Source organism: Ruminococcus sp. (assembly GCF_017549005.1).
In the GTDB taxonomy this organism is placed as follows: domain Bacteria; phylum Bacillota; class Clostridia; order Oscillospirales; family Ruminococcaceae; genus Ruminococcus.
Genome location: NZ_JAFYYT010000037.1, coordinates 57,672 through 115,342 on the forward strand (window position 1 = coordinate 57,672; position 57,671 = coordinate 115,342).

49 protein-coding genes, 1 tRNA gene and 4 pseudogenes (1 of these 54 only partly in view) are annotated in these 57,671 nt (G+C 47.2%); 27 read left to right on the plus strand and 27 right to left on the minus strand.

Going from position 1 to position 57,671, the window contains the following annotated elements; translation table 11 throughout:
• Positions 1-88 precede the first annotated feature (88 nt).
• Positions 89-1,390 (plus strand): GH25 family lysozyme, encoded by a 1,302-nt coding sequence (locus IKW96_RS08860; RefSeq protein WP_296573356.1) that lies wholly within the window; start codon positions 89-91, stop codon positions 1,388-1,390.
• A gap of 198 nt (positions 1,391-1,588) precedes the next feature.
• Here IKW96_RS08860 and IKW96_RS08865 read toward each other — a convergent pair whose 3' ends face one another.
• The 4 genes from IKW96_RS08865 to IKW96_RS08880 all read right to left on the minus strand — a co-directional run bounded on the left by IKW96_RS08865 (position 1,589) and on the right by IKW96_RS08880 (position 5,014).
• Positions 1,589-2,338 (minus strand): radical SAM protein, encoded by a 750-nt coding sequence (locus IKW96_RS08865; protein ID WP_296573358.1) that lies wholly within the window; start codon positions 2,336-2,338, stop codon positions 1,589-1,591.
• Positions 2,339-2,473: 135 nt separating this feature from the next.
• Positions 2,474-2,956: a dCMP deaminase family protein gene (locus IKW96_RS08870; RefSeq protein WP_296573359.1), complete on the minus strand. Its 483-nt coding sequence runs from the start codon at positions 2,954-2,956 to the stop codon at positions 2,474-2,476.
• Positions 2,957-3,407: 451 nt separating this feature from the next.
• Positions 3,408-3,482 (minus strand) — tRNA-Gln (locus IKW96_RS08875).
• Between the two features lie 110 nt (positions 3,483-3,592).
• Positions 3,593-5,014, minus strand: coding sequence for an MATE family efflux transporter (locus IKW96_RS08880; RefSeq protein ID WP_296573361.1), 1,422 nt, complete (start codon positions 5,012-5,014; stop codon positions 3,593-3,595).
• A gap of 226 nt (positions 5,015-5,240) precedes the next feature.
• Here IKW96_RS08880 and IKW96_RS08885 point away from each other — a divergent pair, with 226 nt between their 5' ends.
• The 19 genes from IKW96_RS08885 to IKW96_RS08975 all read left to right on the plus strand — a co-directional run bounded on the left by IKW96_RS08885 (position 5,241) and on the right by IKW96_RS08975 (position 24,921).
• Positions 5,241-5,795 carry a nucleoside triphosphate pyrophosphatase gene (locus tag IKW96_RS08885; RefSeq protein ID WP_296573363.1) on the plus strand — a complete coding sequence of 185 codons (555 nt, stop codon included), beginning with the start codon at positions 5,241-5,243 and terminating at the stop codon, positions 5,793-5,795.
• Positions 5,796-5,870: 75 nt separating this feature from the next.
• On the plus strand, positions 5,871-7,139 hold the full coding sequence (locus tag IKW96_RS08890; RefSeq protein WP_296573365.1) for a DUF1015 domain-containing protein: 1,269 nt from the start codon (positions 5,871-5,873) through the stop codon (positions 7,137-7,139).
• The gene (locus IKW96_RS08895) at positions 7,139-7,384 is read left to right on the plus strand and encodes a DUF3781 domain-containing protein (protein WP_296573367.1); all 246 of its coding nucleotides are present in this window, start codon (positions 7,139-7,141) and stop codon (positions 7,382-7,384) included. The genes IKW96_RS08890 and IKW96_RS08895 overlap by 1 nt, the downstream gene beginning before the upstream one ends.
• A gap of 1 nt (position 7,385) precedes the next feature.
• Positions 7,386-8,351: a GNAT family N-acetyltransferase gene (locus IKW96_RS08900; RefSeq protein ID WP_296573369.1), complete on the plus strand. Its 966-nt coding sequence runs from the start codon at positions 7,386-7,388 to the stop codon at positions 8,349-8,351.
• A 13-nt stretch (positions 8,352-8,364) separates the two neighbouring features.
• On the plus strand, positions 8,365-9,114 hold the full coding sequence (locus IKW96_RS08905; protein ID WP_296573371.1) for a tRNA threonylcarbamoyladenosine dehydratase: 750 nt from the start codon (positions 8,365-8,367) through the stop codon (positions 9,112-9,114).
• Positions 9,115-9,126: 12 nt separating this feature from the next.
• On the plus strand, positions 9,127-9,882 hold the full coding sequence (locus IKW96_RS08910; RefSeq protein WP_296573373.1) for a class I SAM-dependent methyltransferase: 756 nt from the start codon (positions 9,127-9,129) through the stop codon (positions 9,880-9,882).
• 86 nt (positions 9,883-9,968) lie between these two features.
• Complete coding sequence (locus tag IKW96_RS08915) at positions 9,969-11,690, plus strand: DEAD/DEAH box helicase (protein WP_296573375.1); 1,722 nt, start codon at positions 9,969-9,971, stop codon at positions 11,688-11,690.
• Between the two features lie 275 nt (positions 11,691-11,965).
• Entirely contained in the window at positions 11,966-12,778 is an 813-nt protein-coding gene (locus IKW96_RS08920; protein ID WP_296573377.1) for a sigma-E processing peptidase SpoIIGA, read from the plus strand.
• A 16-nt stretch (positions 12,779-12,794) separates the two neighbouring features.
• The gene (sigE, locus tag IKW96_RS08925; protein WP_296573379.1) at positions 12,795-13,493 is read left to right on the plus strand and encodes an RNA polymerase sporulation sigma factor SigE; all 699 of its coding nucleotides are present in this window, start codon (positions 12,795-12,797) and stop codon (positions 13,491-13,493) included.
• 156 nt (positions 13,494-13,649) lie between these two features.
• A complete protein-coding gene (recJ, locus tag IKW96_RS08930) occupies positions 13,650-15,707 on the plus strand; it encodes a single-stranded-DNA-specific exonuclease RecJ (protein ID WP_296573381.1) in 2,058 nt (685 codons plus the stop codon).
• Complete coding sequence (locus IKW96_RS08935; protein ID WP_296573383.1) at positions 15,697-17,994, plus strand: bifunctional (p)ppGpp synthetase/guanosine-3',5'-bis(diphosphate) 3'-pyrophosphohydrolase; 2,298 nt, start codon at positions 15,697-15,699, stop codon at positions 17,992-17,994. The genes recJ and IKW96_RS08935 overlap by 11 nt, the downstream gene beginning before the upstream one ends.
• An 11-nt stretch (positions 17,995-18,005) precedes the next feature.
• On the plus strand, positions 18,006-18,647 hold the full coding sequence (locus IKW96_RS08940) for an MBL fold metallo-hydrolase (RefSeq protein ID WP_296573385.1): 642 nt from the start codon (positions 18,006-18,008) through the stop codon (positions 18,645-18,647).
• Positions 18,637-20,121, plus strand: coding sequence for a coproporphyrinogen dehydrogenase HemZ (gene hemZ, locus IKW96_RS08945; protein WP_296573387.1), 1,485 nt, complete (start codon positions 18,637-18,639; stop codon positions 20,119-20,121). The genes IKW96_RS08940 and hemZ overlap by 11 nt, the downstream gene beginning before the upstream one ends.
• Positions 20,085-21,440: a 23S rRNA (uracil(1939)-C(5))-methyltransferase RlmD gene (gene rlmD / locus IKW96_RS08950; protein ID WP_296573388.1), complete on the plus strand. Its 1,356-nt coding sequence runs from the start codon at positions 20,085-20,087 to the stop codon at positions 21,438-21,440. The genes hemZ and rlmD overlap by 37 nt, the downstream gene beginning before the upstream one ends.
• 1 nt (position 21,441) lies before the next feature.
• The gene (locus tag IKW96_RS08955; protein ID WP_296573393.1) at positions 21,442-21,930 is read left to right on the plus strand and encodes a CDP-alcohol phosphatidyltransferase family protein; all 489 of its coding nucleotides are present in this window, start codon (positions 21,442-21,444) and stop codon (positions 21,928-21,930) included.
• Positions 21,908-22,144 (plus strand): hypothetical protein, encoded by a 237-nt coding sequence (locus IKW96_RS08960; RefSeq protein WP_296573399.1) that lies wholly within the window; start codon positions 21,908-21,910, stop codon positions 22,142-22,144. The genes IKW96_RS08955 and IKW96_RS08960 overlap by 23 nt, the downstream gene beginning before the upstream one ends.
• A 267-nt stretch (positions 22,145-22,411) precedes the next feature.
• On the plus strand, positions 22,412-22,900 hold the full coding sequence (locus IKW96_RS08965) for a hypothetical protein (protein WP_296573402.1): 489 nt from the start codon (positions 22,412-22,414) through the stop codon (positions 22,898-22,900).
• A 21-nt stretch (positions 22,901-22,921) separates the two neighbouring features.
• Positions 22,922-23,575: a CpXC domain-containing protein gene (locus IKW96_RS08970; RefSeq protein WP_296573406.1), complete on the plus strand. Its 654-nt coding sequence runs from the start codon at positions 22,922-22,924 to the stop codon at positions 23,573-23,575.
• A 227-nt stretch (positions 23,576-23,802) separates the two neighbouring features.
• Positions 23,803-24,921, plus strand: a complete 1,119-nt coding sequence (locus tag IKW96_RS08975; protein ID WP_296573410.1) for a GGDEF domain-containing protein — start codon at positions 23,803-23,805, stop codon at positions 24,919-24,921.
• A gap of 132 nt (positions 24,922-25,053) precedes the next feature.
• On the opposite strand, the gene IKW96_RS08980 is transcribed toward IKW96_RS08975, so the two are convergent.
• Positions 25,054-25,869, minus strand: a complete 816-nt coding sequence (locus IKW96_RS08980; protein ID WP_296573413.1) for a zf-HC2 domain-containing protein — start codon at positions 25,867-25,869, stop codon at positions 25,054-25,056.
• Complete coding sequence (locus IKW96_RS08985; RefSeq protein ID WP_296573415.1) at positions 25,866-26,363, minus strand: RNA polymerase sigma factor; 498 nt, start codon at positions 26,361-26,363, stop codon at positions 25,866-25,868. Before IKW96_RS08985 ends, IKW96_RS08980 begins: the two co-directional genes overlap by 4 nt.
• 170 nt (positions 26,364-26,533) lie before the next feature.
• On the opposite strand from IKW96_RS08985, the gene IKW96_RS08990 reads away from it, so the two are divergent.
• The gene (locus IKW96_RS08990) at positions 26,534-26,851 is read left to right on the plus strand and encodes a hypothetical protein (RefSeq protein WP_296573417.1); all 318 of its coding nucleotides are present in this window, start codon (positions 26,534-26,536) and stop codon (positions 26,849-26,851) included.
• A gap of 81 nt (positions 26,852-26,932) precedes the next feature.
• On the opposite strand, the gene ligA is transcribed toward IKW96_RS08990, so the two are convergent.
• Complete coding sequence (gene ligA / locus IKW96_RS08995; protein WP_296573419.1) at positions 26,933-28,888, minus strand: NAD-dependent DNA ligase LigA; 1,956 nt, start codon at positions 28,886-28,888, stop codon at positions 26,933-26,935.
• Positions 28,889-29,103: 215 nt separating this feature from the next.
• Between ligA and IKW96_RS09000 the strand changes: the two genes are divergently transcribed.
• From IKW96_RS09000 to IKW96_RS09015, 4 genes are all read left to right on the plus strand, one after another.
• On the plus strand, positions 29,104-30,348 hold the full coding sequence (locus tag IKW96_RS09000; RefSeq protein WP_296573422.1) for a hypothetical protein: 1,245 nt from the start codon (positions 29,104-29,106) through the stop codon (positions 30,346-30,348).
• 179 nt (positions 30,349-30,527) lie between these two features.
• The gene (locus tag IKW96_RS09005; protein WP_296573425.1) at positions 30,528-31,349 is read left to right on the plus strand and encodes an RNA methyltransferase; all 822 of its coding nucleotides are present in this window, start codon (positions 30,528-30,530) and stop codon (positions 31,347-31,349) included.
• A gap of 41 nt (positions 31,350-31,390) precedes the next feature.
• A complete protein-coding gene (locus IKW96_RS09010; RefSeq protein WP_296573428.1) occupies positions 31,391-31,867 on the plus strand; it encodes an LURP-one-related family protein in 477 nt (158 codons plus the stop codon).
• A gap of 19 nt (positions 31,868-31,886) precedes the next feature.
• A complete protein-coding gene (locus IKW96_RS09015; RefSeq protein WP_296573431.1) occupies positions 31,887-32,867 on the plus strand; it encodes a Gfo/Idh/MocA family oxidoreductase in 981 nt (326 codons plus the stop codon).
• A 112-nt stretch (positions 32,868-32,979) separates the two neighbouring features.
• On the opposite strand, the gene upp is transcribed toward IKW96_RS09015, so the two are convergent.
• The 11 genes from upp to IKW96_RS09070 all read right to left on the minus strand — a co-directional run bounded on the left by upp (position 32,980) and on the right by IKW96_RS09070 (position 44,798).
• Complete coding sequence (gene upp, locus IKW96_RS09020) at positions 32,980-33,609, minus strand: uracil phosphoribosyltransferase (protein ID WP_296573434.1); 630 nt, start codon at positions 33,607-33,609, stop codon at positions 32,980-32,982.
• Positions 33,610-33,625: 16 nt separating this feature from the next.
• Positions 33,626-34,063 (minus strand): ribose 5-phosphate isomerase B, encoded by a 438-nt coding sequence (gene rpiB / locus IKW96_RS09025; protein WP_296573438.1) that lies wholly within the window; start codon positions 34,061-34,063, stop codon positions 33,626-33,628.
• Between the two features lie 16 nt (positions 34,064-34,079).
• Positions 34,080-34,766 carry a tRNA (adenosine(37)-N6)-threonylcarbamoyltransferase complex dimerization subunit type 1 TsaB gene (gene tsaB, locus IKW96_RS09030; protein ID WP_296573441.1) on the minus strand — a complete coding sequence of 229 codons (687 nt, stop codon included), beginning with the start codon at positions 34,764-34,766 and terminating at the stop codon, positions 34,080-34,082.
• Positions 34,747-35,187 (minus strand): tRNA (adenosine(37)-N6)-threonylcarbamoyltransferase complex ATPase subunit type 1 TsaE, encoded by a 441-nt coding sequence (gene tsaE, locus IKW96_RS09035; RefSeq protein ID WP_296573443.1) that lies wholly within the window; start codon positions 35,185-35,187, stop codon positions 34,747-34,749. The genes tsaB and tsaE overlap by 20 nt, the downstream gene beginning before the upstream one ends.
• Before the next feature lie 6 nt (positions 35,188-35,193).
• Complete coding sequence (locus tag IKW96_RS09040) at positions 35,194-36,867, minus strand: formate--tetrahydrofolate ligase (protein WP_296573447.1); 1,674 nt, start codon at positions 36,865-36,867, stop codon at positions 35,194-35,196.
• Positions 36,868-37,033: 166 nt separating this feature from the next.
• Complete coding sequence (locus tag IKW96_RS09045) at positions 37,034-37,885, minus strand: carbohydrate ABC transporter permease (protein WP_296573450.1); 852 nt, start codon at positions 37,883-37,885, stop codon at positions 37,034-37,036.
• Positions 37,873-38,661 carry a carbohydrate ABC transporter permease gene (locus IKW96_RS09050; protein WP_296573454.1) on the minus strand — a complete coding sequence of 263 codons (789 nt, stop codon included), beginning with the start codon at positions 38,659-38,661 and terminating at the stop codon, positions 37,873-37,875. Before IKW96_RS09050 ends, IKW96_RS09045 begins: the two co-directional genes overlap by 13 nt.
• A gap of 276 nt (positions 38,662-38,937) precedes the next feature.
• On the minus strand, positions 38,938-40,425 hold the full coding sequence (locus tag IKW96_RS09055) for an ABC transporter substrate-binding protein (protein WP_296573459.1): 1,488 nt from the start codon (positions 40,423-40,425) through the stop codon (positions 38,938-38,940).
• A gap of 55 nt (positions 40,426-40,480) precedes the next feature.
• The gene (gene xylA / locus IKW96_RS09060; RefSeq protein ID WP_296573463.1) at positions 40,481-41,794 is read right to left on the minus strand and encodes a xylose isomerase; all 1,314 of its coding nucleotides are present in this window, start codon (positions 41,792-41,794) and stop codon (positions 40,481-40,483) included.
• Between the two features lie 18 nt (positions 41,795-41,812).
• Positions 41,813-43,891, minus strand: coding sequence for a glycoside hydrolase family 3 C-terminal domain-containing protein (locus IKW96_RS09065; RefSeq protein ID WP_296573467.1), 2,079 nt, complete (start codon positions 43,889-43,891; stop codon positions 41,813-41,815).
• 16 nt (positions 43,892-43,907) lie between these two features.
• Complete coding sequence (locus IKW96_RS09070) at positions 43,908-44,798, minus strand: hypothetical protein (RefSeq protein ID WP_296573469.1); 891 nt, start codon at positions 44,796-44,798, stop codon at positions 43,908-43,910.
• Positions 44,799-45,066: 268 nt separating this feature from the next.
• Here IKW96_RS09070 and IKW96_RS09075 point away from each other — a divergent pair, with 268 nt between their 5' ends.
• The gene (locus IKW96_RS09075) at positions 45,067-45,933 is read left to right on the plus strand and encodes an AraC family transcriptional regulator (RefSeq protein ID WP_296573472.1); all 867 of its coding nucleotides are present in this window, start codon (positions 45,067-45,069) and stop codon (positions 45,931-45,933) included.
• 151 nt (positions 45,934-46,084) lie between these two features.
• Here IKW96_RS09075 and IKW96_RS09080 read toward each other — a convergent pair.
• The 7 genes and pseudogenes from IKW96_RS09080 to IKW96_RS09110 form a co-directional block, all read right to left on the minus strand.
• Positions 46,085-46,651 (minus strand): annotated as a pseudogene (locus tag IKW96_RS09080) (glycoside hydrolase family 16 protein); the annotation flags it as partial.
• Positions 46,652-46,888: 237 nt separating this feature from the next.
• Positions 46,889-47,455: pseudogene (locus tag IKW96_RS09085) on the minus strand (glycoside hydrolase family 16 protein); the annotation flags it as partial.
• A 192-nt stretch (positions 47,456-47,647) separates the two neighbouring features.
• Positions 47,648-48,241 (minus strand): annotated as a pseudogene (locus IKW96_RS09090) (glycoside hydrolase family 16 protein); the annotation flags it as partial.
• Between the two features lie 282 nt (positions 48,242-48,523).
• Positions 48,524-48,829 (minus strand): annotated as a pseudogene (locus IKW96_RS09095) (dockerin type I repeat-containing protein); the annotation flags it as partial.
• Between the two features lie 97 nt (positions 48,830-48,926).
• The gene (locus IKW96_RS09100; RefSeq protein WP_296573476.1) at positions 48,927-49,718 is read right to left on the minus strand and encodes a helix-turn-helix domain-containing protein; all 792 of its coding nucleotides are present in this window, start codon (positions 49,716-49,718) and stop codon (positions 48,927-48,929) included.
• 191 nt (positions 49,719-49,909) lie between these two features.
• Positions 49,910-50,662 carry an AraC family transcriptional regulator gene (locus IKW96_RS09105; RefSeq protein ID WP_296573480.1) on the minus strand — a complete coding sequence of 251 codons (753 nt, stop codon included), beginning with the start codon at positions 50,660-50,662 and terminating at the stop codon, positions 49,910-49,912.
• Positions 50,663-50,807: 145 nt separating this feature from the next.
• Positions 50,808-53,786, minus strand: a complete 2,979-nt coding sequence (locus IKW96_RS09110) for a family 43 glycosylhydrolase (protein ID WP_296573485.1) — start codon at positions 53,784-53,786, stop codon at positions 50,808-50,810.
• A 486-nt stretch (positions 53,787-54,272) separates the two neighbouring features.
• On the opposite strand from IKW96_RS09110, the gene IKW96_RS09115 reads away from it, so the two are divergent.
• On the plus strand, positions 54,273-56,387 hold the full coding sequence (locus tag IKW96_RS09115) for a glycoside hydrolase family 11 protein (protein WP_296573488.1): 2,115 nt from the start codon (positions 54,273-54,275) through the stop codon (positions 56,385-56,387).
• A gap of 52 nt (positions 56,388-56,439) precedes the next feature.
• Here IKW96_RS09115 and IKW96_RS09120 read toward each other — a convergent pair whose 3' ends face one another.
• Both IKW96_RS09120 and IKW96_RS09125 read right to left on the minus strand, forming a co-directional pair.
• The gene (locus IKW96_RS09120; protein WP_296573491.1) at positions 56,440-56,844 is read right to left on the minus strand and encodes an HIT domain-containing protein; all 405 of its coding nucleotides are present in this window, start codon (positions 56,842-56,844) and stop codon (positions 56,440-56,442) included.
• Positions 56,845-56,931: 87 nt separating this feature from the next.
• Positions 56,932-57,671, minus strand: partial view of a peptidoglycan DD-metalloendopeptidase family protein gene (locus tag IKW96_RS09125; RefSeq protein ID WP_296573494.1) — the 3' portion only. Its footprint extends 598 nt past the window's final position; the window shows 740 of its 1,338 coding nt (coding positions 599-1,338); the start codon falls outside the window, past its right edge; the stop codon is at positions 56,932-56,934.

Sequence of the window (57,671 nt, forward strand, 5' to 3'; positions counted from 1 at the left end):
GCATATTTAACATAATAAGTGCAAAAATAACAAATATCGGCGCATTCCGATATTTGTTGACCAATTTAAGAGAACGAAAGGTATAAAAATGAAGTTAAAATACATTTTCCCCGTATTAGCGTCGGTTTGTGTGCTTACAGCCTGCGGCAGCAAAAAAGAGGCAGACAAGAACGTAACGACATATGATTCAGCTGCTACCACAACTGTTTCCGCCACCTCTGTCACGACTACAAAGCTCACGACCACTTCCACGGTCACTACGACCAAAAAGGTCGATCCGCCCGCTGATCTCGTGCTTACGGGCATGGATTCCGTGGAGGTCTATTCCGAGATAAGCCTTGACAGCTTTGTTACCGAGCGCAATGTTGAACTCATGGACGGCAGCACTCTGCTCAACACCGCTGATACGGGAGTTTATGAGGTGGATATCCCCTATACCTACAACGGAGGCGAGTTTACAAAAAAGCTGACCTACGCGGTAGTCGATACCACAGCTCCGACTATTATAAATTCTGGCTGGGACCTCAGCCATAAGGTCGGCACGGACTTTGACCTCAACAACTACGTCGGCTTCGCAGACAATTTCGACAAGTACCCGAGCCTCACCTACACCGGTACCGTTGACCCCGACACCGTCGGAGCTTATCCCCTTACCGCCACGGTCACCGACAGCTACGGAAATTCCACATCATGGGACCTCACTATAAACGTGGTCGAGGAAGTCCCCAAGGGAATTGACAACAATCCCCGTGTAAACTACAGCGACTTCATACAGGCATATCAGGGCGAGAACAGACGCTTCGGAATAGATGTTTCCGTATGGCAGACCGACGTTGACTACAACGCCGTCCGCGACGCAGGGTGCAGCTTTGTAATGATACGTGTGGGATATTACTACAGCGAGATAACTCTTGACGACTATTTCAAGCAGAATCTCGAAAACGCCACAGCCGCAGGACTTGATGTGGGAGTTTACTTCTACACCACCGACAATACAATTGAGGGAGTCCGCGAGCACGCACGCTGGATAGCCGAGCAGCTGAACGGACATGAGCTGCAGATGCCTGTCGCCTTTGACTGGGAAGAATTTGCCAACTTCCAGAAGTACGGCATGAGCATAAATGACATCAATGACGTATATGAAGCCTTTGCCGACGAGACAAGAAAGCTTGGCTATACGCCCATACTTTACAGCAGCAAGAACTTCCTCAATAATATATGGAGCGAACGTTCAAAGTCCATAGCCCCCGTATGGCTGGCGCACTTTGTCGATTCCACTGACTATACGGGCGAATACGCAATATGGCAGGCAAGCGCCTACGGTCATATCCCCGGAATAAACGGCGATGTGGACATGGATATACAGTATATGGACAAGCCGATATCATAAATAAACGCAAAATTAAACATCCCGAAAGCATACTGAATAATGCGTTCGGGATGTTTTATTCGTATTGACCTGCCTGTTTCGATATATTTTATCAGTTCACGTGACTCCATACCCGTTTTTACCTTTCCTTATAAGCAAGATCTATGATCCAAAACACCGCAGCAGTCCGTATGTTTTCGGAACTGCTGCGGCTCATAATTATCTGTAAGCTTCGATTATATCCATTATATCGTCTTTATAAACATTTCCGCCGAGAACTTTTCCGTCAGGGTCGAAGCAGAGCGCCCGTATATCATGAGGATCGTCCTCATAGGGATTTTTCAGTTCCTCTGCGTCATCAAAATACTCCGCAAGGAACTTTTTCGCATTACCCTGAGGAAAAATAACATTTCCCCTGCCAATGCAAAAACCTCTGCGTTCAAAGCTCCCAAGAAGCTCCCTTGTTACGGCGTTATATGGGTTGTCGCATTCAGCGCTGCTCAGCCATGCGGGACTGAGCTCCGCAGGGACGCCTGACTCCCTTATGCATTCCGCAAAATACTCCACAGGCTCAAGGGGTATCGTTTCCTGATGAAAAGCGTCAACTGAAAGCAGCAAGCGGTTCACGCCGCTTTCGGCTATCATAGCAGCGACATCTTTTATCCTCGCCCTGTCGCGGCTGAAAAAGCCGTTAGTGATGAGCTCGCGCTCAGGAATACCTGCAAGCGCAGCTGCCCTGTGTATACAGCAGACTGTTTCGGGATAGAGAAGCGGCTCTCCGCCGAAGGTCATGAGTGACTTGATATCGTAGTGCCTGCATACCTCAGCAACAGCTTTTGCGGCAATACCGCCGTCAATGTGCTCGCCGCCGAAATCGTGGCTGCCCTCGCTGCAATGTATGCAGCGTCCCGTGCAGCCCATTGTGACAACAAATTCTATTCTTTCAAGATTTTTCAGATAAACATTCATAATAACTGCTCCTTTGTGATAATTTACGGAAATCAATACACATATCGGTGCAGTACGGGAACACTTCTTACTCGGTGTGCCGTTCCCTCTTACCGCACCGAGCAGTTAATTCGTTTTATCACCATTAATCTCACCTCATACGGAAAGAACGATATCTTTTCCGCTTGGGATATACTCCACGGTCTCGATACCGCATTTATCGAATAGTATGCACGAAGCCTTCACAGCTTCTGTGCCTGCGTACTTATTATTGTAGTATACAACGCGCTTTATTCCAGACTGGATAATAGCCTTTGCACACTCGTTGCAGGGAAAAAGCGTCACATAGAGAGTGCAGCCGCTGAGACTGCCGAAGCTGCTGTTGAGAATGGCATTTAGCTCCGCATGGCAGACAAAGGGATACTTGGTATCGAGAGTTGTTTCACCGTCACGCTCCCATGGCATATCATCATCGTTGCAGCCTGTAGGCATACCGTTATAGCCAACGGAAACTATCTTATGCTGGTCATTGACTATGCAGGCTCCCACCTGAGTGGAGTTGTCCTTGCTCCTCTGAGCAGATAGCATGGCGATACCCATGAAGTACTCGTCCCAGCTTATGTAATCGTTTCTTTTCATCGTATTCACCTCAAAAAATCACGTAATTGATAATTTATAATAGCATATCCGTCGAAAAAAGTCAAATAGTGGTTAGATTTCAGCGATTAGTGAATAGTAAGTAGAAAAAAGAAAACCGTTCAAATGAAATGTATCCCACCTTTATACCAAAACAGTGAATAATACAGAACCGCCTCCATACTCTCAACTATTCACTAATCACTAAAAACAACGCCCCTCAGCGATATGTGTGATACTCGTAAAGAAGTATATATGGGACTTATCGGGGGAAACCTTTCTGAGGAAAGGGTTTTCCTCAATAAATTCTCACAAATACTTCTCTATGCGTATCACACATATCGCCAAGGGCATTGTTGTAAGAGTGAACCAATTTAGATACGGTATAGAGCGCGGAAAAAAATTCGCGGCTCAGTAAAACTAAGCCGCGAATTTGCGCGCGCCCGCTCGGCGCTGGTTGGGGCAGCGGGATTTGAACCCACGAATGCAGGAGTCAAAGTCCTGTGCCTTACCGCTTGGCTATACCCCAACACTTACCAAAATATTATAACAAAAATCCTGCAATAAATCAATACCGCAGGATTTTTATTTTTATTTTAACTTGACTTTTCTTTTGTTCGTTCTCAGTTTCAGGCAATATTACTTTGTTTCGAGAGCCTTCATGTTCCTGAACTCAAATACAGCCATGACTACCGCAACTATTGCCGCAAGTCCGTCTGCAACAGGTCCCGTATAGGTAACACCGTCGATACCGAACACCATAGGGAGCACGATAAGCAGCGGCAGGAAAAACAGTATCTGTCTTGTCAGCGAAAGGAATATACCCTTTATAGGCTTTCCTATTGAAGTGAAGAAAGTTGAGGTTATGGGCTGCAGGCAGTTGAGCCATGTAAAGAACAGCGATATACGGAAGAACTTTGCTCCGAAATCGTAATATCCCTCGCTCGCCTGTTCATTTGCAAAGAAGCCGAGTATCTGTCTCGGGAATACCTGGAAGAATACAAAAGCGACCAGCGAGATGACAAGTCCCGTTTTGAGAGCCATCCAGTAAGCATTCCTTACCCTGTCGTAATTCTTTGCGCCGTAATTGAAGCTCTCGATAGGCTGTGTACCCTGTGCAAGTCCGATAACTATGGAGAAAACGATCATATTTACCTTCATAACGATACCTGCAACAGCTATAGGGTCGTCCGCACCGTATTCCGAAAGAGCACCGTAATGCTTGAGAGAGTTGTTGAGAACTATCTGAACCACAGCGATGGCAAGCTGATTGAAGCATGAAGCCATACCAATGGAACTTACCCTTTTCACTATCCCGAAGGACGGGATAAGATGCTTTCCCGAAAGAGGAACTGTCTTGAAGCGGAAACAGTACACCACAACTATCATAGCGGAAACGAACTGTCCGACAACTGTCGCGATAGCCGCTCCTTTCATTCCCCAGCCGAGACCGAGAACGAAAACAGCGTCCAGCACGGTATTTATGACCGCACCCGTGATACTGCATATCATTACCATTTTCGGACTGCCGTCCGCTCTCACGAGGTGACCTCCGCCTGTTGTAAGTATCAGGAACGGAAAGCCGAGAGCTGTTATCCTTACGTACTCCTCAGCATAAGGGAGTACCGCGTCCGTAGCTCCGAAACGCCTAAGAAGCGGCGTAAGGAAAATGAGCGTTACAGCCGAAATGACAACTCCGCCTGCCACCAGGAGTGACAGGGCATTTCCTGCGAAGTACGGCGCTTTTTTCTTGTTTCCCATGCCAAGTGTAAGGTTGAAGCACGAAGCTCCGCCTATTCCGAGAAGCAGGGCAAGAGCCATACAGGCAGTCGTAAACGGAAATGCTATGGAAGTAGCTGTATTTCCGAGAGTTCCCACAGCTTTTCCGATAAAGAGCTGATCAACCATATTATAAAGTGCGCCAACCAGCATACCAACGATACTTGGTATGGCAAACCTGAGCATAAGAGTCCTTACAGGCGCACTGCCAAGAGGATTTCCCACTTCTCCCTGATGTCCTTCCGCACTATCGGTTGCTCCGTCATGTGGTTTTTTATTCATAAAAATTACCCTTCTTTTTTGTTTTACATCAAATACTTAATAATTATACATCATTACAGGCAAAAATACAATAGCGGTATAAAAAAATGATATGCCAATTTTATTTGATACTTTCTGTTAAACATAATGCAATTTCAACAAATAGGATAAGATTAGTCCTTGACAGTATGCACCGTGTGTGGTAAAATAATTCTTGTATATACTTTAAATCATATGGAGAAGCAATATGAAAATAATACTTGCTTCAGCTTCCCCGAGAAGACGGGAGCTGATGAGATACATAACCGAGGACTTTGAAGCAGTCTCCACTGACTGCGACGAGACTCTCCCCGAAGATATCGAGCCCATGAAGGCTTCCGAATACCTTGCTGTACTGAAAGCAAAGGCGGCTGCGGAGAAATATCCCGAATGCACAGTTATCGGCTGCGATACAACAGTCATCTGCGGCGGCGAGATACTTGGCAAGCCATGCGACAAAGCCCGGTGTATCGCGGATATAACCAAGCTTTCGGGCAGGACACATCAGGTAGTAACAGGCTGCTGCATTATCAGCGGAGGCAGAGTCAGCTCATTTTCCGAGGTGACAGACGTTACTTTCAGGGAGCTGACGGATTCCGAAATTGAAGCTTACGCCGATACCGACGAGCCTTACGACAAAGCAGGCGGCTACGGCATACAGGGGCTGGGGTCAGCCCTTATCTCCCACATTGACGGAGACTTCTTCAACGTGGTGGGACTGCCCGTGGGGCGACTTTTCAACGAGCTGAAAAGAGCCGTGTAGGGAACGCCGCCCTCGGCGTTCCCTACCACTAATCACTAAGCACTAAAAACCAATAACTATAAAGGAGTATTTACCATGAACTCAACTGCATTTCATTCTGCTGACATTCTTTTACCAAAGGACTGCGATATGCACAAGTGGTCCGTTATCGCCTGCGACCAGTACACCAGCGAGCCTGAATACTGGGACGAGGTAAGCGCAACTGTAGGGAACGCTCCCTCAACACTGAACCTTATCCTTCCCGAGCTCTATCTTGAACAGGACGGCGTTGCACAGCGTATCGACAATATACATAAATCAATGGACAAATACGTTTCCGACGGTATTTTCACCGAGTACAAGGACGCTATGGTGTACGTTGAGCGTACACAGAGCAACGGTATACTCCGTCAGGGCATAGTGGGAGCTATCGACCTCGAAAAGTACGAATTCTCAAAGGGCAGCACCTCAGAGGTAAGAGCTACCGAGGCTACAGTCATCGAGCGTATACCTCCCCGTATCAAAGTAAGACAGGGCGCTCCACTTGAACTCCCCCACATTATGATACTCATTGACGACCCTGACAATACAGTTATCGAGCCCCTTGCAAAATCTGCTTCCGACGACAGCAAGCTCTATGATTTTGAGCTCATGCAGAACGGCGGAAGCATAAAGGGCTGGCTTGTGGACAAGTCCGCACAGGAGGCTGTTGACAAAGCTCTCTGTGCTCTTGCAGACCCCGATACATTCTGCAAAAAGTACGGTCTTTCCGATACTCCCGTCCTCCTCTATGCTATGGGCGACGGAAATCACTCCCTCGCTACAGCAAAGGAATTCTACGAGCAGCTGAAAAAAGCAAATCCTGATAAGGACTTCTCAAATCACCCTGCCCGCTATGCACTTGCCGAGATAGTGAACCTCCACAGTGACGCTCTCAAATTCGAGGCTATCCACCGTCTTGTATACGATGTTGACTGCGATAAGCTTATAAGCGAGCTCACAGCTGCACTGGAGCTCTCAGAGACAAATACCTCCGACCAGTACGTTATCTGCTCATGCAATGGTACTGAGAAGAAGCTCTACATCAACAGGAAGTCCTCAAATCTCTCCGTCGGTTCTCTCCAGAACTTCCTTGACGGCTACATCAAGGCAAACGGCGGAAAGATCGACTATATTCACGGAGCCGATACAGTAAAGAGCCTTGCCGAGAAGCATAACGGCATTGCATTCATACTCCCCGATATGGACAAATCTCAGCTCTTCCCCACTGTTATCAAGGACGGAGCGCTCCCGAGAAAGACCTTCTCCATGGGACACGCCGAGGACAAGAGATTCTACATCGAAGCACGCAGGATAACCGAATAATGGAATTACTGAACAATATCGCCAAGCTTCATACAACGGAGCTTGGCGCAGTTCGTATAAAGAGAAATCTTTCCCTTGACTGCGCCGATGTCGTTGAATGGTGCAGAGAGAAGATAAGCTCTCCAGAAGCCGTTACCGAGCGCAGAGGAAAGAACTGGTACGTGACCGTGAACGGCTGTATAATTACCGTAAATGCATACAGTTATACCATAATCACCGCCCATAAACTCAGAAAGGAGAAATAAAATGAACATAAGAAGATTTAAAGAATCAGACGCGGACGCAGTTTCGGCTGTTGTCATAAAAACTTTAAGGATATCCAATGTTAAGGACTACCCTGACGAGTCCATGGAAGAGTGGGTCAAAATCATGCAGCCTCAGAATATCCTCGAACGCGCCGGCTGGACGCACTTCTATGTAGTAGAGGATAACGATACTATCATCGGCTGCGGAGCTATCGGTCCTTACTGGGGCAAGGAAGATGAGAGCAGTCTGTTCACTATATTTGTTCTCCCCGAGTATCAGGGCAATGGCGTAGGCAGACTTATTATGGAAACTCTCGAAAATGATGAGTTCTTCCTCAGAGCAAAGCGTATAGAGATACCCTCGTCCATTACAGGCTGCCAGTTCTACAGGAAGTTTGGCTACGACTACAAGGACGGCATTGCCGAGGTAGACGACGAACACGTTTACCGTCTGGAAAAGTTCAGAGTGCCTTCAATACTTACGATAAAGGCTATAGAAAGAGATGATATTCCCGAATGTACGGAAGTCATAAGGACAAGCTTCATGACTGTTGCAGACGAGTTCGGCTTCACTGTAGAAAACGCTCCCCGATTTGTTGCCTTTGCAACAACCGATGATAAACTGTACTCGCAGTTTGACAGCGAGCACCGTCCAATGTACGGCTATTTTTCCGAAAACGGAAGAATTATCGGATATTATTCCCTGCTTCTGCTTGAAAACAAAGAGTGCGAACTGAATAATCTCTGCGTTCTTCCCGAATACAGGCATAAAAGCATTGGCAGCGCTCTGTTCGCCGATGCCTGCACAAAAGCAAAGGATAAAGGCTGCGTGAAGCTTGTATTCAGCATAGTTGAAGAAAATGAGAAGCTCCGCAAATGGTACGAAAAGCAGGGAGCTGTACATACAGACACGAAAAAATTCGATTTCTTCCCGTTTACCTGCGGATACATGGAAAAGTCACTGTAAGAAGGAGTAAACTATGTCTGACCGTTTTTCAAGAACCGGGCTTCTTTTCGGAGAAGAAGCCATGAAAGTCCTTGCAGGCTCACGTGTGGCAGTTTTCGGTGTGGGCGGCGTAGGCGGCTATGCCGTTGAAGCTCTTGCCCGCTCGGGCGTTGGCGCACTTGACCTCATTGACGACGACAAAGTCTGCGTTACCAATATAAACCGTCAGATAATCGCCCTCAGCAGCACTGTCGGTATGTACAAGGTGGACGCTGCTGCTCAGCGCATACATGAGATAAATCCAGACTGCAGAGTGACATGCCACAGAATGTTCTATATGCCCGATACTGCGGACAAGCTTGATTTTTCGCAGTATGACTACGTAATTGACGCAATCGACACCGTAACGGGAAAGATTGAGATAATCATGCAGGCAAAAAGTGCAGGAGTTCCCGTTATAAGCTCAATGGGCGCAGGAAACAAGCTCGACCCCACCGCATTTGAGGTCTCGGATATATACAAGACATCGGTATGTCCCCTTGCAAAGGTCATGCGCTATCAGCTGAAACGCCGCGGCGTGAAGAAGCTGAAAGTAGTATACTCCAGAGAGCAGCCAATAGTTCCGCAGGGGCAGGCAGCCGAGGACGGTTCTGGAGCAACGGATATGCGTACAGGCTCCGCAAGGCGCTCAACTCCGGGTTCTACCGCTTTTGTTCCCTCAGTTGTCGGACTTATCATAGCCGGCGAGGTCATAAAAGACCTGACAGGAACCGGCAAAAAGTAAAGGTGTAATATTATGTCAAACTCCGAAGAAATGATCTCCGCCGCAAAGCAGGGATTTGAAGCTGCTTTTTCCGAGAAGAGCTTCTACAACAGGCAGACGCAGGACAGTTCCCATATTGAAGCTATACTCGGTATCCTTCCGGTAAAAAGGGACATGAGGATACTTGACCTTGGGACAGGCAGCGGCTATCTCGCCTTTGCAATTGCACAAAAGCACCCCGACATAACCGTTGTCGGTCTCGATATCGTGGAAAAAGCCCTGGAACAGAACAGACAAAGGGCGGCTCATGAGGGACTGAACAATGTCAGCTTCGCAAGCTATGACGGCAGCACTTTCCCATTTGAAAGCCGCAGCTTCGACATGGTCGTTACAAGATATTCCCTCCACCATTTCCCCGATATAAACAGCAGCCTTTCAGAAGTGGACCGTATACTGTCAGGGAAAGGCTGCTTTTTCATTTCAGACCCCGCCCCAAATGAGGGAGATGAAAACGGCTTTGCCGACGAATATATGCAGGTAAAGCCCGACGGACATATAAAATTCCGCAGCCTTGCCGAGTGGAAGTCTCTTTGTGGGAACTGCGGCTTTCAGCTTGCAGATTCATTCATCAGCAGCATTCGTTTTCCGCGAAAATACGAGGAAATATACGAAACTATAATGAAACGTCACCCGAAAGAGACTGTCAGCAGCTACGGTATCGAAGTCACTGGCGGAGAGATATTCATCACCGAACAGGTCAACAATATGCTTTTTTGCAGGGAAATCTGACATTTACTGTTAAATTCCCTTGACCTTTTCCGCTTTTTGTGCTATGATAAATGGTATTGGAATAATCAAGGAAGAAAGGTAACAAAATGCATTTTAATGAACTAAATCTGTCTCAGGAGCTTCTCCGCGCTGTAGATGAGCTGGGATACACTGAGATGACAGAGATACAGCAGCAGAGCATTCCCCTGCTGCTTGAGGGACGCGACGTTGTTGGGCGCTCAAATACGGGTACCGGCAAGACCGCCGCTTTCGGCATACCAGCCGTTGAGAGCATAACCGAAGCCGACAGGAAGTCAACAGTAATCCTTATCCTCTGCCCCACAAGAGAGCTTGCAATGCAGGCAAACGAGGAGATACGCAAATTTGCGAAATTCAAGGAGGGCGTGAAATCCTCTGCCATATACGGCGGTGCGAGCATGGAAAAGCAGATCCATGAGCTGAAACGCGGCGCGAATATAGTCATCGGTACTCCGGGACGAGTAATGGACCATATCCGCAGAAGGACCCTCAAGCTCGACAATATCCGCACGGTAATACTGGACGAAGCTGACGAGATGCTGAATATGGGCTTCCGCGAGGATATCGAGTCCATACTTGCAGACGTCCCCGAGGACAGACAGACTGTCCTGTTTTCCGCAACAATGCCAAAGGAAATAATGGCAATAACGGAAAAATATCAGACCGATCCCGTACATATAAAGATAAAGACCGCACAGAAAACAGTTGAGCTAATAGAGCAGTTCTACTTTGAGGTTGCAATGGGCCGCAAGACCGACGCCCTGAAGCTTCTCCTCGCCGCATACCGACCTGCCTCCGCAATGGTTTTCTGCAACACAAAAGTAATGGTAGACCAGCTCACTGAGGAGCTCGTAAAAAGCGGTTTCCGCGCCGCAGGTCTTCACGGCGACATGAAGCAGATACAGCGCACGCAGGTGATGAACAGCTTCAAGAACAAGGCTGCCGAGATACTCGTGGCAACTGACGTTGCTGCAAGAGGTATCGACGTAAGCGGAGTAGACGCGGTCTTCAACTATGACCTGCCGCAGGACAACGAGTACTACATACACAGAATAGGCAGAACAGGAAGAGCGGGAAGAACAGGCACAGCCTATACCCTCATAAGCGGCAGAAAGCAGCTTTACGACCTGAGAGCCATTGAGAAATACACACACGCTGAGATACGCGAAATGCCCCTGCCCGGAAAATCAGACATCATCGCCATGAAAAAGGAGTCCCTTACCAGCGAGATATCCGAAGCGCAGGCAGGTCACAACGCATATGATATCCTCGACAGGCTTGCTGCACAGGGTATAGACTACCGCGAAGCTGCCGCAAGATTGATTGAGAAGCAGCTGAAATCCGAGACCGACGCACTTCCCGACCTCGAAAGCGCCCGTCCGCTCAAAAAGGGCAGGAACAGCGGCGCAAAAACAGTAAAGATAGTTATAAACGTCGGCAGGAACCGCAGGATAGCTCCGAATTTCATACTCGGCGCCCTTGTTGACGCAACAGGCATGACGGGGCGTGATTTCGGCAAGATAGACATTTTCGACGAGCACACTACTGTTGAAGTTCCCGAGGCTGAATCCGAATACATCATAGACAGTACGGACTCAATGAAGATTAACGGCAACAAGGTGGAGGTGAAGCTCTACAAGGGCAGCGACAGCGACAGGTTCAAGAGCCGCCGCTCAGGCGAAAAGCCCCGTTTTGACCGAAAAAAGAAAGCATACGGAAACAAAAAGAGAGCGGAGATATTCTCCGATTACATACCAGACCGCAAAAAGCGCATGAAAAAAAGACATTAAGGAGTGATACAAATGAACAGAAATATGAAACCGTGGATGAGAGTTATCATTCTTGTTCTTGCAGGAATAATGATAATCGGAGCAATTGCACTGCCGTTTCTGAGGTAATAAACCTGCTTTTCAGGGAGTCCTTTTCAGGGCTCCCTTTTTCTGTTTCTTCCTTAATTCCGTAAAGCCCCCTGATTTTTTATATGTCATGCAGGACAGCTTATGACATATTCCGCGGACCTGCTGCATTATAATAATACTACAGACAGCAGCTCAGGGGGTGTACCGTGAAGACAATATACGTCGATGTGCTCATAGTCCTGAATATCTATGTAAACTTCTTTCTGCTCCGTATTGCCGCAGGGCTAACGCATTCTCCCCTGCGGACGGGCAGATGTGCGGCGGCGTCGGTCTACGGCAGCCTTTTCTCACTGACCATACTCCTGCCCGAGCTCGGGAACCTCCTGTCGCTCCTGATAAAGCTTGCCGCAGCTGTGAGTATAGTTGCCCTTGCATTCGGTTTTCACGGAAAAAAGCGGCTTATGCTGAACACAACCGCATTCTTCGCGGCGAATTTCGTCCTTGCAGGGACGGTCTACGGCGTATACACTATGCTGAAGCCCGGGTTCATTCACTTCAACAACGCCTGCTTTTACATAGATTTTTCGCTCCTGATACTCGTCGTTACCACTGCGGCTCTGTATTTCGCCGTGAGAGCAGTACGTATATTCACGGACAGAACTCCCGACGGCGATTACAGGGTCTTTATCCGTGCAGGAGACAAGGTGCTGTCGCTTGCAGGGCTTGCAGATACGGGGAACGCCCTTGTTGACTATTTTACGGGAGCTCCCGTGATAATCTGCTCAGAGGAGAGCTTTTCCGAGCTAACAGGTGCGGAGCTCGATATATCGCTGCTCCCGAAAGGCTTTCGTCTGCTCCCCTGTACTGCGGTCTCGGGCAGCGGACTGATACCCGTGTTCCGCCCGGACGAAGTACTGATAAGCAGCTGCACAAGCGGCAGAAAGCCGGTGGACGCTGTCATAGGCTTCGGCAGATGCGGCGGAAAAGCCGTTTTCAACCCCAAGCTGCTGAAAATATAGATGAAGGAGAAAAGACATGAACATTATCAGTATCATAAGAAATTACCTGAAAAAACGTTTCACAGGCGAGGTCTTCTACGTAAACGGCTCGGATACGCTTCCGCCGCCCCTTACAAGAGAGGAAGAGAACGAAGTCTTTTCGCGGCTTGCCGCTCACGATTCAGAAGCAAGGAACTGCCTTATAGAGCACAATCTGCGGCTTGTGGTATACATAGCCAAGAAATTCGAGTCCACGGGCATCGGTATCGAGGACCTGGTCTCCATAGGGACAATAGGGCTTATCAAAGCCGTTAACACCTTCTGTCCCACGAAGAATATCAAGCTTGCCACCTATGCTTCGAGATGTATCGAGAACGAGATACTCATGTTCCTGCGGAAGTCATCACAGTACCGCAACGACCTATCCATAGACGAGCCGCTGAATATCGACTACGACGGCAACGAGCTGCTGCTGTCGGACATACTCGGCACTGACGATGACATTGTCAACAAGGGTATCGAAAACGAAGCCGAGCGCGATATACTGCGCAACGCCGTTGCAGAGCTCTGCGACCGTGAAAGGGAGATAATGGAAATGCGCTTCGGACTTATCGACGGCAAGGAGAAGACCCAGAAGGAGGTCGCCGACTGCATAGGCATATCCCAGTCCTATATATCAAGGCTCGAAAAGAAGATAATCAAAAAGCTCCGTATCAAGATAGAAAGCGTATCCTGAGAAATACCTTTTTCCGGGCGGCATTACGCCGCCCATGCAGGCTGACGGCAGGAGACTGACAGCTTAATTTGTATTTTTTTATGCTTCGGTGTTGTAAAAAGGGCAGATCTGTGATATAATGATTATATCTATATCTTTCTCATCAGGAGTCATTGTATGAAAAAATGGAGCGTCGGAGTACCCGACAGAAAAATCGTTTCCGCACTTATGCTCAACTGCGGAGTAAGCTCCCTTGCGGCGGCTGCCCTTGCGGCAAAGGGCTACTCCTCAGCGGAATCTGTCATGGAAAGCCTTAATGCGGACGAGCTTTCCGACCCGTTCCTCATAAAGGATATGCAGGAGGCTGCGGACACGATAAACAGCGCCATCGAAAACGGCGAGCGCATATGCATTTACGGCGATTACGACTGCGACGGCATTATAGCCACAGTTATTCTATATTCCTATCTGCTGGAAACGGGCGCGGACGTGACCTATTACATACCCGAACGCTCGGAGGGCTACGGACTCAACATGAAAGCCGCCGACAGCATGGCAGCTGACGGAGTATCCCTCATAGTCACTGTGGATAACGGTATTTCCGCTATTCCCGAAGCCGAACACATATACTCTCTCGGCATGAGGCTGGTCGTTACCGACCACCACCGTCAGGGCGAACAGCTCCCATGTGCAGAGGCTGTAGTCGACCCTCACAGGCACGACTGTTTCTCCCCTTTCAAGGAGATGTGCGGCGCAGGGATAGCTCTCAAGCTTGTTGCTGCCCTTGACGGCGGCGACTGCACAATGGCTCTCGAGCAATTCGGCGACCTTGCCGCAATTGCCACAGTTGCCGATATAGTTAGCCTTAAAGGCGAAAACCGCTTTCTCGTTTCATACGGTCTCGGGCTTATAAGCAACTCCGACCGTCATGCAATAATGGCTCTCAAAGAGGTCTGCGGACTTAACGGCAAGCCTGTGGATACGCGCTCCGTGGGATTCGGCATAGCTCCGAGGATAAACGCCTCGGGACGATTCGGCTCACCGAAAACTGCAGCGGAGCTTCTTCTCTGCGAGGACTTCGACGAAGCCCTTTCAATAGCCCGTGAACTGGACAGGCTCAATAATATGCGTAAAGACGCGGAAAACTCCATTATTTCCGAGATATACTCCATGATAGACAAAGACCCCGGAATTATCAGGAGCAGAGTCATCTTCCTCTGCGGAAAGGACTGGCACCACGGAGTTATCGGCATTGTTGCCGCCCGTATAGTGGAGCAGTTCGGAAAGCCCTGCTTCATAGCCTCGGAAGCTGAGGGCGAGATAAGAGGTTCAGCCCGTTCCTTCGGTGAATTTTCCGTGTTCGAGGCGCTCACTGCCGCCTCTGAAGCTCTTGAAAAATTCGGCGGACACCCCGGCGCAGGCGGCTTTACCATAAAGGAGGGAATGACGGAAAATTTCCGCAGTCTCCTTGAAAAATACGCCCTTGAAAATCACAGGAATATGCCTCTTGCGGAGCTTCACGCGGACAGTCCCGTTACTCCGCAGGAGCTTACAGTTGAAAACATAAGAGGTCTCGACGTTCTCGAGCCTTTCGGTACCGATAACGAAAAGCCTCTTTTCTACATAGAAAACGCACAGATAACCGATATAGTCCCTTTATCTGAGGGAGCTCATACGAAGCTCCGCATAAAGACGGGCTTCACTCAGGCTGACGCCCTCATGTTCAGGAAGTCCCCATCGGAACTTCCGTTCGCAAAGGGTGATGTCTGCGACATGATAGTTTCCCTCGGGGTCAACGAATTCCGCGGCAATGTCTCTCCAAACATCATCATCAGCGACATAAGGCCACATATGTTTGAGCAGAGCAGATACTTCGCGGCACAGCAAGCTTTTGAAGCTTTTCTGCGCGGTGAGGAGCTCCCGAAGAACTACTACCCCAGCATGAACCCGTCACGCGACGATGTTGTAAAGATATACAAGGCCATACCTGAAGCCGGGATAAATACGGACTCCCTTTACATCAGGCTGAATGACAGGAACATCAACTACTGTAAATTCTGCGTTTCCGTCGAAGCTCTGAGACAGCTTGGACTTGTAGCTGTTTCATGCTCTGACTTCAGGATAAATAAGATCAGCGTCACTCAGAAAGCCGATCTGGACTCGGCTCCCGTACTCGTTTCCCTCAGAAGCAAGCTCGGACAAGCCATAGATAAGGAGAATAGATATGACAGATGACATGAATGTATCAAATCTCAAACATCAGGAGGTAGAAATACCTATACCCGAATCGGCGCTTCCGAAGGATCCGACTGACTTTCTCAACGATATCCCCGATTTCAAGGACGATTACACCATTGAGAAGATAATACAGAAGATACTCACAGACGACAAGCAGTACGATCTCAGCAAGATCATTTCCGCCTATGAGTTTGCTGCAAAGGCTCACGAAGGACAGACCCGTTCCTCGGGCCAGCCCTATATCACCCACCCCCTTGCGGTATCCTACACGCTCCTTGAGCTTGGAATGGACACGGATACTATCTGTGCAGCCCTGCTCCATGATGTAGTGGAGGACACGGACGCAACTCTTGACGATATAAAGAAGCGTTTCGGACAGGACGTGGCTCTCCTTGTTGACGGAGTCACAAAACTGAGCAAGATCCCCACTTCAAGCAAGGAGGAACAGCAGGCTGAGAATATCCGAAAGATACTCCTTGCTATGTCTCAGGATATCCGTGTAATGATTATCAAGCTCAGCGACCGTCTCCACAATATGCGTACACTCAAGTACCGCCCGCTCGAAAAGCAGAGGAACACCGCTCTTGAGACCATGAACATATATGCTCCCATAGCTCACCGCCTTGGTATCAGAGCCATGAAAGAGGAATTGCAGGACCTTGCTTTCCACTTCCTCGACCCCTATGCCTATTCCGAGATAGAGAATATCCTGGAAAACAAGAAGGAAGAGCGAGAAGCCTTCATCGAGATCATCAAGAGCCGTATCGCTCAGCGCTTCAAGTCCGAGGAATTCGCACAGCCCCCCCAGATAGACGGAAGAGTAAAGAGCATATACAGCATATACCGGAAAATATTCATAAATCACAAGGATATCGACGAAATATACGATAAATATGCAGTCCGTATCATAGTTACGACTATTGCGGAGTGCTATAACGTACTCGGACTTATCCACGATATGTTCAAGCCTCTGCCCAACCGTTTCAAGGACTATATCTCCACTCCTAAGAACAATATGTACCAGTCTCTGCACACCACAGTTCTCGGAAAGGAAGGTATCCCCTTCGAGGTGCAGATACGCACATGGGATATGCACGAGACCGCTGAATACGGTATCGCCGCCCACTGGAAGTACAAGGAGGGCATACAGGGCAAGGACAAGATGGAACACCGCCTTGCATGGGTGCGACAGGTTATCGAAGCACAGCAGACCTCCGACGACGTTGAGGAGATAGTCCGCATAATCAAGACCGACCTTGATCCCGAAGATATCGTCGTTATGACCCCCAAGGGAATGTCCGTGAGCCTGCCTATCAACTCCACGGTCATCGACTTTGCCTACCGCATACACACTCAGATCGGCCACAAGACCGTCGGCGCAAAGGTGGACGGCAGGATAGTCCCCCTTGACTACAAGCTCCAGACAGGCCAGATATGCGAGATAATCACCAGCAAGGACCCCGAAAAGGGCCCCAACCGTGCATGGCTCAATATCGTACAGACCAACGAAGCCCGTTCAAAGATACGCTCCTGGTTCAAAAAGGAGCGCCGCGACGAAAACATCACCGAGGGCAAGACCCAGCTTGAACGCGAATTCAAGCGTCACAGGATAAACCTCAAGGAGGAGCAGTATACCGAGTTCCTGCAGGACGACTTCAAGCGTCATAACTGCGAGACTCTCGAGGACTTCTACGCCTCCATAGGCTACGGCGGTATTTCCCTTTCAAAGATAATGCCGCGGCTCAAGGACAAATATGAGAAGCTCCACGAAAACGAGGACGAACCGTCTGTAGTTCCGCTAATTAAGCCAAAGCCCAACGGCAGGAGCAGTATCGTTCTCGACCAGATAGACGATATGCTCATAAAGTTCGCACAGTGCTGCAATCCTCTCCCCGGAGATGACATCATCGGCTTCATAACCCGCGGCTACGGTATTTCCGTACACACCACAAGCTGTACAAACTACAAGGCTGCCCTCGCAAGGAACAATCCCGAGGAGCTCGAACGCTGGGTTGAGATACAGTGGACTGACAACAGCGATACTCAGCTGCAGACAAGCTTTGAGGTCACTGCTGTGGACCGCGTCGGGCTCGTTTACGATATTTCCGCAGTATTGCTGGAAGCCCGTGTGCCTATCGTACATTCCGCTTCGAGAGTGCTCAAGAACGGAAACGCTCTTTTTGAGGGAACTATCGTTATTTCCAGCACTGAACAGCTCAAGAACCTCTTTGAGAAACTCAGAAAGATAAAGGGCGTTATCTCTGTCGAAAGAGCCGCCATTTAAGGAGAATATACATGAAAATACACCATTTACAGCTCGGACCGCTCCGTTCCAACTGCTATATAGTTGAAACTGCACCGGGGCGCTGCGTTGCCATAGATATAGGCGGAGACAGCAGGCTCCTGCTGGAATTCCTGAAAATGAAGAAGCTCCGTCTGGGAAAGATACTCCTCACTCACGGCCATTTTGACCACATAGGAGGCGCAGAGGAAGTACATCAGGCTACAGGGGCGGAGGTCTATATCCATGAGCTGGACGCTCATATGCTCACGAGCGAATCCGCTTCGCTTGCCTCGAATATGTCATTCATAGACTTTGTGCCCCTTACCGACTGGACCTGTATCTTCGGCGACTGCTACATAAACGACGGAGACTGCTCGTTCAGGGTCCTCCACACTCCCGGTCATTCAAGGGGAAGCGTTTGCTATATATGCGAGGACGTTATTTTCTCGGGCGATACCCTGTTCTGCTGCTCTGTGGGAAGAACGGATTTCCCAGACAGCAGCGATGCAGCTATGGCTTATTCACTCAACACCCTGTATCACCTTCAGGGCGACTACAAAGTGCTCCCAGGACATAACGAGAGCACTACTCTCGGTTACGAACGTGAAGCAAATCCATATATGAAACAGTTCAGAGGGAAAAATGACGACTGATAATACCAAAATGCCCATAATCCTCATCGGGAACTCCTTCAAATACGAAGTTGAAGCCACAATGAAGCTCTTTTTCAGCACGGCTCATTATACCTTCGGTACTTCCCGTGAGGACATAACAGGCGATGAATATGTGATAGCCGAGGTCTCGGAGGACGGTAACACCATTGCCGCAGAGGTTAAGCTGAAAGGCAGCGAAGCCGTATCAGAAAGTCTCCGCACCGACGACCCGTCTGTAAATGAACAGGAGCTTTGCAGGCTGATTTTCCATATCCTCTCAGAAAAGACAGGAATCAGGCCGCCCTGGGGACTTATGACGGGCATACGCCCCGTGAAAAAGGTACTGGAGCTCATGGATGCAGGGCTTTCAAAGGACGAGATATTCAAAAGGCTGTCGGACAAATACGAGGTCACGGAGAAAAAGCTTCAGCTTGCCTATGATACGGCGGTAAACCAGCTCCCTATAGTCGAAAAGATAGACAGTTCGGCTGTCAGCCTCTATGTTTCCATACCTTTCTGCCCTACAAGGTGCAGCTACTGCTCCTTCGTATCACATTCAATGGACTCCGCAATGAAGCTCATGCCCGAGTACGTTTCCGCACTCTGCCGCGAGCTTGAGATACTGGGCGATATCGTGAAGGAGACCGGCACAAAAATAGATACGATCTATTTCGGCGGCGGAACTCCCACTTCCCTTTCGGCTCAGGACTTAAAAACGATAATGGAAGCAGTTGAAAAGAACTTCGATATCGGAAAAGTCCGCGAATACAGCGTGGAGGCAGGACGTCCCGACACCATAACCGAGGAAAAGCTCCATGTTATCAGGGAGCTTGGCGCAGGTCGGATATCCGTAAATCCGCAGACGCTCAACGATGAAGTGCTGAAAGTCATCGGCAGAAAGCACTCGGGAGCTGACGCACTTAAAGCCTTTGAGCTTGCAAGAAAGGTCGGCTTTACCAATATCAATACCGACCTTATCGCAGGACTTCCCACAGAGTCAGCGGAGAGCTTCCGCAATACCCTCGACAAGATGATAGAGCTCGACCCAGAGAGCATAACCGTGCATACACTGACTATAAAGCGCTCTGCTACGCTCTTTGCAGACGGAAATATGAACTGCTCAAATCCTGCGGCAGAAATGGTGGATTACAGCATTCCCGCACTGATGTCACACGGCTATCTGCCATACTATATGTATCGTCAGAAGAATACCGTGGACAACCTGGAAAACGTGGGATACGCGAAAAAAGGCTTTGAGAGCTACTACAACATCTTCATCATGGACGAGACACAGACTATCCTGGGCGCAGGCTGCGCGGCTTCAACGAAGCTTCTGTACGAAAACAACAGGATAGAACGCATACACAACTACAAATTCCCCTATGAGTACATACGAAGCTTTGACAAGCTCATGAAAAAGAAACAGGAGGTCAGGGAATGCCTGAAAAAAATCAAATTTTTGAAGCTGAGATAACAGACCTGACCGCAGAGGGAAATGGAGTCTGCCGTGCCGATGGTATGGCGGTATTCGTACCCGGAACAGCTGTCGGCGATATCGCAGAGATAAAAACGGTCAAGGTGCTGAAAAGCTATGCTTTCGGCATATTGGAAAAAATAATCGAGCCCTCCCCTGACCGCATTGAAAACTCCTGCGAGGTATATAAAAAATGCGGAGGCTGTCTTTTCAGACACATTTCCTACGAAGCCGAGTGCAGGACGAAAAACAAGCTCGTCCGCGACGCTTTTGAGCGTATAGGCGGTCTTTCTCCCGAGTTTGAGAGCTTTCTCTCCGCAGAAACTACAGAACATTACCGCAATAAGGCACAGTATCCCCTTGCAAATGAGAACGGCAGGGCTGTATGCGGATTTTATGCCCCGAGGAGCCACCGACTCGTTCCTGTAACGGACTGTGCTCTGCAGCCCGAGATCTTCAGCAAAATTCTCGAAGCTGTCCTCGCTTACATAAACGAGAAGAAACTACCGGTGTATGACGAAAGCAGAAATACTGGCATAATGCGGCATATCTACATTCGCAGGGGAGCTCACTCGGGAGAGATAATGGTCTGTCTTGTGGTGAGAAAGGACGTTTCACGTCAGCTCTCCGCGCTTTGCAGAGCTCTCACCGAAAAGTTCGGGGATATAAAAAGCATAGTCATGAACATCAACCCCGACAAGACAAACGTTATCCTCGGAAACCGCTGCATGACCTTATGGGGCAGCGATACCATTTCGGATACGATGTGCGGAAATAAAGTTAATATCTCTCCCCTTTCCTTTTATCAGGTCAATACATTGCAGGCGGAGAGACTTTACGCAAAAGCGCTGGAATATGCAGCTCCCGAGAAAAGCGATACCATTGCCGACCTTTACTGCGGCGCAGGTACTATCGGACTTTCCATGGCTCATAAAGCGGCAAGAATAGTCGGCGTTGAGATAATTCCGCAGGCGGTGGAAAACGCTAAGTGTAATGCAGCTCTGAACAGTATTCCCAATGCGGAGTTTTACTGCGGCGACGCAGGCGAGTTTTTCGGAAAGCTGAGAATAGATGGGTGCAGTCCCGATATCATCGTGATTGACCCTCCGAGAAAGGGCTGCTCAGCCGAGACTATCGACGTTATCGCAGAGACTGCTCCCCGTAAGATAGTCATGATCTCCTGCAATCCCGCAACTGCCGCCCGTGACGCAAAGCTCCTTGCGGATAAGGGTTACAGCGTGGACAAGGTCTGCGGCGTTGATCTGTTCCCGAGAACAGGACACGTTGAATGTGCAGTTTCGATGTCAAGGAAGAAATAAAATGGCAAATTCTATAACAGGAAGCAGGATCATTCTAAGTATATTGCTGCTTTTTATCACTCCGTTTTCGCCTGCATTTTATGCTCTGTACTTAACCGCAGGTCTGACTGATATGATCGACGGTGCAGTGGCAAGGAAAACAGATACAGTCAGTGAATTCGGAGCTAAGCTTGACACGATCGCAGATATTGTATTCACAGCAGTTTGTATGATTAAATTTCTTCCACTGATAGAAATGCCGATCTGGATATATCCATGGATCGCCGGTATTGCATTTATCAAGCTTGCCAACTTCTTTATCAACTACATCAGACATAAAAAGCTCACCTCATTCCATTCTGTTATAAACAAGATCGCAGGAGCAGCATTATTCTTTTTTCCGCTTAGTTTCAACCTGATTAATACAACTCTTTTCGCAGCAGCTCTATGCGTTATCACAACGGTTGCAGCAATACACGAAAGTAATTATGTTTTGCGCCATACCGCCTAATATGCTGAATACCAAAAGAAAAGTGCCGTTTTTCGGCACTTTTTTCTTATGTAGTTATATCCTCAACAGGGACGGCACAAATAATTTCGGTAATGCCGAGGATATCGTAAACGAGGACAATATGAAAAAGTCCTTTTCCGTACAGGTATTCATTAATAATTTCAGCTACATGGGCAAGGATTATAAAAGCGTTACACCGCTTTATCTTGTTTAAATACCGCAATCTGGTCAAAAACTCTCCATATACAGGCAGCCGCTTCAATCTTTAAGGAGCGGCTGCTTTCTTTGGTTCTGAACTCAACCAACGGAAAGCGCATATGCTGAAAAGCTATACCGCCGCCCACTCCTTCATTCCCTTGCTTTTTCGACAATAGTATGGTATACTATTCATATAAATCCATTTTCCTTAAACTGAATATGCGCGTTGAATGCGTGGGCTCAATACAAAAAACAAAGATTTTTGAAATAAAAGGAACAGAAAATGAACAATAAAGATATTTGCGATTACATATCCAAACTGCCAGAACATAAAACGGATAAAGACTATTATGCTGAAGAATTTGTAAAAAATGGTTTAGGCCAGACAACAGGCGGTTATCTCGGGAATGTCGAACCGGATGAGATTCCAAAGATAGGAATAACACAAAAAAAGCATTTCCAGGGTTACTATGGTAACATACCTGATAAAAAGCCGACTTACAACTATCTTCGCTGCCCGCAGCTTATCCTTTTTATTGCCGAGGCTTTCGGAGTTCCACCTTCCACCCTTAAAGCTACATATGATCTCATAGAGAAATATGAGAAAGATAAAAACTTAATTAAAACTCGGAAACACGGAAACTATTTATGGGGCGAGCAAGTTTTCAGAGACTTCAAAAGCACTCTGAAAATAGGTGAAGTTAACAGAATAATCCGCAATAACAACAATATCGAAGATATAAAGGAAAAAGTGAAAGAACTTTTTAAGTAAAAAAGAAAAGAGGAAAAAACTATGTCCAGAAATCACATTGAAAAGCTCAAATGTCCGAAATGCGGAAAAGAAGGCGATTTTACCGCATGGGAAAGCATCAGCACCGACGACGCTCCCGAAATGAAGGAGCGCATAAGAAACAATGACGCCTTTATGTGGAAATGTCCCGAATGCGGAAATGATTCTGTTGTTTTCTTCCCTGTGTACTACTATCAGCCCGATAAAAACTTCCTTATCCACTTTGTTCCCGAGTACTCACAGGCTGCCGAGAACTTCATGAAAAACCTCAGCCATGACCCGTATGACGAGAAAACTCCCCTCAAAAGCGGCTGTCATAAGCGCGTCGTTTTCAATATCAATCAGCTCCACGAAAAGCTCCTCATTCTCGACGAGGGCTTCGACGACCGCGTTATCGAGCTTATGAAGCTCTTCATCATCGCAGAGGTCATGAACAAGGACAAGGACAGCAAGGTCAATGAGATCTATCTCAATAAGGAAAAGGACGGCTCCATTAAATTCGCATTACTTTTCGACGGCGGCGACTGGGCAAGAACTGAGTTCATACGCGCCGATTACGACCTTATCGTGAAGAAATTCAAGGTCGAGCTCCTTTCGGATTCCGAAGTCGTTATAAATATACAGTGGGCTATGAATTTGCTCAATAAAAAAATGTAAGCAGCAGCTTATATCTTTTTGTGCTTTTTTGAATACATATCGCATTTGGCTTGCCACTTTGTGCTATTATAACGCGGCAAAGTAAAAGTGACCAAAAGTTTTTTCAGTACTTGCTATTTTTGACACAATATGGTATAATAATCATAATCGGGCATTATAAATAATTTTTATACCTTTGCAGATAAGCAGATCAGAGAGCTGCTCACTGCATATCGGACAATTGCAGCATGACGCTTCGATCATATGCTGCAACAGACAAGAGATCAAAAACAGGAGCTGATAATTTGTTCAAGGATATTGTTCAGATGAGCTACCTCATAATTATTACGGATATTACTCTTTTCCTGTTTCTGCTGTTCAATTCGACCCTGTCCGTGAAAAGAAGATCAAAGTTCCTGCTTTGTACTCTCCTTTCTTTCGTCATGGTCATATGCAATATCATCGTCTATTCCCTGAATGACGCAGGAGGACACATATTGCTGATGAAGATAGTTTCGGCGATAAGCTTTTCTATCAGCGGAACTGTTACCCTGCCGTTCATATTCGTTACGGACGTACTGAAAAAGCAGACCCGGCGTATTATTGAAAGTCTTGCGCTTTTCAATGTAGTACTTTGCATCACGAGTATCTTTAACGGCTGCGTTTTCAGGTTCGACAGCGACGGGAACCGTATACTAGGACCGCTTGCTCCCGTGCCCTATATTTTCAGCTTTATATACATAACTGTTCTCCTTACTACAGCTATTATAAAGTTCAGGCTCGGATTCAAGCATGAAAGCGTGTTTATACTGACGCTTACGGTGGGTATCGTCATGGCGGTCATCATGAACGCCGTTTTCCACTACAAGTTCCTTATAAGCGGTATGGCTTCCCTTTCGTGTACATTCTACTATATGTTCTATACCTCGGAGACACTGTCGCGCGACGCTCTTACGGACGCTTTCAACCGGCATTCGTTCTACAACGATATCAAGAACATGAGCAAGAAGCAGATGTACGTCATATCTATCGACCTTAACGGCCTCAAGCCGATAAACGATACCTATGGCCACGACGCAGGCGACAAGGCTATACTTGCAGTTGCAGAGAGCGCAGGAGAGATACTTCCCGTAAGATGCCGCTTCTACAGAATGGGCGGCGATGAATTTGAGGTGCTTTTCCCTAATTCGACTTATACAGAAGTGGAGCTTACCGTACAGAAGCTCAAGGAAGACGTACACAAAAAGGGCTACAGCATTGCGGCAGGCTTCTGCGAGTTCAAGAAAGGCATGAGGCTGGACGACGTTTTAAGAGAGGTCGATGCTATAATGTATGAGGACAAGGCTCAGATGAAAGCTGCAAGCTGAGACTTTATATGCCTTTCTGTAAGAGGGGCAAAAAAACATGAAATTAAACGCAAAACCGTTTAATAAGAAAAAAATAATTTTCAACTTTGTATACCTGCACAAAAGCGCCCGGGATAATTCCCGGGCGCTTGTTTATTTGTTCAGATAGTCGCCCCATTTGTTCTGGGCGGCTTTTTTCATATCATTGAGCTCGTCTCTGTGTGTATTGATGAACTCCCGCAATTCCGCAATCTTTTCATTATCTATATAATAGCTCTCCATTATAAAATTGAAGTCCGTATCGGTACGGAAGCCGAATATTTCCCTCGACTCCTGCCCTTCAAAAATCCTTTCCCGCTGTGCCCCCACAAAGATAGTATCATCTGAAAACAGGTCATTGTAAAAGGCTATACGGAGTATAGGATCAGTTGTATCGTTGATATGCGTCATACCGTTCCCGTCTATAGTTATCGCCCCCTTTGGAGAAACTGTTATTCCGCCGGTCGAGAATTCAAGATACCGCGGCATAAACACTATATATTGGTATTTGTCGTCCTCGGCTGAATATACAGTCACCTTTCTGACATCTCTATCGTACTTTTCTTCATCATTAGGAGCTATCCTTTCCATGCCACCGCAAAGCCTTTTCATTGGACGATAACTAAGAAAATACCATGCTCCGTTGACACCTGCGAACAGTACAAGACATATGCACATAAGCACTGACATAACCTTTGTAAAGCGGCTCTTTTTCAGCTTCTTCCCTACTTTTTTAAAGGTCTCGTTCTCGGTGGGAGCTTCTTTTTTCCCGACTTCGGGTACTGTCACCTGCTCACTGATACGACGGCAATCCGCACACTCAGCAAGGTGCTCCTCCACAAGAACTTTTGTCTCCTCGCTGCATATCTCCTCCTTGTACAAGGGCAGAAGGTCAACTATGACATTACACGATATATCGCTGTTTTTCATAAAAGTCTCTCCTTTCCGAGAAGCTGTATGAGCTTCTGTTTTGCGCGGTAATAGGTCACGCCTGCCCAGTTTTCTGACTTGCCGAATACCTTTGCGATGTCCGCAAACCTCAGCTCCGCAAAAACACGCAGGGTGAACACCTCGCGGTAGGGCTCTTCGAGCTCATGCAGAAGATGATGGATATGCAGGGCTGTTTCCCTGTCCGCAAAACAGCTTTCTATGCTCACTGGTGAAACGGGCTCGCTTATGCTGTCAAGGGACTTATTGTGGTTCTCTGACTTTTTCAGGTGGTCGTACCACAGATTCTTCGCTATCGTATACAGCCACGTCCTTACAGAGCAGCTTCCATTAAAGCTTTCGGCGCTTGTCATCGCTTTCAGCATCGTGTCCTGCAGAATGTCCTTTGCAAGCTGCTCGTTGCAGCACATTCTCAGGATAAAGGAATACAGGTCGGAGCTGTATTTTTCGTATATCTCGTGCAGTTCCTGCTTCATCTTCTCACCACCTTCATTTATATAGACGAATGACTTTGGAGTTTATTACAGATTTTTCAAAAAATTTCTGTACAAAGTAAGACTTTCTATTGACAAAAAAACATTCATGAGATATAATCTAAGCAAGAAAACGGAAGCAATTTATACTCGTTTATTTACAGGTGATATGAATGGAAAATGAAAAACAAATCATAATGCTGGATAAGGGTAAACAGATAGGTTATTCGCATATGGACGGAGATATATTAATAATAGAATGCGGAATACAAAAGAAAGATGATCTTTATTATGTATATTTCTTTGAAGGCAATCTGAAAAATGATCCGTTTGGAGAAAACGGCACATTCAAAGAAGAATTCTATTTGTTTACAGATATAAATAAGGCAATTAATTACATAAATTCAAGAGATTTTAATTTTAGTGAATTTACTCCACGAAAAGGCAATAAATATTTTTATATTGAAAATAATAACTTTGTCCCCATGTAAAGTATTTCTGTAAAAAAACCGAAGCATTTGAATATGCTTCGGTTTTTTATAATGTGTACCCAATATCCGCACGTACAAAAATCAAACATTGATAAGCGCCTGAAACTCTTCCTCGGTTATTATCGGTATGCCAAGCTCCTTTGCGGTCTTGTTCTTCGTGGAGTTCGACGTATTGTCGTTATTGATAAGGTAGTCTGTCTTTGAGGATACCGAACCTGCCGCCTTTCCGCCGTTCTGCTCGATAAAGGCTTTCAGCTCGTTGCGGTTCTTCCATATATGCACCGCTCCCGTGATAACAAAGGTCTTGCCTGCTATGGCGGACTCGCTGTTTACTGCGGAGGATTCCTCTATCGTCAGCTCCGCAAGAAGGTTACGGAACTCCGCAAGATTCTTCTCGTCAGCAAAGAACTTCACGTAATCGTTGGCGAGTACTTCGCCTATGCCGTCAATAGCTGTCAGCTCTGCGGCGGTAAGGTGCTCAAGCCTGTCGGCTGTGGGATACTCCGCACAGATAAGGCGCGAAGCCTGTCTGCCTATATTCGGTATGCCCATTGCGTAGAGCACACGGCTCAGCTCTGTTCTGCGCGAAGCTTCAACTGCGTCGGCAAGCTTCTGGTAGGACTTCTCTCCGAAGCCTTCAAGCACCACTATTTTGAACCTGTAGTCGTCAAGGTGGTAAAAGTCGCGGAATTCACGGACAAATCCCTCGGAAACAAGAGTCTCTATGGTCGCTGTGGACATTCCGACTATGTTCATGGCGTCGCGCTGCACGAAATGCTCGAATTTGCCGATATGCTTGGCGGCACAGTCCTTATTGGGGCATACGAGAGTTTCCACATCCTCGTCGGAAGTGCGTACCTCTGTGGCTTCTCCGCAGACAGGACAGACTTTCGGTATTTCAAGCGTTCCCGAAGCTGTTTTGTTCTCAAGTACCTGCGGGATTATCATATTTGCCTTGAAAATGGTCAGTGTATCGCCGATACCCAGACGGAGCTGTTTAACTATGCTGAGATTGTGGACCGAAGCGCGTGATACCGTAGTTCCCTCAAGCTCAACAGGATCGAATATCGCCACAGGATTGAGCAGTCCGGTACGGCTTGCCGACCACTCAACCTCGCGGAGCGCAGTATCAGCGGTCTCGTCGCGCCACTTGAAAGCGATGCCGTTCCTCGGAGCATGGGAGGTCTCGCCGAGGCTCAGTCCATAGGCTACATCATCGTACATGAGGACAAGTCCGTCCGAGGGGAACTCGTTTTCGGATACAGCCTTTTCAAAGTCGGAAACAGCTCCCTCCAATGTTCCGGCAGTAACGGTCAGACCGTAAACGCGCTGAAAGCCCTGTGTTTCAAGCCAGTCAAGGCGCTTTATAAATGAATTTTCCTCGTATCCGTCGGCGGAAACAAGGTTGAATGCAAAAAAGTTTATGTTTCGCTGAGCAGTAACACGGGAATCGAGGTTCCGCACTGTTCCCACGCAGAGATTCCGGGGATTTTTGTACTTGGTACCGTCCTCTATCTCCGCATTCACACGCTCGAAGTCCTTGTACTTCATAAGTGATTCGCCGCGGACTACAAGACGTCCCGTGAAAGGGATACGCGCAGGGATACCCTTGATATGACGGGCGTTTGCGGTTATCTCCTCACCTATCTCGCCGTTTCCGCGGGTCACAGCCTGTACCAGCTCGCCGCCCTCATAGGTGAGTACAAGGGTAAGGCCGTCAAGCTTCCAGCTGAGAAAGCCTGTATGCTCTCCAAGCCAGCTTTTCAGCTCCTCAACGCTCTTTGTCTTGTCCAGTGACAGCATTTTCGAGGGGTGCTTTATCTTTTTCAGCCCTGATGATACCTCATAGCCCACCTGCTGTGTGCGGCTTCCGCTTAATATGACACCTGTCTTCTTTTCAAGGGCTTCAAGCTCGTCGTATAGTTCGTCGTACTGCTTGTCGGACATTATCTCCACGCCCGTGTTGTAGTATGCGTCCGCTGCCTTTGCGAGGAGCTCGTTGAGCTCCTTCATTCTGTTTATATCATTTGTAGCCATGGCTGTTCTCCTTATTGAAATGTATTATTATTATACCATATTTTATTAGAAAAAGCCATAGAAAAAGATAAAAAGAGTTATGACTGCGGATATTGACGAAATTAAGTGAAACTGGTATAATTATTTCAAGCAGTTAGCTTTTTATGCTATGGCTTTATAGGATAATTCAGATCATATCATGACAATCATTAATTTTAAAGGCAGGGATAATTTTTATGGGGTATAATTTTTTTAACATCAAAGAAGTTCCAGACGCTTTTAACTGCAAATTAAATGAGTTCAGAGCATCGCTCGGAGCTGCTGTAGGCAAGGGAAAAAACATAACCTTTGCAGATAATGATATTACATATACTCTGAAACTTCAACATGACAGGATATCCAGGAAAGGGCTTGAGCTTGACTATGATATCTATTCCAGAGATGACGGCAAAAACAAATTCATAGCAGGCAGCAACTGGAGAGACGCTCACTATGAAAGTACCGTCTGCTTTAATCAAAGCGGAATAAAGCGAAAAGTCAAGATCGGCGGAAAGACCAAGTACAGCGACGATCATAAGAGCGTTTTATACGAAACGATAACCGATGTGGTAACAGGTTCTCATCCGGATAATGATCCCTTCTGCTGTCCGAACTGCGGTGCGGTCTCAACTGTTGCCGGGCTTCAGAACGGCTGTCCTCACTGTGGAACAAGGTTTCAGATAGATGACCTTTTCCCTAAGGTAACATCATATTATTTTTTAGATAGTCCCGGAATGACAAAAAAGGAGTTCATGTCAGGATATCTGGTTTCATATGCCATTACTCTTATCGCCATGTTTATTCTTTGCCTTATCCTTCACAAAAGTATAGGCTTTTATATCGGCTTTGCCATAGGAAGCATTTTTATTGCGTATATTTTGTATGCTTATTTTCTGTTAATGAAGCTTATCGTGGGAGCAATTTCCTCTGCGGGGAAAATGGGGACAGCAGGTTCACGAAGCAAATTTGAGAAACGAATGAAAAAGATCAGTCCCGAGTTTTCTTATGAGTATTTTACCAGCAAGACACTGTCCCTTATCAAAACGGCTGTGTTTTCCGAGGATGAGAGTGAGCTTTTGTTTTATGAAGGGGAAAAGCTTGATCCGAAGATGAAGGACATTATAGACCTGAATTACGGCGGTGCGTTAGGCTGTAAGAGCATACGTGAAGAGGGACATTTCGTAACAGTCGAAACAAAGGCTTATTTTGATGTGCTTTATGCAAGCGGCGACAAGGTGTTTTTCAAAAAGCAGGTTTTTAGCGCAGTATTGAAGCGCCGCACTGATATCCCTGTGAATTTTAACTTTTCCATGACGAAGATCTCATGCCCGTCTTGTTGTGCGAGCTTTGATGCAACGAAAAACAGAAACTGTCCGTACTGCGGAAATAAGTATGAGATCACCACTGACGACTGGGCTTTAGCCGAGCTGAAATACATTTAAGTCATTGAGCCGTAAGCCTTTAGCTTTTTGCGCTACAGCTTGATAATATAAATCGCAATTGAATGGATGAACGAGATAATAAAACCGTTCATGCACAATTCTGATTTACCTCAGCAGTTCATAACTTTCAACTCATGGAACGCCGAGAGCGGCGTTCCCTACAGACAGAAAGGCAAACTATGTCAAATATAATTGAAATAAACGACAGCATAAAGGACAAGCTCAATATATTCACGTCGCTGTCTGAGCCGCAGCTGCTCCACTTTTTCGAGCCCGGGCCGGGACTCTTCATAGCGGAAAGCCCCAAGGTCATCGAGCGCGCTCTCAGCGCAGGATATGTTCCATATTCTCTGCTTATGGAACGCAAGGACATCAACGGTCAGATGAAGGAGCTGCTCCCTCTTGTAGGTAAAGTTCCTGTATATACCGGCGATTTCGACTATATTACAGAGATCACAGGCTTCAAGCTTATACGAGGTGCGCTATGTGCTTTCAGACGTGCGGAGCTTCCCGCTGTTGAAAATCTGTGCAGCAATGCGCGGCGTGTGGCTGTACTCGAAAACGTGGTCAATCCCACAAATATCGGAGCAATCTTCCGCAGCGCCGCCGCTCTTGACATGGACGCGGTACTGCTCACTCCTGCGTGCAGCGACCCTCTGTACAGGCGCTCATCCCGTGTGAGCATGGGTACTGTTTTTCAGATACCGTGGACTTATCTTGCAAGCGACCGCGATTATCCGCAGCAGCTCCGCGAAATGGGGTTCAGGACTGCTGCTATGGCACTCAGCGACGATTCGGTAAGTATCGACGCTCCCGAGCTTGCAGATATACCGAAGCTTGCTGTCGTTCTCGGAACCGAGGGCGAGGGGCTTGCGGACAAAACAGTAGCGGACTGCGATTATACCGTGAAAATACCGATGTCTCACGGCGTTGATTCGCTGAATGTTGCCGCCGCAAGTGCAGTTGCTTTCTGGCAGCTGGGCAGGAAACACAGCTCATAACTCTCCGGAGTATGAATATATAATGATATGGGGTAATCAATATGAAACTTTATTTTAAGCAAAGGTTATTTTCTTTCAGACAGTGCACCGACATTTTCGACGAGCACGGAAACGTAATGTTCACAGCTGAGGGCGAGATATTCTCACTTGGCAGAAAAATGCACATCTACGACATGGACCGCTGCGAAGTCGGATTCGTACAGCAGAAGCTCCTGCACTTTATGCCGCGGTTCTCCGTTTTTATAAATGGTCAGTACATGGCGGACGTAGTCAAGGAGTTCACGCTGTTTAGTCAGAATTACTGTGTAGAGGGGCTGGGCTGGCACATCGACGGAAACGTCTTTGCTCACGACTACAGGATAACCTGCGGCGGCTCTTATATAGCTTCAATACACAAGCATTGGATGTCATGGGGCGACAGTTATGAGATAGACATAGCATACGAACAGGATATAGTTATGGCTCTTGCTGTGATAATCGCTATCGACTGCGTTATTGATCAGGCACAGGTAAGCTGATAACGAAAGGAGTATCATCATGAGAAAATTCAGATGGGGCGTGATCGGAACAGGTAAGATCGCCCACACATTCGCAACTGCCCTCAAACACAGTGAATATGCGGAATTATGCGCCGTAGCTTCAAGAAGCGATGAAAAAGCCAGGGATTTTGCTGAAAAGTTCGGTTTTTCCGAGTACTACGGAAGCTATAAGGAATTCGCCGAAAAAAGCGGAGCAGAGATAGTTTATATCGCAACTCCTATGGCTTCACACCTCAGCGACGCATGGCTCTGCCTTGAAAACGGCAAAAACGTGCTCTGTGAAAAGTCCCTCACCCTCAACACACCTCAGACGGAGAAGCTCCTTGCATTTGCCAAGGAAAAGGATCTCTTCTTCATGGAGGCTATGTGGATGAAGTGCCGCCCTGTCTACAGGAAGATGAAAGAGTGGATAGCTTCGGGACTTATCGGCGATATCGAGTACATCAAGGCTGATTTCAGCAACTTTATCCCCTATAATGAAAATGACAGGCTTTTCCGCTCCGACTGCGGCGGCGGCTGCCTGCTTGATCTGGGTATCTACCCTATAACTCTCACACACGATCTGCTTGGTGTGCCTGACGAGATAATCAGCTCCGCACATATGATGTACGGCATTGATATGAGCAATTCTATCCTTTTCAGGTACAAAAACGGCGCTTTCTCGTCAATGGACAACGGCTTCGAGATACAGCTCCGCAATAATGCCATTATTTCAGGTACCAAGGGCTTCATCACCCTCGGTAACTGGTTCCACTGCACGGACGAGGGCATACTCTATGACCGCAGCGGCAGCGAGGTCGAGCGTTTTGTGCGTAAGGACGATATCAACGGCTATGAGTACGAAGTCGATGAAGTTCACCGCTGTCTTGAGAGCGGTATTAAGGAAAGTCCTCTCGTTCCGCACAGTGATACCGTGGCAGTTATGAAGCTCATGGATCAGTGCCGCGCTCAGTGGGGAATGAAATTTCCGGAAGAGTGAATAGTGATCAGATCTGTAGGGAACACCGTACTACAGGGAGTCACCCGGCGTTACGAAAAAGGGCGCACAATGTGCGCCAGTAAAAAAGGAGCACATTGTGCTCCTTTTGTTTTTATTTTGTACCGAAAATACGGTCTCCTGCGTCGCCTACACCGGGGACGATGTACTTGTCCTCGTTGAGCTTCTCGTCCATAACGCCTGCATATATCTCAACGTCTGGGTGTGCGGTCTGAAGCGCCTTTACACCCTCGGGAGAGCATATGATACACATGAACTTTATGTGCTTTACGCCGAGGTCTTTCAGCTCTGTAACTGCTGCAACTGCCGAATTACCCGTTGCGAGCATAGGATCGACTATTATAGCGTCACGCTCGTGGATATCATCAGGCATTTTTGCATAGTACTTTACAGGCTCCTTTGTGACAGGATCGCGGAAAAGTCCGATATGTCCTATCTTTGCGGCAGGTACAAGAGTCGTAACGCCCTCGACCATGCCCAGTCCTGCACGGAGGATCGGTATAAAAGCAAGCTTTCTTCCCGAAATAATCTTTGTTTTAGCCACAGCAAGAGGAGTTTCAAGCTCTATCTCCTTCAGCGGAAGGTCTCTTGTTGCCTCATAGCATATGAACATTGCTATCTCGGATACAAGCTCGCGGAACTCCTTTGTACCTGTATTCTTGTCTCTCAGCAGCGAGATCTTATGCTGTACCAGCGGATGGTCAATTATGTGCAGCTCTGCCATTTTTTAACAGCCCCTTTCAGTTTTTGGCTTCTATAGCCGATATAAGGTCGATACGTCTCTGATGACGACCGCCCTCGAATTCAGTTGTAAGGAATATCTCGGCAAGCTCGCAGGCAAGTCCCTGTCCGAGAGTTCTTGCGCCCATACACATTACGTTTGCATTGTTGTGCAGACGTGTGAAGCGTGTTGAGAATGAGTCCGAGCAGAGTGCAGCGCGGATACCCTTGAACTTATTTGCGGCTATGGACATTCCTATGCCCGTTCCGCAGATGAGTATGCCCTTTTCGCAGTTGCCCGCAAGTACTTCCTTGCAGAGCTTTTCTGCCATATCAGGGTAATCGCAGGGCTCTCCGTCCGTGCCTAAGTCCCTGAACTCAAAGCCCTTTGCAGAAAGAGCCTCTATTATCGCCTTTTTCATTTCCACGCCGGCGTGGTCGCAGCCTATTGCTATCATATTAAACATCTCCATATTATTTGTTTTTATTCTCTAAGTCCTTCTCAGCCTTTACCTTCTGAAGGTAAGAAACTTCAAGCTGATCGGGCTCTGAAAGCTTTTTCGATATGCCTGCAAGACATACTCCGACTGCGCTTTGCAGCCGTCCCTGAGGAGGGGCGATCATGAATGCAGGCGAGCTGTATGCATTGTAGAATTCGGCAGCTCCGTCGCCGCAGAGCATTGCCTCCTTTACGTTGAATGCGAGGTACTCCGCAAGCTCGTCACGGGAGATAATCTGCTCCTCAGTGACCTGTTCCACGCAGTAGCCGTCGCTCTTATAGGTGCAGGTGTAAACAAGCTCTCCCCTTGCCTTCATTATGGCGCATATATGCCCCTTATAGGCAAGATTGCTGCAGGCAAGCCCTAAAAGGGTGGATACTCCGCAGCATTTTATGCCAAGTCCGAAGCTGAGGGCCTTTACTGCCGCCACGCCTATGCGGAGTCCCGTATAGGAACCCGGTCCGTTGGCAACGGCGATCCCTCCAAGATCGGAGAGTTCCTTTCCTGCCTGAGCCATAATGTCCTTGACTATTGGCATTATCACCTGTGAGTGAGTCTTCTGCGTATATACTGTCGTCTGAGCCAGAAAGAGCTCGTTTTCCGAATCAAAAAGCGCTGCGGAAGCTGTCTTTCCCGAAGTATCAATCCCAAGCAGCAGCAAATCTTCCACCGTCCTCGATCATTATTTCCCTGTCATTTTCTCCCAGACTGCTTATGGTCACGAATATAGTATTCTCAGGGAGAAATTCCGCGATATTTTCAGACCATTCCACAGCAGCGACGTTATCCTCAAAGGGATAGTCGTAAAAGCCTGTGGACTCAAGGTCCTCCTCGGAACCGATACGGTACATATCAAAATGATAAAGAGTTATTTTTTCACCGCGGTACTCGTTTACCAGCGCAAAAGTGGGAGAGGTAACACTGTCACCGAGCCCCATTCCTATGGCGATACCGCGTGTAAAGGTTGTCTTTCCTGCGCCGAGTCCGCCCTTATAGGCGATCATGTCCCCTGCCCTGAGGAGTCCGCCAAGCTTCTCGGCTGCCTTGATAGTCTCCTGAGGAGAATGAGTTATTATCTTCATATCCCGTCAGAAAAGTCCTGTGATACTGCCGTTTTCGTCGCAGTCGATGTTAAGGGCCGCAGGAGCCTTTGGAAGTCCGGGCATAGTAAGGATATCGCCTGTGTATATAACTACGAAGCCTGCGCCTGCGGAAAGTCTCGCGTCACGAACAGTGATCTTGAAATTCTTAGGCTTTCCGAGAAGATTCGGATTGTCCGAAAGCGAATACTGTGTCTTTGCAACGCATATCGGCAGATCCCAGAATCCGATGTTCTCGATCTCCTTGATAGCCTTTTCAGCCTGAGCTGTAAATGTTACGCCCTCGGCACGGTATATCTCCTTTGCAATCTTCTCGACCTTGTCCTTTATAGTAGCATGAGTATCGTAAAGAGGTCTGAACTTGTTCTCGCCGCAGAGGTCGATAGTCTCGCACACCTTCTTTGCAAGGTCTGTTCCGCCCTCGCCGCCCTTTGCGAATACCTCGCACATGGACACCTCAACTCCCATATCGGAGCAGAAGTTCTCGACGAATTTTACTTCCTCGTCCGTATCTGTTGCAAACCTGTTTATGGCAACAACTACGGGCACATGGTACTTGTGCATATTCTCGATGTGAGTTCTGAGGTTCTCGATACCCTTTTCAAGAGCCCACATATTTTCCTTGCCGAGGTCCTGTTTCTGAACGCCTCCGTTGTACTTGAGAGCCTTTATGGTAGCCACAAGGACCACACATGATGGCGCAAGTCCGCCTACACGGCACTTGATATCCAGGAACTTCTCAGCTCCCAGGTCAGAACCGAAGCCTGCCTCGGTAACTACATAGTCGCCCAGCTTCAGTGCCAGCTTTGTTGCGCGCATGGAGTTGCAGCCGTGAGCGATATTTGCAAATGGTCCTCCGTGTATGAACGCAGGAGTATTCTCGAGAGTCTGCACGAGATTAGGCTTGAGAGCGTCCTTGAGTAGAGCAGTCATCGCTCCTGTGCAGCCGAGTTCCTTTGCATATACAGGCTCGCCGCTGAGATTATAGGCAACAAGGATATTTCCAAGTCTTTCCTTGAGGTCCGAAATATCGGAAGCAAGGCAAAGTATAGCCATTACTTCGGAAGCAACGGTTATATTGAAGCCGTCCTCACGGGGAACACCGTTGGCTTTGCCGCCGAGACCGATGAGGATATTTCTCAGGGCGCGGTCGTTCATATCCATACAGCGCTTGAAAAGTATGCGGCGCTGGTCAATTTTAAGCTCGTTTCCCTGCTGGAGGTGATTGTCTATCATTGCGCAGAGAAGGTTGTTTGCAGCTGTGATAGCGTGCATATCACCTGTAAAATGGAGATTTATATCCTCCATCGGTACTACCTGTGCATAGCCGCCGCCTGCAGCTCCGCCCTTCATGCCGAAAACAGGTCCCAGTGAGGGCTCGCGGAGTGCGAGCACTGATTTCTTTCCGATCTTGCGGAGAGCGTCGGAAAGTCCCACGCTTATGGTAGTCTTGCCCTCTCCTGCAGGAGTCGGATTTATAGCTGTAACAAGTATGAGCTTGCCGTTTTCTTTATCTGCAAGTTTTGTAAAAAGAGCTTCCGAAAGCTTAGCTTTATAATGTCCGTAGGGTTCAATGTCCACTTCATCTATGCCGAGACCTGCAGCGATCTCGGTAATGCGCTTCATATCGGCGCTCTGAGCGATTTCGATATCTGATAACATATCAAGGTCCTCCGTGTCAGTATTAATAAGAATATTATACCACGTTTTTTCACCAAATGCAAGCAATGCGCCAAAATAATGGCACAAAAACAACAAAGAAGGCTGCACTGAGAGAGTGCAGCCTTCAATGATTTAAGAAAGAAAATGTGATAACTTCTGAATTAAATTAACCCTTTACACCGCCAAGTGCAACGCCTTCGATGATGTACTTTGAAAGGAAGAAGTATGCGATGAGGATAGGCAGAACTGTCAGGAAAAGTCCCAGATAAACAGTACCGTACTGTGTCTTGTAGGAGTCACCGTTAAGTAATGCTACCATCTGCGGCATAGTGAACTTCTCAGTCTTGGTATTGAGGATAGAAGGCATGAACAGTGAGTTCCAGCTGGTTACGAAGGCAAAGATAGCCTGTGTAGCCATAGCGGGCTTCATCATAGGTATAACTATCTGATTGAAGATCCTGAACTCGCCTGCACCGTCGATTCTTGCCGACTGGAGTATCTCCATAGGCAGCGACGGTATCATGTATTGCCTCATAAAGAAGACGACCGTTGGCGCAGCGATTGCGGGGAGAATAAGTGGTAACAGGGAGTTGGTCCAGTGCCACTTATACATCATGTTATAGAAACCGATACTCGATACCTGTGCAGGGATCATGAGTACAGCCATGATAAATGTGAAGAATCCCTTTTTGAGCTTCCAGTCATAAGCAACGATAGCAAAAGCTGTCATTGTCGAGAAATAAACCGTACAAAGAGTTGTACATACAGCTACTATGATAGAGTTCTTGAATCCGGTGAAAGGATTGAAGGACTGGCTTGCAAAGTAGCCCCAGTTAAATCTGAGATTATGACCGGGGATAAGTGAAAGAGCGTGCTGCTGGATCTGTTCCGAGCTTCTTGTTGCGTTTACAAGCATGATAACGAATGGGAAGATACTAAGAAAAGTGAGAAGAATACATACAGCATAAGCAACTATTTTAAATGCAAAATTACCTGCACTCTTTTTTACAACTGCCATTGATCTATTCCTCCCTTGGAAGCTCTCATAGCTTCCTTCTTTGCTTTCTTAACTTCCTTATCAAGCTTGATCTGTTCCTTATCACGCATTATGAAGAACAATACAGCTGAACACAATGCTATGATCACCCACATGATCATACTTGCAGCGGCTGCTCTGTTATATATCCATTTGCCCGAGAAGGCTTGCTTGAAGATGAACACACTGGTCGTGAGTGTTGCATTATCAGGCTTACCATCGTTGAAGCACTTAGGAATATCATACATATTAAGACCGCCGACAAGGCTGGTAACGAGTGTATACAGTAAAACTGTCTTAAGATTTGGTATAGTAATACGGAAGAAGGTCTGAACACCATTTGCACCGTCGATCTGTGCCGCTTCATAGATATCAGGGCTTATACCAAGAACGCCCGATATAAGAACTATCATTGTATTTCCGTACCATGTCCAGAACTGGATAAATGCAACTATAAGCTTAGATGCCATTTTATGCTGCAGGAAGTAGTATCCTGAGTCCCTTAATCCTGTACTGATAAGGAAATCGTTGACAGGTCCTCTTGGGTAAGCAAAGAGCGCCTGGAATAAGATCGCAACTGTTGCAGCTGTGATAATGTTCGGCATATAGAAAACGACTTTAAAGAAACCCTTACATTTGATCTCATTACTGTGTGAGGTGAACCACGCAGTAAGAAGAAGTGCGAGAGTGATCTGCGGGATAAAGTTCATTATCCAGATAACTATCGTGTTTGTTATGGAAGTTTTAAAGGATTCCATACTTAATACCTTCTTGAAGACATCGAACGGGTGCTCCAGGAAATGATAATTTTCCGGGCCGTTGATACCTTTACAGTCGGTAAAGCCGAGGATAGCTGTATAAATAGTAGGATACAGCGTAAAAATCAAAAAAGCAACAACAAAAGGAATACTGAATAGATATCCGTATTTCGAATAACTAATACCCTTGAGCTTCGTTTTCAAAGCCGTGAGCCTCCTTTATTTTTTAAAGAGTGCTGTACCGCATTATCTGCGGTACAGCAAACTAAACAATTATTATTCTGCCTCAAAGTCGAGAGTTTCCTCTACATCGGTCTTGAAGTCCTTGATAGCGTCTTCTCTTGACTTGTTGCCTTCAACATACTGACCAACCTGATCACGCCATGACTTGTTGATGTGCTCATCGTATGGAGTGAGGTTCTTACCGCTTGCATAAGCGTTACCCTTAACGAATACTTCGTTCATATTCTGTCCGCCGAGGAAGTCGAGTGTTCCGTCAGACATATTAAGAACTGTCTCAGAAGCAACGCAGTCCTTTGTCGGGTTGTCAGGATCATATGTACCGTTAGCCCACATGTACTGGAGACCGTCCTTAGTGCAGTCGAGAGTTATCCAGTCAATGATCTTACCAACAGCTTCCTTCTTTGTGCTGTCCTTGTTGCACATGAGCCATGTACCGCCCCAGAAGAAGCCTACAGGAGGTGTACAAACAGCCCAGTCGCCCCATGTACCAACTGAAGTATCGAGCTTCTGCTTAGGATTGCCGTCTTCGTCCTTCTCATCTGTGTCAACCCATGAACCGCAGTTCTTAGCGATTGTATAGTTGATGAGCCAAGCAGGTCCGAAGAATCCGAGAACCTTCTTAGGTCCTTCGTCTCTCATATCAGCGAACCATGTATCCTGCCAGTCAGTTGACTCGTTGTAGTAGTCATTGTCCTTGAGCTTCTTAGCGAGGTCGATGAATGCCTCACGCTTAGGATCGATGTGGAGCTTATCGTCAACGATCCAGCCCTTGTCAGAGCTGTTCTCAACAGCGTGCCAGAGGTCGCCGTCGCCGGAGATGATAGCATAGCCCTTGCCCTTAAGTGTCTCAGCAGCCTCGAAGAACTTATCCCAGTTGCCTGTACCTGCACCGATTGCTGCCTCTACTGCGCTTGGCTCCTCTGAACCGAAAGCGTCCTTAGCGATGGAACGTCTGTAGATGAAAGCACCGCCTGTAGCCTGGTAACCGAGAGCAACCTTTTCGCCGCTTGGGTTTGTACCGATCTCTACAGCGTAGTCAGCGATCTTAGCCTCAGCGATCTTATTGTCAACATCAAGACCGAGATCCTTGTAAGGTGTAGCATAGCTTGACATATCGCCCTGTGTATACTTAAGTACGAATGCAGCCTCTGCACAGTAAAGGTCAGGAGCGTCCTTGCCGCCAGCCTGAAGAGCCTTATCAAGAGCAGGTGTGTACTCGTTGTTTGTTGTAGGAATATTTGTTACATTGATGTCATACTGTGCAGCGAAGTCAGGGTTGAGCTTGAGGAACTTCTCAACCATGCCTGGTACTTCAGCAGTGAAAGACCAAACATTGATTGTTTCCTTCTTGCCGTCGCCCTTCTTTTCGCCGTCGTCCTTGGTAGTTGTTTCAGCGTCATCCTTGGCAGCTGTAGTTGTCTTGCTGCTGGAATCATCCTTCTGATCGTTTGTCTTATCGCCGCAAGCGGTGAAAGATGTGAGGATTGCAAGTGCTGAAATGACCGATAATACTTTTTTCATATTCTTGACCTCCATTTGAAAAATAGAATTGATTTATTTCCAATCAGCCTTTGAATTAAAGGCTGAAAAGAACGTTATTTACGATGGACTCGAGCATTTCCTGTCTGCCGCTTGAGAGTGAAGCTGTAACCTCGCCCTTTTCAAGCGCATACTTTTCGAGTGCTGCGAAATCTGCCTTGCCGGCAATGATATCTGCACCGATACCTGTGTTCCATGAAGCATATCTGTCAGCAACGAACTTGTCGATACGACCGTCGTCGATGAGCTTGAGAGCTGCTCTGAAGCCGAGTGCGAATGCATCCATACCTGCGATGTAGCTGTAGAAGATGTCCTCAGGTGTGAAGCTGCCTCTTCTTGCCTTAGCGTCGAAGTTGAGACCGCCGTTTGTGAAGCCGCCTGCCTTGATAACTTCGTACATACACATTGTTGTGTCATAGATGTTTGTCGGGAACTGATCTGTATCCCATCCGAGGAGCATATCGCCCTGGTTAGCGTCGATAGAACCGAATACGCCGTTGTCTCTTGCAACACGGAGCTCGTGCTGGAATGTGTGCTGAGCAAGTGTAGCGTGGTTAGCCTCGATGTTCATCTTGAAGTCCTTGTCGAGACCGTACTTTCTCAGGAATCCGAGAACAGTAGCAGTATCGAAGTCGTACTGGTGCTTTGTAGGCTCCTTTGGCTTGGGCTCGATGTAGAAGTCGCCCTTGAAGCCGATCGAACGTCCGTACTCAACAGCCATCTTCATAAGACGAGCCATATTGTCGAGCTCAAGACCCATGTTTGTATTGAGGAGAGTCTCATAACCCTCACGGCCGCCCCAGAATACGTATCCGTTACCGCCGAGCTTTACTGTAGACTCGAGAGCCTTCTTGATCTGTGCAGCAGAGAATGCGAATACATCAGCAGAAGGAGATGTACCTGCACCGTGCATGAATCTCGGATGATCGAAGCACTTGGCTGTACCCCAGAGACACTTCTTGTCGCCCATAGCAGACTTCATGTAGTCTGTAACGATATCGAGCTGAGCGTTTGTGTCCTTTAAGCTGCCGTACTCAGGAGAAAGGTCACGGTCGTGGAAGCAGTAGTAGTCAATGGAAAGCTTATCCATAATCTCCTTTGCTGCGTCTACCTTAGCCTTAGCTCTTGCGGCGGGATCAGCCTGACCCCATGTCTTGTCAGTTGTGCCGCAGCCGAACATATCTGTTCCGTCGCCGCCCATTGTGTGCCACCAGGAAAGTGCGAACTTAAGGTGATCGCGCATCTTCTTTCCGTTGATCATTTCATCAGGGTTGTAGTACTTGAATGAAAGGGGATCTGTACTATCCTTGCCCTTGTACTCGATTTTTCCGATGTTGCTGAAAAATTCCATTTTATCCTCCATTAAATGTTATAAATTTATTTTCAGAGTGGTGCATTTCTTACCTGTCAGCTTTTCACTGAGCTCGTCAGGCTGTGAAGTTCCTGCGTAGAGGGTGAACTCACTGCCTTCCTTTACCCACTCGCCCTTTTCATTGACTGCCATTGTAGACCTTTCGGGAAGAGTGATCTGTACGACCTGACTCTCGCCCGCGTCAAGTGCGACTCTCTTGAAGCCGCAGAGGCTGTGGTTGGGAACTGCGTTCTCCGAATAACCTTTGATATAGAACTGAACTACGTCTTCCGTAGCGCGGCTGCCCGTATTTGTAACCTTTACGGAAACAACGCCGTTTTCAAATCTGAGATCGGAACATTCCGTCTCGGAGTAGGTCAGTCCGAAGCCGAAGGGATAAAGAATATTGCCCTTCGCGTATCTGTATGTACGGCCCTTCATGCTGTAGTCCGAGAAATCGGGCAGCTTTGAAGCGTCCTCATAGAATGTAACAGGGAGCTTACCGGAAGGAGATACCTTGCCGAAAAGGATATTGGCAAGAGCTCTTCCGCCCAGCTGTCCCGGATACCAGGCGTGTATAAGTGCGTCGCAGTCTGCCTCGACATTTATCGCGCTGCCTGCGGCAGTAACGATGATAACGGGCTTGCCCTTGGACATTACAGTCTTTACAAGCTTTCTCTGCGACTCAGGGAGTCTAAGGTCGTTCTTGTCACCTGAGGAGAACTCGTTGCCTGTATCGCCCTCTTCGCCCTCGATAGTAGCGTCAAGTCCGACACAAAGCACAACAAGATCGGAATGCTCTGCAATGATCTCTGCCTCGGCGAGTCTGTCGTCGGGGAGACCGAGCTGCATACATCTGTCCTTGTAGAGGTGACAACCCTCTGAGAAGATGACCCTGCCGTCGAATGCCTCACGGATTCCTCTGAGGAATGTGACATATTCGTCAGCCTTGCCGTTGTAGTTGCCCTCAAGTGCGGGAACGCTGTCGGCATTGGGTCCGATGACTCCGATAGTTTTATATTTTCCCTCTGCAAGAGGTAAAATACCGTTATTTCTGAGGAGCACCATTGAACGCTCGGAACATTTGAGTGAGAACGCCTTGTGCTCGTCGCAGGCTACGATATCGTAATCAAGTCCGTCAAATTCTGTGGACTTGTCGAACATACCGAGCCTTACTCTTGTTCTCATCAGCTTCACGCAGGATCTTCTGAGATCCTCCTTGGTGATGAGTCCTTCATTATATGCAATAAGAAGGTGGAGATATGTATTTCCGCAGTTGAGGTCGCAGCCTGCCTTGAGAGCCATAGCTGCCGACTCGGGAGCGGTCTTTGTTACGCCGTGATTTGTGTGGAAATCTCTGAGAGCCCAGCAGTCGGAAACGAAATGTCCGTCGAAGCCCCATTCCTTGAGCTTTCCCATAAGGAAACTGCTTGCACAGGCAGGCTCACCGTTTACGCGGTTGTAAGCGCCCATTACGCTCTCGACCTTTGCTTCCTTGACAAGAGCCTCGAAAGCTGCGGTATAGGTCTCTGTCATGTCCTTCATATTTGACTTTGCGTCAAATTCATGTCTTGTGGCTTCAGGGCCGCTGTGAACTGCGAAATGCTTTGCACAGGCAGCTGTTCTGAGGACCTTGCCGTCTCCCTGAAGTCCCTTTGCATACGCAACGCCGAGTCTGGAAGTAAGGAACGGATCCTCACCGTAGGTCTCCTGACCTCTTCCCCATCTCGGGTCTCTGAATATATTAACATTCGGTGACCAGAGTGTAAGTCCCTTATAGATATCGCGGTCACCGTGCGCCGAATATTCATTATACTTGGCACGTGCCTCCACAGAAGTTATCTCTCCTGCCTTGTGCACAGCCTCCTCGTCAAACATTGCTGCAAGACCTATGGTCTGAGGGAACATTGTAGCTGTTCCGGCTCTTGCAACGCCGTGAAGTCCTTCACTCCACCAGTTGTAAGCAGGTATCCCCAGCCTATCGACCTTGGGAGCATCATACTTGAGCTGTTCAGCCTGTTCTTCGACTGAAAGCCTGTCCGTGATGTCCTCGGCTCTTTCAAGTGCGGATAATGCTTCATTCATATACTTTTCCACAAGCATTCTCCTTTCATTATAATTTGCTTACAAATTCGTCTATGAATTTTTCAGGAGAACCTTCTGTACCTGATATCTCCCATACTTCCCTTATCGAAGCGGTCTCTCCCGGCTGATAGCTTCTCAGCTCGCCGAGTATCTCGCATTCAAGGAAAAGATCGTTTGTATATGTCTCAAAATTGCAGCAGAAATCAGGGTAAACTATTTCCTTATAGTCATCAAAGGTAACTTTCAGTACCTGTTGATCCTTTATGTAAACTATCTGTTTTCCTGTTACATTGAACCCTGCCTTGAACGGCTGTTTTTTCTTCGGATCCTGCCTGAGTACAGCGTACCCGTTATTGAGCCCGAAACGCTCGTCCTTTATATCGGAATAGCTCCAGAGCGCCATAGTCCTGTTGGGGAGGAAACCGTTATCGTCCTTGCAGAGAGGGATTACCTCGGTTCCGCCAGCCACAAGTCCCGTAACGGACCAGGGAGCGAATTCGGCAGGTTTGTCAGAGCAATTGGTGATCTTATTTTCTATGATCACTGAGTTATCTTCACCCATGGTCACAACGATCTCGAACTGCTTGTCAAATTTTGTCATCGCAGGTCTGAGAGTAAGGACTCCGTCCGCAAAAAGCGCCTCGATCCTGTCGTTATCGGGCAGGTAAGTCTCAGGCATAACTTCGGGCGCGAGCCACATTCTATGACCACCATAAGCGTACCAGACGCCATAGCCGTTATTCATCTCATAGAAGTTTCTGTCGATGTCCTCGAAAAGCATATTTGCACCGTCAGAGGGTCCGAAGAAAACAATTCTCGGTCCAACATCTATAGTTGCAATGAGCTTAATCTTCCCATTATCGAGACAGGCGCACTTTCCATAGTTTTTAAAGTCGATTTCTTTGTAGTTAGTAGACATCGTATTTCACCTTTCGTTTACTCTGTAAATAATTATAATACACTTAAACAATTAATACTAATCAAATATTGCGACTTTTTTTATAGTTTTTGCTCATGAATTGCTAACATTTTCAGTTTTTTATCCAACCCACTTTACAAATGATATGGTTATAGTGTATAATATAGCTGAAAAAATGAGGTTTGTATCGTGAAAGCAAACCGATTGTACGGACAAATCAGGCTCTTTTCAACATTTTTTTGGTTACCATTAATTAAGGAGGTCAGTCATGATCAAAAACCTGTCAGGCGATTATGAGACCGTCGAGTATGAAAACCAACGCTTCGTCATGCTTTATGACAATGACGAAGTGGAGGAATATCCTACTCACTGGCATAACGCCGTGGAAGTCATTATCCCTCTTCACAATGGCTTCACAGTGACTATTGGCGGAACGAATTATCATCTGAACGAAAAAGAGATAATAATCATACCGCCGGGCGAGCTCCATTCAATGCCCGCCCAGGAAGGCAGACGTATAATATTCCAGTGTGAAAACAACATTATAAGCGATGTTCCGGCACTTGAAGCGCTTATACCAGTTTTCTCCTGCCCGTTCCACATTACTCCGGCACTGAGTAAGGAGCTTTACGTTCTCGCCCGCAAGAATATACTCGATATCTATTCCGAGTACTACTCAAAATCCTCGCTTGCCGACGTAAGGATATATCTCTCCCTCGTGAATATCCTTGCAGCCGTCAGAGAGTATCAACTCACTATGGCAGCTGACGCTTTCTCCACCGAAGCAACGGGACGCGACGACACAAGAAAGTTCGGAATGGTCATGAAGTACATCAATCAGAATTATATGGAAGAGATACCTCTCGAGAAGATCGCCTATATCGCAGGCTACAGCAAGTACCACTTCTCCCGTCTTTTCAAGAAATACAACAACGTTTCCTATATACAATATATAAACAGCAAGCGTATCAAGGCAGCCGAAAGACTGCTTATCGACCCGAATCTCTCCGTTACCGAGGTCGCAATGCGTGCAGGCTTTGCAAGCCTCACCACATTCAACCGTGCATTCAAAAAGGCTAAGAACTGCACTCCAACGGAGTTCAAGACGCTTTACAAAATATCGGATCATACATAAAACAGTCACAGGGCGCGGCAAAGTTTTGCCGCGCCCTGTTATTTTTGTATATAACAACGGGCGGTACTCTCGTATCGCCCTTTTGTTATGTATAATGGAAGGATTTATCAAACAAGCAAATGCTTATTGATCACTGCTTATTGTATGTAGCCCACTGATAACGAGCTGTAAGAGGAGTCTTGCCATTGTAGTGGTTGAGCCACTCGTCAACGCCTCTGCCGGGCCATGTGTTCATCATGATCTTGCCGGGAGTCTGCGGGATATTCTGATTTGCCGTGTATACAGCCTTTCCGTCAACGTACCATGTGATGTGGTCGCGCTGCCAGTCGAAGCCGTAGGTATGATATCCCTGCGAAGCGTCAAATCCGAGGTTATACATGAACTCGTGATTGCCCTGACCGTTTGTATAGTAATTGAACTGTACCTTTGTGGTATCCTTGCCGAGGATCTCGATATCTATCTCGTCCCACGGATTGTTGTCGGAAGGACCTGTGTAGGTGAAGAATGATGATACAACGCCGTCATTCTTTATAGCCTGCATTGATGTTTCATAGTAGCCGAAGCCGTAGAATTCATTTGTCCTGTACTCAGCGCCTGCATAGTTGTACTTGCCCGAGTAGTCCTTGTCGATACTGAGGGTAAGAGCTCCGTCCTTGAAAGCTGTCTGTGACTTATACCAGCCGCAGTCAAAAGGATCGCCGTTCTCCCAGCCGTCGGAAGCAATGAAATAACGTGATGAACCCTTTCTGAAGTCATCAGCCATTGTAGCTGATGTATTCATAGCAGTACCGTAGTCTGTGAGACCGGAAGCTGTCTTGCCGCCTGACTGCTGATTGTTGTTATTGTTATTGTTGTTATTATTGTTGCCCTGTTCCCATGGATTCTGCCAGGGGTTCTGGTTCTGATTGTTATTATTATTGTTATTGTTTGATGAATCGCTCTTCTTATATGTAGCCCACTGATAGCGAGCTGTAAGAGGAGTATTTCCGTTGTAGTGGTTGAGCCAGCCGTCAACGCCTCTGCCGGGCCATGCATTCATCATGATCTTGCCGGCTGTCTTCGGGATATTCTGATTTGCCGTGTATACAGGCTTTCCGTCAACATACCATGTGATGTGATCGGGCTGCCAGTCAAATCCGTATGTATGGAATGCCTGTGAAGCGTCAAATCCGAGATCATACATCTTCTCGTGATTGCCCTGACCGTTGGTATAGTAGTTGAACTGTACCTTTGTAGTATCCTTGCCGAGGATCTCGATGTCTATCTCGTCCCACGGATTATTGTCGGACTCACCTGTGTAGGTAAAGAATGATGATACAACGCCGTCATTCTTTATAGCCTGCATAGAGGTCTCGTAGTAGCCGTAGTGATAGAAGTCATTTGTTCTGTACTCAGCACCTGCGTAGTTGTACTTTCCTGTTTTGTCCTTGTCGATGGAAAGTGTCAGATATCCCTTGTCAAGAGATGTCTGCGAAGCATACCAGCCGCAGTCGAAGGGATCGCCGTTCTCCCAGCCGTCGGAAGCTATGAAGTACTTGGACGAACCGTCGCGGAAGTCCTCAACCATAGTAGCGGAAGAATCCATCTTCGTGCCGAGATCCTGGATAGTTCCCTGCTGCTGGTTGTTATTATTGTTATTATTGTTCTGTTCCCATGGATTCTGGTTCTGGTTGTTGTTATTGTTGTTATTATTATTATTGTTGTTATTTCCGTCGGGAGCTCCGTTCTTATTATAAGTTACATACTGATAGTAAGCTGTGAGAGGAGTATTTCCGTTGTAGTGGTTGAGCCAGCCGTCAACGCCTCTGCCCGGCCATGTGTTCATCATGATCTTTCCGGCTGTCTTCGGGATATTCTGATTTGCCGTGTATACAGCCTTTCCGTCGATGTACCAGGTGATATGATCGGGCTGCCAGTCGAAGCCGTAGGTGTGGAAGCCCTGTGAAGCGTCAAATCCGAGATCGTACATCTTCTCGTGATTGCCCTGACCGCTTGTATAGTAGTTGAACTGTACCTTTGTAGTGTCCTTGCCGAGAACTTCGATATCGATCTCGTCCCACGGATTATCGTCGGAAGGACCGGTGTATGTGAAGAACGAAGAAACAACGCCGTCGTTCTTTATAGCCTGCATCGAGGTCTCATAGTAGCCGTAGTGATAGAAGTCATTCGTTCTGTACTCAGCGCCTGCGTAGTTGTACTTTCCTGTTTTGTCCTTATCTATGGAAAGTGTCAGGCAGCCCTTGTCCAGAGATGTCTGTGAAGCGTACCAGCCGCAGTCGAATGGATCGCCGTTCTCCCAGCCGTCGGAAGCTATGAAGTACTTGGACGAACCGTCGCGGAAGTCTTCAACCATAGTAGCCGAAGAATTCATAGGTGTACCGTAGTCCTTGATATTCAGCTGCTGCTTTGGAGCTGTTGTTGTGGTGGTAGTAGTTGTTGTCGAAGTAGTAGTTGTTGTGGTCTTCGATGTTGTAGTGGTCGTAGTTGTGGTAGTAGTTGTTGTAGTGGTATTCTCGTTGTTTACGGGATCGTCATTGTTTTTCGGGAGATAAGACTCAGGAAGCTCCTTAACGATATTGAGCAGATACTTCTGGATAGTGAGCGCGTCATTTGAGGTAACTGACGAGCCGTTCTCATAAACGTCCGCATTGAGCTTTCCTGTCTCTGTGATATGGTGCTGATCCGAACCGTTAACGCCGTACTTGTTCGGATTTGCAAGCGACTGCATAATGGTAACAGCGTCGCCCATATCAACTGTTCCGTCGCAGTTTGCGTCGCCCCATTTTGTAACAGCCTCAGCAGCATTTGCAGCCATAGGCATTGCAGTCATGGGGAAAGTCATCATCGCGCATGCTGCAAACACAGCAGCGCAGCGCCTGAATGTGTGCTTTTTCATAAATCTTCCCTCTCATTCCGTGACAAAGGTCACTAAAAATAAATTTATACATTTGAAACAGAACGCGCCAAAGCACACATTGCGCTTGAACGGCACGTTATGTCACATCCTGTGATATCCTGCGGAACTCCGACGGAGTATAGCCCGTCTGCTCCTTGAACTGCCTTGCGAAATGAACGTAGCTGCGGTATCCGCTGCTTGCGGAGATATCGTTTATATTCATATTCGTTGTTGAAAGCAGCATTTTCGCGTAGGTCACGCGGCTTTTTACGAGGTCTTCGATAAAGGTGACGCCGAAATGCTTCTTATAGGCGTGCTGGAAAGCCGAGCGGCTCATTCTCACCTCATGAGCGGTGCTGTCAACGCTGCGCTGCTCATAGGGGCGGCTGTATATTTTATTGCGGACAGTGGATATGAGCTCGAACTGAGTACTTCTCCTGCCCGATACACTGTTCTGAGTGTTTTCCTTGATCTTTATGAACATAAGTCTCATGAAGAGCTCTGCCGATTCCACCCTGCAGGGGTTGTCGGAATACCGCTCATAAGCGATTGACTTCACGCAGTAGCTGAGGAACTCCAGCGGCATAGGTATAGCCGTTTCGAGAGGCAGGTTCATTTTCAGGAACTCCTCTTCCTCGCCGGCATCGTCAAAGTCGAAATGAACCCAGTCATTCTCGAACACGTTCAGTGGGACACAGCGGTAGCGCTGGGGTCTGCCCTTCGGATAGATAAACACCGTACCTGCCGGTGTCTGTGTCTCCCTGCCGTCCACCTCAAAAACAGCGGGCGTGCGGACAAGAAGGAGCAGATAATCTCCGCTTCCGTCGGGACGGTCGATGAAAAAGTCTGCGTCATGGCAGTGGTCAAAGCCAACATTATTAATGATCATTGTCAATTCTCCGTTTTCTAAAGATTCCGTTTTATGACAGATCTATAATTCAACACTCACGAGCCTTTTTATTCATTGTGTAGATTATAACATTTTCAAATCTGTTTTTATATTATTATATTGTCAAAATTAGCAATATAATGATATCTGCATAAAACGTTATCCCCCGCATAGGCGAGGGATAATGGTTTTTACTTGTTCTCTTTCATGAAATCAGGAAATTTGTAGCGTTTTTTGTACTCTTTCGGAGTAACGCCCAGGTATTTCTTGAATATCTTGATAAAATAGCTCTGGGAGCTGAAACCCAGAAGGTTGCTTATCTCAGAATCGGTATACTCGGAAAAGGTCAGAAGATTTGCAGCTTCCTCTGCTTTCGTCTTGCTTACATAATTACTGAAAGCGATGCCCGTTTCCGACTTGAAAAGCCTTGAAAGGTACGCAGGACTTATTTTAAGGAAGTCCGCGGCGTCTTCTATCATGATCTTTCCGTGGAGATGATCGCTTATGTAGTCGAGAGCGCGTACTATCTGCTTGGAGTAGATACCGCTGTTGCGGACTCTTCTCATATGCCTCGTATAGCCCTCTATCATTTCCTGATGTACTGCATGGACCTCGTCCTCCGTCCTGCATTCATCAGCCTTCATTATGTAAATATCGCTGAGATTATAGGCTTCTTCAAGTGTCATGCCGCTGTTTATGCAGAATCTTGCAATAAGTGCGGCTGAAATTGAAAAATGGTATTTTAAGTTTCTGAGAGGATCCTTACTCAGGATACCGTAGCCCTCGCTGCAAAGCGGAGTCGCAAACACCTTCACAAGCTCGATATTACCCGAACAGATGCTCTCATAGCACGCTATCTCACGGTCAAAGGGCGCGTGCTCGAAACCCTCCTCGCGTTTAAGGAAAAGATGGGATGAAATATACTTCTCTGTATAATCGCTCATGTAGGACACCTCACTTATATGGTACTTTAATTACATTATATCATCAAAATATGAATTAATCAAGCACAATATGTTACTTGTGCTATTTGAATCAAGCCCACTGCACACAGAGCGCAGTGAGCTTGACGAAATGATATTTCAGTTATTAAGTACCTGTTTCATGGAAGAAGTAAGGAAGTGCGTCATAAACGTAATGCCTTACATAGCCCCACCAGTGAGTCTTGCCTGGAGCGACCAGCCAGTAGAGGTTGCCGTTTGAGAAATCCGAAGTATATGTAAAGTACTTCGTGCGTGTCTTGAGGTCCTCCATTTCGGGCTTCATGTTGGGATATGCGATATCATCGGAACCTGTAGCCGCAAAGATGAAGTACTGATTCTTCTTGAGACCGAGTCTGTCGATAGTTCCTGTCAGAGCGTCCATGCCCTCCCAGTTATTGCCCGAAAGCGGCATCAGGTAGCCGACGATGTCCATATCGTGGTCTGCAACGCACCATGTCGAGAGACCTCCCATTGAGAAGCCGCCGTATGCACGGTGCATTCTTGTAGCCTGGAGATTCGACTCGGAAACGTCGCCCTTGGCGTATGTTGAATACTTCTTCTCAACGAAAGGAACCACGCTCTTCTTGAACTCGTCCCAGAACTTGTCTGCTCCGCTCTTGTTGAATGTAGGAGTTACCACGATCATAGGCTCAAGCTCGCCGTTCATTATCATATGGTCGAGGATCTTGTTGAGCTTTACGTCGTCGCTGAAGATCGTATTCTCGTTCTCTCCGCCGCCGTGCATGATGTAGAAAATGTTGTACTGCTTGCTCTCATCATAGCCGTAAGGGAGATAAACATTGAGAGTATTGCTGCCGTTTATGCCGTTATAGGTCTCCTTGACTATCCTGCCCGACTGCGAACAGGAATTGAGGTAGTCACCCGGCGCTTCCTTGTAGGAAACAGCGGGATTGTAGTCGAAAGGCGTTACCTGCGGCTCCGGAGAGTTATCCGGGAATTCCTTTATCTTGCCGAGAACGAAATTCTGCATAAGGATAAGGTCATTCACCTCAAACTCAGTGCTCTTGTCAACGTCTGCGAGTTTCTCCAGAGAAGCATCCCTGCTGCTTGAAAGAATGAGCTTTCTTGCAGCGCTTATGTCCATCGCGTTCAGACGTCCGTCGGAGTTTACATCGCCGAGTATGAACTGTCCGCCGACTGCGCCCTCGATAGCCGTGCCGGCCGCTGCGACAGCCACATCGTCAACATAGAAGCTCGTCGAACCGCTTTCTGTCTCGACATAGACCATTATATCGGAAGCGTCGGCAGGTACGGTAAAGCTGGTATTTGCCAGCTGGACCCACTTGCCCTTCATAGGAACAGCCTTAGCGATCTTCTCGTATTTTGTATCTGTTCCGTCGCTGTACTGCATAGTCAGGTAGAATACTTCAGAGTCTCTGCCCTCATTCTGCATTACATTAGCGCTGAAGCTGTAGGACTTGCCTGCGCTTATGCTGCTTCCCGGTTTGAAAGCCGCGCCGTTCCACGAATCCGATCTGCCTGAGCAGTAGAGCGAACCGCTGCCCTCGAAGGCCGCCTTGGATGATGCTGCTACAGAAGCTCCGCCTCTGCCTTCCCAATTTTCATCGCTGCTTTCGAATGTATAACGCAGCAGATAATCCCCTGAAACGACAGTCTTTCCAATAGTAGTAGTCGTTGTATTATTCCTGGGTGCAGTGGTCGAAGTTGTTGTAACAGAAGGCTGAACGCCCTCATCTCCGCCGAATTTCCACCAGTCGATGTTGAAGAGGTAGTCATTGCCGCCTGTATATTTGAAGTAAAGGTCGTGCTCGCCGCTTGCGCCGCTGACGCTGCAGGATACTTCTTCCCAGCTCTGCCAGCCGCCCGTCACGGGAACTTCGCAGGTACCTACCTTCTTGCCGTTGAGGCCGTCAAGATAGATCTCTATGCTGCCGCCGCTTCCTGCCGAAGCAACGCTTGCTGTGAATTTATCGGCACCGCTGCCGAAATCGACGCCGCTCACCTTGACGTAGCTGCCGTTTCGGATATTTGAAAGATCCATGCCGACATTGTCGCAGGCTTCCGTCTTTACGCCTGACGAGAAGCACATAGTCTCGGCTTCAACGCGCTTGAACGGGTCAAGAGCTTCCAGCTGCTCAGGCCCCTGCTTTGTAGGCGAGATAGTCGGTATAGAACCGTCCGAGCCGTACTGAAATTCGTCAACGCATACGCTTCTGTCGAAGCTGCCGCCTCCCGGGAGACTTGCGTCGTGATAGAACAGGTACGAATGGCCCTTGAAGTCGATAACTCCGGGGTGATTTGTGAAGCAGTTGTGCTTCTTCATTACCTGTCCGCCGTATTTCCACGGACCTGTAGGTGAAGGCGCTGTAGAGTAGCCTATGCTCTCAGAGTCCTCTCCGTTGTAGAATGCAGCGAAAACAAGATAATAGAGATCGCCGCGCTTGTAGAACCACGGTCCCTCGCCGTAGGAGGACGCTTTTCCGCCTCCGGGACCGAATGTGGAGGAGTTCATGTCAAAGTGACCGATAGGACCGTCAAGAGTTACCATGTCCTCCTTGAGCTTGACATAGTAACAGGTCGGATTTCCGAACATGAGCCAGGCCTGTCCGTCATCGTCGATGAACACCGTCGGGTCAATGTAATCCCAGTTGGGACCGCAAAGAGGCTTGCCTAAAGCGTCCTTGAAAGGTCCCGTCGGCGAATCGGCAACTGCAACGCCTATGCCTCTGCCGCCGCCTGATTTGTTCTCGAGAGTCACATAGTAATAGAACTTACCGTTACGCTCTATACACTGTGACGCCCAGGCGGAATCTTCCTTGCCCCATGAAAACGAGTTCCACGAAAGCAGCATACCGTGATCTGTCCAGTTCTGCATATCCTGCGAGGAATAGCAGTGCCAGTCAGGCATATAGTAGAAGTCCGAGTTGTCTTTGTCACGTCCGGTGTATACATATACCGTATCATTATACACCATCGGTGCAGGGTCAGTGCTGTAAATCGTCTGGATACAGGGATTATCAGCCATGACCTGAGCTGTCGGGACTGTCGCCAGCGCAGTCAGTGACATTGCAGCGGCAGTCGCAAAAGATAATAATCTTTTCATAAGTCTGCCCCCATTATTAAGTTTTTTGGATTTTGCCTATTATTTCCCTTCTGATTGAGCGTGAACCTTTAACGGTCAAAGTTCACAATTTCTTTATATTTTATCTACAGTATAATGTAAATTTAGACTTTTCTTATACCAAAATTATGATATTTATGGTAATATTACTACCATTTATGTTCGTTTTTTGCTAAACTTATCATTTATTGCTATCCATACTAAAATATCTCTACATTTTGCTGTTTTGTTCATTATTTTCTTTATTTTTCGGCAATTTCACGTAAAAAATCTTCCATTTACATGAGTCCATTGCGGCCATGAACAATATTATTTTTGTGCTGCTGTCAGCAATTTTTAGCTATGATCCACAATTACCACAAAAAACGACTTGCATTTAAATACTTGTTCATTTTACAATGAAGTCACAGATATCTTCGGGCACTTTTACAATTGTTTTTTATGATTTGAAAAAAGGAGTGATCCACCATGAGATCAAAGATTTTCAGCAAAGTCACAGGCGCAGCTGTTTCCGCAGCGCTGCTCCTTTCGTCCGTTCCCTTCGCCGCTTCGGCAGCAGACGATCAGAAGCTCGGCAAGATCGGCGGTTTTGACTATGAGATGTGGAACATGAACTGTGCAGGTGAAATAGAATACGAACCGGGCGAGAGCACTTTTACCTGTAAATGGTCAAACATAGATAACTGCCTTGCAATGATGGGCAGAAAGTATGACACGTCCAAAAAGAATTACTATGACTTTGGCAGGATATCACTTACATATGATATCGACATTACACCGCAAGGCAATGCGACATACGGCGCATACGGCTGGACGCGTAACCCGCTTTCCGAGTACTATATTGTCGAAGGCTGGGGCAACTGGAGACCATGCCCGGATTCAAAAGATCATTACGCCGGTTCTTCAACCGTTAACGGTCACGAATACGACGTATTCCGTTATTACCGCTATAATCAGCCATCTATCATGGGAACAATGAGCTTTCCCACTTACTACTGCGTAAGAAAGGAAAGCGCCATAGAGGATAATGTGCTCAACCAGGTAACGGATTCTATTGACATTACCAAGCATTTCAAGTCTATGGAGGCTCTCGGCTTCGATCTTTCTGGAGAGCTGTATGAAACAATGTTTTATGTTGAAGGCTACAGATCAAGCGGAAGTGCTCAGCTGAAAAAACTTCATTTCGGCAGCGGCATGGACACCACTCCCCTGAAGATAGATCCACGCAAGTACTGTGAAGAAGTTAACGCCATAGCTGACGCTTACGGCTACATATACAAATACGATTTTGATTACAGTATATATGACTGGCAGCCTCGTGTTGACGAGAAACTGAAACTAAGTCAGATAAGCTACAAGGGCGGCGGCTCGATGAGTGTTTCCGGGCGCACTTCATCATGGCAGGGACCTGTTTTCCCGATTTCCAGATCAAACTTATTTGCAGGAGATTGCTACAGCATAGGCGCTGTTGTTATGCAGTGTGAAACCGAAAAAGCTGATTTTTCCATTGTATGCCAGTATCTTGACGAAAACGGTCAGTATCAGTTTGAAAATGTCGCAGAGGTCAAAGCTTACACAGGAGTATGGACAGATCTTTCCAACACCTGCTACAAAATACCGGAAAATGCCAGAAACTTCTCATTCTTTATCGAAACTCCAGATTATGTCGGAGATTTCTATGTTGACAGTGCATACACAGCCTTAGACGGCGTCGAAGCTTATGCACGTTTTGCTCCAGACCCTGTTCCGACTTTACGCGGTGATATCAACTGCGACGGTCTCATAGACGTATTTGACCTTGCTTCGTTCAGAAAGGGACTGCTCGGCATGATATCAGGCAAAGGAAAAGCTCCTGCAAACTCCGACATAAACGAAGACGGCATGATAAACGTTGCAGACCTTGTATGCCTGCAAAGATATCTTCTCGGCGCCGAAAAGTTCCCTGATACTGCAGCAGAAACGACTACCACAACCACTTCCACAACAACAACACCACCAACAACAACTACTACTACCACGTCTGCTTCATCAACGACTTTCAAAACGACCGAAAAGAAAACTTCAACTACTACATCACAGAGCACAACGACTACACCTGCTGCAACAACGACCACAACTACAACAGCGGAAAAGGACTCCTATGAGTTCAATGCTCAGTATATAAACACAAACGGAGAATATGACAGTACCTACCCTATGACAACAATCATAACAAACCGCGACGAGCTTGACAGCTATATGACCGATTATATGGAATCTTTGCGAATCAATCCTCTTTTCTCATATTCATTCGATGCGGAAACATTTTTAAAGAACTCCGATAATTATACTGATGAATGGTTCAGCAGCAACAAGCTTGTCGTTGTACTCTTGCGTGAAGCATTCTTAGCTCGCGACATCCATAAGGTAGCTTACATCAATAAGGACGAAGTCGGAATTGAACGCCTTAAAAACGGCGGCGATATGGTTTGCTCTTACTGGCACATTTTTATTGAAGTTGATAAGGACGCCGAAATAAATGATGATCTTAAAGTAAGTGTTACAGATTCACCCGATATGGATCTTCGCTATCCATTTGGTTAAACTAATATTACCATAAAAGCAAAGCAGAGCTCTTAAGAGCTCTGCTTTTCACTCATATCATTGATATTTTTCGGAAAATATCTTCCGTTTCATGTACAGCGCCCTCAAAATGAGGCCATGCGTCAATATTGTCTCCGTTTTTTCTCGGGATAATATGTATATGAAAGTGAGGAACGGACTGCCCTGCGCTCTCATCGCTTGCATTCAGCAGATTTACGCCGCTGTACCCGCATTTTTCAACAAGGTGGAGCGCGACCTTTTTCACAGTTTTCATAAGATATGAAAGTTCCTCTTCACCGCAGTCGAGGATATTTTTTGCGTGTTTTTTCGGTATCACAAGGATATGTCCGTCAACGTCCCCGGCTGTATCCATAAAAGCTAAGGTATGCTCGTCATCAAAAACCTTCATGGAAGGCAGGGAACCGCCTGCGATACTGCAAAAAATACAGTTATTCATCATTATTTCTCCTTTATATCCGTAAAATCAAAGAAAAGCCATAGTACCCGGAAATACTATGGCTTTTTTATCCGTAAAGCTGTAATGTCAGTTTGAAGCGCTGATTATCGCTTTTTTCATCTCAACGAGGTCAAAAACATCGGAATTTCCGTCCTTATTGAGATCGGAAGCCTCAAACTGAGCCTTTGTGAAGTCCCCTGACTTTTTAAGCAGATGATCCTGCAAAATAACGAGATCGGCCGTATCGAGCTTTTTGTCGCCGTTAAGATCTCCTGCAACGGTCTCGGTATTTGCCGTATTTCCGCTGCCCTTGCCGATTATGAAATCACTCTTCACAAGCTCGAACTTGCCGCCGTTCTTATCCTCGGCAATGATCTTGTAGGTGTAATCGCCGTCATTAAGGGCGTTGAACACGATATTCCTGTCAAAATACGAGGAAAGGTCGTATTTTACCGCATTCGGAGCAGCTTCCGCATACTGGCTCGTAGCTTCTCCGTTCCGGAAATAAACTCCGCCGTAAACTTTCGTAATGCTGAAGTTGGAAGTAATGACTCCCTTTATGGAGAATACCTTTCCTTTGGCGATTGTACCTGTAGGAGAGGTAGCTCCCGTTATTTTCATATCGGACTTCATATCCTCTTTCTTCTGCATATAAGCCATTGAAGAAAAGCCGCTCTTGCCGTTGTACTCAACGTGAGCCCACTCGCCGTTTCCCTTTGTTACGGTAAATTCAGCTCCTGCAGGTATCTCTCCCACAACTGCCGAGCTGGTACTGTGACCTGCCCTGATATTGAGAACTGTCACAACTCCCTTTGTAGTGTAAAGTC

Bases quoted from the DNA above. Each gene is read 5' to 3' on its own strand.
- IKW96_RS08960 (WP_296573399.1), top strand. From the start codon at position 21,908: ATGTTTTGCGCCATACCGCCTAATATGCTGAATACCAAAAGAAAAGTG.
- IKW96_RS09010 (WP_296573428.1), top strand. From the start codon at position 31,391: ATGAAACTTTATTTTAAGCAAAGGTTATTTTCTTTCAGACAGTGCACC.
- IKW96_RS09105 (WP_296573480.1), bottom strand. From the start codon at position 50,662: ATGAGCGATTATACAGAGAAGTATATTTCATCCCATCTTTTCCTTAAA.
- rlmD (WP_296573388.1), top strand. From the start codon at position 20,085: ATGCCTGAAAAAAATCAAATTTTTGAAGCTGAGATAACAGACCTGACC.
- recJ (WP_296573381.1), top strand. From the start codon at position 13,650: ATGAAAAAATGGAGCGTCGGAGTACCCGACAGAAAAATCGTTTCCGCA.
- IKW96_RS09075 (WP_296573472.1), top strand. From the start codon at position 45,067: ATGATCAAAAACCTGTCAGGCGATTATGAGACCGTCGAGTATGAAAAC.
- IKW96_RS09040 (WP_296573447.1), bottom strand. From the start codon at position 36,867: ATGTTATCAGATATCGAAATCGCTCAGAGCGCCGATATGAAGCGCATT.
- ligA (WP_296573419.1), bottom strand. From the start codon at position 28,888: ATGGCTACAAATGATATAAACAGAATGAAGGAGCTCAACGAGCTCCTC.
- IKW96_RS08895 (WP_296573367.1), top strand. From the start codon at position 7,139: ATGGAATTACTGAACAATATCGCCAAGCTTCATACAACGGAGCTTGGC.
- IKW96_RS08880 (WP_296573361.1), bottom strand. From the start codon at position 5,014: ATGAATAAAAAACCACATGACGGAGCAACCGATAGTGCGGAAGGACAT.
- IKW96_RS09120 (WP_296573491.1), bottom strand. From the start codon at position 56,844: ATGAATAACTGTATTTTTTGCAGTATCGCAGGCGGTTCCCTGCCTTCC.
- tsaE (WP_296573443.1), bottom strand. From the start codon at position 35,187: ATGAAGATAATAACTCATTCTCCTCAGGAGACTATCAAGGCAGCCGAG.
- IKW96_RS09100 (WP_296573476.1), bottom strand. From the start codon at position 49,718: ATGATCATTAATAATGTTGGCTTTGACCACTGCCATGACGCAGACTTT.
- hemZ (WP_296573387.1), top strand. From the start codon at position 18,637: ATGACGACTGATAATACCAAAATGCCCATAATCCTCATCGGGAACTCC.
- IKW96_RS09055 (WP_296573459.1), bottom strand. From the start codon at position 40,425: ATGAAAAAAGTATTATCGGTCATTTCAGCACTTGCAATCCTCACATCT.
- sigE (WP_296573379.1), top strand. From the start codon at position 12,795: ATGAACATTATCAGTATCATAAGAAATTACCTGAAAAAACGTTTCACA.
- IKW96_RS08905 (WP_296573371.1), top strand. From the start codon at position 8,365: ATGTCTGACCGTTTTTCAAGAACCGGGCTTCTTTTCGGAGAAGAAGCC.
- IKW96_RS08865 (WP_296573358.1), bottom strand. From the start codon at position 2,338: ATGAATGTTTATCTGAAAAATCTTGAAAGAATAGAATTTGTTGTCACA.
- IKW96_RS09110 (WP_296573485.1), bottom strand. From the start codon at position 53,786: ATGAAAAGATTATTATCTTTTGCGACTGCCGCTGCAATGTCACTGACT.
- IKW96_RS08860 (WP_296573356.1), top strand. From the start codon at position 89: ATGAAGTTAAAATACATTTTCCCCGTATTAGCGTCGGTTTGTGTGCTT.
- IKW96_RS08975 (WP_296573410.1), top strand. From the start codon at position 23,803: ATGACGCTTCGATCATATGCTGCAACAGACAAGAGATCAAAAACAGGA.
- IKW96_RS08970 (WP_296573406.1), top strand. From the start codon at position 22,922: ATGTCCAGAAATCACATTGAAAAGCTCAAATGTCCGAAATGCGGAAAA.
- IKW96_RS09070 (WP_296573469.1), bottom strand. From the start codon at position 44,798: ATGTCTACTAACTACAAAGAAATCGACTTTAAAAACTATGGAAAGTGC.
- xylA (WP_296573463.1), bottom strand. From the start codon at position 41,794: ATGGAATTTTTCAGCAACATCGGAAAAATCGAGTACAAGGGCAAGGAT.
- IKW96_RS08885 (WP_296573363.1), top strand. From the start codon at position 5,241: ATGAAAATAATACTTGCTTCAGCTTCCCCGAGAAGACGGGAGCTGATG.
- IKW96_RS09000 (WP_296573422.1), top strand. From the start codon at position 29,104: ATGGGGTATAATTTTTTTAACATCAAAGAAGTTCCAGACGCTTTTAAC.
- IKW96_RS09115 (WP_296573488.1), top strand. From the start codon at position 54,273: ATGAGATCAAAGATTTTCAGCAAAGTCACAGGCGCAGCTGTTTCCGCA.
- IKW96_RS08980 (WP_296573413.1), bottom strand. From the start codon at position 25,869: ATGAAAAACAGCGATATATCGTGTAATGTCATAGTTGACCTTCTGCCC.
- upp (WP_296573434.1), bottom strand. From the start codon at position 33,609: ATGGCAGAGCTGCACATAATTGACCATCCGCTGGTACAGCATAAGATC.
- IKW96_RS08910 (WP_296573373.1), top strand. From the start codon at position 9,127: ATGTCAAACTCCGAAGAAATGATCTCCGCCGCAAAGCAGGGATTTGAA.
- rpiB (WP_296573438.1), bottom strand. From the start codon at position 34,063: ATGATAGCAATAGGCTGCGACCACGCCGGCGTGGAAATGAAAAAGGCG.
- IKW96_RS08870 (WP_296573359.1), bottom strand. From the start codon at position 2,956: ATGAAAAGAAACGATTACATAAGCTGGGACGAGTACTTCATGGGTATC.
- IKW96_RS08965 (WP_296573402.1), top strand. From the start codon at position 22,412: ATGAACAATAAAGATATTTGCGATTACATATCCAAACTGCCAGAACAT.
- IKW96_RS08915 (WP_296573375.1), top strand. From the start codon at position 9,969: ATGCATTTTAATGAACTAAATCTGTCTCAGGAGCTTCTCCGCGCTGTA.
- IKW96_RS09050 (WP_296573454.1), bottom strand. From the start codon at position 38,661: ATGGAATCCTTTAAAACTTCCATAACAAACACGATAGTTATCTGGATA.
- IKW96_RS08990 (WP_296573417.1), top strand. From the start codon at position 26,534: ATGGAAAATGAAAAACAAATCATAATGCTGGATAAGGGTAAACAGATA.
- IKW96_RS09015 (WP_296573431.1), top strand. From the start codon at position 31,887: ATGAGAAAATTCAGATGGGGCGTGATCGGAACAGGTAAGATCGCCCAC.
- IKW96_RS08900 (WP_296573369.1), top strand. From the start codon at position 7,386: ATGAACATAAGAAGATTTAAAGAATCAGACGCGGACGCAGTTTCGGCT.
- IKW96_RS09045 (WP_296573450.1), bottom strand. From the start codon at position 37,885: ATGGCAGTTGTAAAAAAGAGTGCAGGTAATTTTGCATTTAAAATAGTT.
- IKW96_RS08955 (WP_296573393.1), top strand. From the start codon at position 21,442: ATGGCAAATTCTATAACAGGAAGCAGGATCATTCTAAGTATATTGCTG.
- IKW96_RS08985 (WP_296573415.1), bottom strand. From the start codon at position 26,363: ATGAAGCAGGAACTGCACGAGATATACGAAAAATACAGCTCCGACCTG.
- IKW96_RS08890 (WP_296573365.1), top strand. From the start codon at position 5,871: ATGAACTCAACTGCATTTCATTCTGCTGACATTCTTTTACCAAAGGAC.
- IKW96_RS08940 (WP_296573385.1), top strand. From the start codon at position 18,006: ATGAAAATACACCATTTACAGCTCGGACCGCTCCGTTCCAACTGCTAT.
- IKW96_RS09005 (WP_296573425.1), top strand. From the start codon at position 30,528: ATGTCAAATATAATTGAAATAAACGACAGCATAAAGGACAAGCTCAAT.
- IKW96_RS08935 (WP_296573383.1), top strand. From the start codon at position 15,697: ATGACAGATGACATGAATGTATCAAATCTCAAACATCAGGAGGTAGAA.